This window comes from Actinopolymorpha sp. B11F2, from assembly GCF_040195635.1.
In the GTDB taxonomy this organism is placed as follows: Bacteria; Actinomycetota; Actinomycetes; order Propionibacteriales; family Actinopolymorphaceae; genus Thermasporomyces.
In genome coordinates this window covers 1-57,016 of sequence record NZ_JBEFTX010000001.1, presented here as the reverse complement: position 1 = coordinate 57,016, position 57,016 = coordinate 1, and the positions used below count along the sequence as shown (strand labels likewise).

Below are 57,016 nucleotides of genomic sequence, written 5' to 3'. Positions count from 1 at the left end.
GATCGAGAGCACCTTCCCGTTGTAGTCGCCGCGCTGTGCCTGGATGGTCGCGGCATAACGGGCGAGCGGGGCGACCTCGACTCCTTCGAGCTGGCCGAGGCGTTCGAGGTCGAGGACGAGCCGCGGCGGCGGCTCGGCGGCGGCGCCGATCGGACCGACGCCGGGGAGCAGCTCGGTGATCGGTACGCCGTAGAACTCCGCTAGCTCGGACAGCTTCTGGACGGTCACTGCCCGGTCTCCGCGTTCGTACGAGCCGACCACGACCGCCTTCCAGCGGCCCTTGGACTTCTGCTCGACCCCGTGGAGGGAGAGCCCCTGCTGCTGCCTGATGGCGCGGAGTTTCGCACCCAGGGACCTGGCGTAGTCGCTCGGCATCCGTGCTCACTCATCCTTGATCTTCGAGGGACACGGAGACGCCGCGTCCAAGATGGTCACGGAGCGTGACGGTAACCCGGAGCGACCTCCACGTCAAGCCGACGCGACGGAACTGGACCGTTCTGACGATCTTCACGCGCCTGGCGACACGCCGGCGGTACCCGACTTCGGCCGGCTGGCTGCTACCGTCTCAAGCGTTGTCCGACATCCTTTAACGACCCGTCCAGAGAGGCGGGGAAGGAGGTTCGGCAGGTGCCTGCTGCCCATGATCCGCAGCACAGGACCGCCGCCGCGTCCCGTGCCCCGGTCAACGCCCGTGACGGCACGGCGCGCGAGGTCCTCGACGAGGCCGACATCTCCCGCGCGCTCACCCGCGTCGCCCACGAGATCCTCGAACGCAACAAGGGCGCCCGCGAGGTCGTCCTGCTCGGCATTCCAAGCCGCGGGGTCGAGCTGGCCCGCCGGATCGGTGAGCGGATCGCCGCGGTGGAGGGCTCCTTCGGCGGGATCGGCGCCCTCGACGTCACGATGTACCGCGACGATCTCCGGATGCGCCCCACCCGCGCCCTCGGCTACACCGAGATCCCTGACGGCGGCATCGACGGCCGCGTGGTGGTCCTGGTCGATGACGTCCTCTTCTCGGGCCGGACGATCCGCGCCGCACTCACCGCCCTGGACGACATCGGCCGTCCCCGGGCGGTCCAGCTCGCCGTTCTCGTCGACCGGGGGCACCGCGAGTTGCCGGTCCGGGCCGACTTCGTGGGCAAGAACCTCCCGACCGCTGCCCAGGAACGCGTGACGGTGCTCCTGCGGGAGTCCGATGGTCGTGAGGCCGTCGTGATCGCGAAGGACCCGACCGCGGGGGAGGCGACACCGTGAAGCATCTGCTCTCCGCAGGCGATCTCGACCGGGATGAAGCCCTGCTGGTGCTCGACACGGCAGAGAAGCTGCGCGAGCTCGCCGACCGGCCGATCAAGAAGCTGCCGACCCTGCGCGGGCGTACGGTCGTCAATCTGTTCTTCGAGGACTCGACCCGCACGAGGATCTCGTTCGAGGCGGCCGCCAAACGCCTGTCCGCGGACGTGATCAACTTCTCCGCCAAGGGATCGAGTGTGGAGAAGGGCGAGAGCCTCAAGGACACCGCGCTCACTCTCGAGGCCATGGGCGCCGATGCCGTCGTCGTCCGGCACTGGGCAAGTGGGGCACCACACCGGCTCGCGTCATCCGGATGGATCCGCAGCAGCGTGGTCAACGCCGGGGACGGTACGCATGAGCACCCGACGCAGGCGCTCCTCGACGCGTTCACGATGCGCCGCCACCTGGGCGCCCTGGACGGGCGTCGGGTCGCGATCGTCGGCGACGTCCTGCACAGCCGGGTGGCGCGCTCCAACGTCCTACTGCTCGCCACCCTGGGCGCCGATGTCACGCTCGTCGCGCCGCCGACTCTGCTCCCGGTGGGGGTGGAGAGCTGGGCATGCGCGACGTCGTACGACCTGGACTCCCTGCTCCCGAAGACCGACGTCGTGATGATGCTGCGGGTCCAGCGCGAACGCATGCCGCATCCCCCCGGGAGCGACCCGGGACCCCGAAGTCCGGCGTTCTTCCCGAACGCACGCGAGTACAGCCGCCGCTACGGGCTGGACGCCGCACGGATGGCCGCGCTGCCGGAGCACGCCCTCGTCATGCATCCGGGTCCGATGAACCGTGGCATGGAGATCTCGGCCGACGTGGCCGACTCTTCCCGGTCGGTGATCGTGGAGCAGGTCACCAACGGCGTCGCGGTGCGGATGGCGGTGCTCTACCTGCTGCTGGCCGGTGGGGTTCCGGCCACGGACGAGACCGTGCCCGAGCAACGAAGGCGAGAGCAAGCATGAGCGCGAGGAGCCCCCACGGAGGGACGCCGAGGTACGAGGTGTGCCGGAGTGAGGCACCGCAGCGGTCATGCGAAAGGGGAACGGCATGAGCGAGCGAATCAGTAGGCACAGCAGGAAGTCCTACGTTCTTCGCGGCGGACGCCCGTACGGCGGCGATCCCACCGATCTGGTCCTCAAGGACGGCGTGATCGCCGAGATCGGGCAGAACCTGTCCGGGCCGCGCGCCGGCACGGTCGACGTCACCGGTCTCGTCGTGCTGCCAGGTCTGGTCGACCTTCACACGCACCTGCGTGAGCCCGGCCGGGAGGACGCCGAGACGGTCGAGTCCGGCACCGTCGCCGCCGCGAGGGGCGGCTACACCGCCGTGTTCGCGATGCCCAACACCGATCCGGCGGCCGACACGGCGGGGGTCGTCGAGCAGGTCTACCGGCTGGGTCAGGACGCCGGGCACTGCGACGTCCAACCCATCGGTGCCGTCACGGTCGGTCGAGCGGGCCGGCAACTCGCCGAGCTGGGGGCGATGGCGGAGTCAGCGGCCAGGGTGCGGGTCTTCTCCGACGACGGAGACTGCGTGTCCGACGCGGTACTGATGCGCCGGGCGCTCGAGTACGTCAAGGCGTTCGACGGCGTGATCGCCCAGCACGCGCAGGAACCCCGGCTGACCGAGGGCGCCCAGATGAACGAAGGTGCGCTCTCCGGCACTCTCGGCCTGCCGGGCTGGCCGGCGGTGGCGGAGGAGGCGATCATCGCCCGCGATGTCCTGCTGGCCGCGCACGTCGGCTCCCGGGTGCACGTCTGCCACCTGTCGACCGCCGGATCGGTGGAGATCGTGCGCTGGGCAAAGAGCCGCGGTTACCCGGTGACGGCGGAGGTGACACCGCACCACCTGTTGCTCACCGAGGACCTGGTGGCGAGCTACGACCCGATCTACAAGGTCAATCCGCCGCTGCGTTCGGCGTCGGACGTGGAGGCGCTTCGCGCCGCCCTGGCCGACGGCACGATCGACTGCGTGGCAACCGACCACGCGCCACATCCGGTCGAGGACAAGGAGTGCGAGTGGGCCGCCGCGGCGATGGGGATGGTCGGGCTGGAGACGGCGCTCAGCGTGGTCCAGCAGGCGATGGTCGACACCGGGCTGCTCGACTGGTCGGGGGTCGCCGACCGGATGGCCTACCAACCGGCGCGGATCGGTCGCCTCGGTGGACAGGGCCAGCCGCTCGAGGTCGGGGCGCCGGCCAACCTGACGCTCTACGATCCGGCCGCGCCCTGGGTGGTCGAGCCGGCCGACCTGGTGAGCAGGTCACGGAACACCCCCTACGCCGGAACGACGCTGCCGGGCCAGGTTGTGGCGACGTTCCTGCGGGGACGGCCGACGGTGCTTGACGGGAAGCCCCAGTGACGGCGTACGCGGGCGAGGGCGGCAGGCAGTCCAGGACCACCGGGCCGCCGGCGCTGCTCGTCCTGGAGGACGGCCGGGTCTTTCGCGGTCATGCCTACGGCGCGGAGGGAGAGACCTTCGGCGAGGCGGTCTTCGCCACGGGCATGACGGGCTACCAGGAGACGCTGACCGACCCGTCGTACCACCGGCAGGTCGTGATCCAGACCGCCCCTCACATCGGCAACACCGGGGTCAACGACGACGACCCCGAGTCCCGCCGGATCTGGGTGGCGGGCTACGTCGTGCGCGACCCCGCGCGGGTGCCGTCCAGCTGGCGGTCGCGGGGGAGCCTCGCCGACGCGCTGGCCGCCGACGGTGTGGTCGGGATCGCGGGTGTCGACACCCGCGCGCTCACCCGGCATCTGCGCGAGCGGGGTGCGATGCGGGTCGGCATCTCCAGTGTCGAGGGCGATCCGCGGGCGTTGCTGGCGCGGGTGCTCGGCGCGCCCACCATGAAGGGCGCGGCCCTGGTCGACGAGGTGACGACACCCGAGCCCTATGTCGTCCCCGCGCAGGGCGGGAAGAGGTTCACGGTCGCCGCGGTCGACCTCGGTATCAAGGCGATGACACCGCACCGGATGGCCGAGCGAGGCATCGAGGTACACGTCCTGCCGTCGACCTCCACGCTCGACGACGTGCTCGCGGTCGAGCCCGACGGGGTCTTCATGTCCAACGGACCCGGTGACCCGGAGCCGCTGGAGCACGCCGTGGGAGTCCTCCGAGGAGTCCTGGCGGCGGGCAGGCCGTTCTTCGGCATCTGCCTGGGCAACCAGGTCTTCGGCCGGGCCCTCGGCTTCGGTACGTACAAACTCCCGTTCGGCCACCGCGGCATCAACCAGCCCGTGCAGGACCGGACGACCGGCAAGGTGGAGGTGACGGCCCACAACCACGGCTTCGCCGTGGACGCGCCGGCCGACCGTCCCACGGAGACGGCCTACGGCACCGCGACGGTCAGCCACGTGTGCCTGAACGACCGGGTCGTGGAGGGTCTGGAGCTCCGCGACGGCAAGGACGCGTTGACGGCGTTCTCGGTGCAGTACCACCCCGAGGCGGCGGCCGGCCCGCACGACGCCGCGTACCTCTTCGATCGCTTCACCGATCTCATGGCAACCCGAGGGAGTACCCGCTGATGCCCAGGCGTACGGACATCTCCTCGGTTCTCGTCATCGGCTCCGGCCCGATCGTGATCGGCCAGGCCTGCGAGTTCGACTACTCCGGGACCCAGGCGTGTCGGGTGCTGCGCGACGAGGGCCTGCGCGTGGTACTGGTCAACTCCAACCCGGCGACGATCATGACCGACCCGGAGTTCGCGGACGCGACCTACGTCGAGCCCATCACCCCGGAGTACGTCGAGAAGGTCATCGCGGCCGAACGCCCGGACGCGCTGCTCGCGACCCTCGGCGGCCAGACGGCCCTCAACGCCGCGGTCGCGCTGCACGAGTCCGGCGTCCTCGCGAAGTACGGCGTGGAGCTGATCGGTGCGTCGATCGAGGCGATCCAGCGGGGTGAGAACCGCGAGTCGTTCAAACGGATCGTCGAGGAACTCGGCGCCGAGGTGGCGCAGAGCCGGATCTGTCACACCCTCGCGGAGTGCCTCGCCGCGGCGGAGGAGCTGCGCTATCCGGTGGTCGTCCGTCCGTCGTTCACGATGGGCGGGGCAGGCTCTGGCATGGCCTACGACGCCGACGACCTGCACCGGATCGCGGGCGCGGGCCTCGCGGCGAGTCCGACCACCGAGGTGCTGCTGGAGGAGTCGATCCTCGGCTGGAAGGAGTACGAGCTCGAGGTCATGCGCGACCGGGCGGACAACGTGGTCATCGTCTGCTCGATCGAGAACGTCGACCCGATGGGGGTGCACACCGGCGACTCGGTGACGGTCGCGCCGGCGATGACGCTGACCGACCGCGAGTACCAACACATGCGCGACATCGCGATCGGGGTCATCCGCGCGGTCGGGGTCGACACCGGTGGCTGCAACATCCAGTTCGCGGTCGACCCACGCGACGGCCGGATGATCGTCATCGAGATGAACCCGCGGGTGTCGCGGTCGAGTGCCCTGGCCTCGAAGGCGACCGGCTTCCCGATCGCCAAGATCGCCGCGAAGGTGGCGCTGGGTTACACCCTCGACGAGATCCCCAACGACATCACCTCGGCAGGCGACTACGGAACCCCGGCGAGTTTCGAGCCGACGCTCGACTACGTGGTGGTGAAGGTGCCGCGGTTCGCGTTCGAGAAGTTCCCGCACGCCGACCCTACGCTCACCACGCACATGAAGAGCGTGGGTGAGGCGATGGCGATCGGGCGGAACTTCACCGAGGCGCTGCAGAAGGCGCTGCGTTCGATCGAGAAGCGCGCCGCCATCCTGTCCTGGGTGGGTGCACCTCGCGACAAGGACGAGTTGCTCGCGCTCATTCGTACACCCCACGACGGGCGGCTCGGCGTCGTGGTGGAAGCCATCCGGGCGGGCGCGACCGTCGAGGAGCTGTACGCCGCGAGCGGGATCGACCCGTGGTTCCTCGACCAGTTGGTCCTGCTGGACGAGATCGCGACCGACCTCGCCGAGGCGCCTCAGCTCGCACCCGACCTGGTGCGCCGGGCCAAGAGGCACGGGTTCGCCGACGCGCAGATCGGCGCCATCCGGGGGATGCGGGAGGACGTCGTACGCGGCGTGCGGTGGGCCCTTGGCATCCGGCCGGTCTTCAAGACCGTCGACACCTGCGCGGCGGAGTTCGCGGCGAAGACGCCGTACCACTACTCGAGCTACGACGAGGAGAGCGAGGTCGCGGGCCGCGACAAGCCGGCCGTCATCATCCTCGGTTCGGGTCCCAACCGGATCGGCCAGGGCATCGAGTTCGACTACTCCTGCGTCCACGCCGCACTCGCCCTCGCCGACTGTCCCGACAACGACGGTGCGGGTTACGAGACGGTGATGGTCAACTGCAACCCGGAGACCGTCTCCACCGACTACGACACGAGCGACCGGCTCTACTTCGAACCGCTCACGCTGGAGGACGTCCTCGAGGTCGTGCACGCCGAACAGCAGGCCGGCCCCGTCGCCGGTGTCGTCTGCCAGCTCGGCGGCCAGACGCCGCTCGGCCTCGCCCAGGGACTCGAGGACGAGGGCGTCCGGATCGTCGGTACCACGCCGGAGGCGATCCACCTCGCCGAGGAACGCGGAGCGTTCGGACGCGTCCTCGCCGACGCCGGACTGCCCGCGCCGAAGCACGGCACGGCGACGTCGTTCGCGGAGGCGAAGGCGATCGCCGACGAGATCGGGTTCCCCGTGCTCGTGCGTCCTTCGTACGTCCTGGGCGGGCGCGGCATGGAGATCGTCTACGACGACAAGGCGCTGGAGTCCTACATCGCCCGGGCGACCGCGATCTCGCCGGAGCATCCGGTCCTGGTCGACCGGTTCCTCGACGACGCGGTCGAGATCGACGTGGATGCGCTCTACGACGGCGAGGAGCTGTTCCTCGGCGGCGTGATGGAGCACATCGAGGAGGCCGGCATCCACTCTGGCGATTCGGCTTGCGCCCTGCCACCGATCACCCTCGGCCGGGAGGAGATCGACCGGATCCGTGTCTCGACCGAGGGAATCGCGCACGGTGTCGGTGTCCGAGGCCTGCTCAACGTGCAGTACGCACTGGCGGGCGACGTGCTCTACGTCCTCGAAGCGAACCCGCGGGCCTCGCGCACGGTCCCGTTCGTCTCGAAGGCCACCGCGACCCCGCTGGCCAAGGCGGCGGCCCGGGTCATGCTCGGCGCGACCATCGCGGACCTCCGGGCCGAAGGTCTGCTCCCCGCGACCGGCGACGGCGGCCACCTCCCACCCACCGCCCCCATCGCGGTCAAGGAAGCGGTCATGCCGTTCAACCGGTTCCGTACCCCCGACGGTCGCACCGTCGACACCCTGCTCGGCCCCGAGATGCGTTCCACGGGCGAGGTCATGGGCATCGACGCCGGCTTCGGCGTCGCCTTCGCGAAGTCTCAGGCCGGCGCCTACGGCGGTGCGCTCCCCACCAAGGGGCGGGTCTTCGTCTCCGTGGCCAACCGCGACAAGCGGCACATGATCTTCCCGGTCAAGCGCCTCGCGGACCTCGGCTTCGAGATCCTCGCGACCGAAGGAACCGCGGCCGTCCTGCGCCGCAACGGCGTCGTCGCCACCGTCGTCCGCAAGGCGACGCAGGGACCGGGCCCGGCGGGCGAGCCGACCATCGTCCAGCGCATCATCGACGGCGAGGTCGACCTCATCGTCAACACCCCGCGCGGCACGACGTCCGGCGGTAGTCCGCGCATCGACGGCTACGAGATCCGGACCGCCGCCATCATGGGCAGCATCGCCTGCATCACCACGGTGCAGGGTCTCGCCGCGGCGGTGCAGGGGATCGAGGCGCTGCGAGCCGGCGAGATCGGGGTGCGGTCGTTGCAGGACTGGGCACGAGCACTACGGGAGGACCAGTGAGTCGACAGCTCCTCGAGGAGGACCGCCCGGTGGGATCGGATGTGACTCCGTTCGGGACCAGGCTGCGTGCCGCCATGGACGCGCGCGGACCCTTGTGCGCGGGCATCGACCCGCACCCGTCGCTGCTGGCCGCCTGGGATCTGTCTGACGACCCGAGCGGTCTCGAACGCTTCGCCCTGACCGCCACGGAAGCCCTGGCGCCCCAGGTGTCGGTGGTCAAGCCGCAGTCCGCGTTCTTCGAACGTCACGGCAGCCGCGGGATCGCCGTCCTGGAGCAGGTGATCGCCCTCTCGCGCGAGGCTGGCGCGATCGTGTTGTTGGACGGCAAACGCGGTGACATCGGCTCCACCGTCCGGGCGTACGCCGACGCCTATCTCGAACCGTCGTCCCCGCTCTTCGTCGACGCCGTGACCGCACACCCTTACCTGGGTTACGGCTCCCTGCGGCCGTTCTTCGACAGTGCCGACCGCTTCGGTTGCGGTGTCTTCGTCCTCGCGCTCACGTCCAACCCCGAGGGCCCCGAGGTCCAGGCGGCCCGGCAGCCGGACGGACGCACGGTCGCAGGGAGCCTCCTCGACCGGATCGCGGCCGCGAACGCCGGAGCCGTCCCGCTGGGCTCCGTCGGGGCCGTCGTCGGCGCCACCGTGGGGGAGACCGGGGAGGACTTCGCCCGACTCAACGGGCCCATCCTCGCGCCGGGCTTCGGCGCTCAGGGCGGAACCGCCGCGGACCTGAAACGGATCTTCGGGGCGGGCCTGCCCCACGTCCTTCCGGCCACCTCCCGTGGACTCCTCCAGGCGGGGCCGACCATGCAGGGCCTCCGCGAAGCGGCCGCCCGCACCGCGGAAGAGCTTGCCGCCGTCCTCACCTGACGCCCACGGCCGTGCGCACGCACGCCCCGCCGCCGCACGCATGGCCACGCCGCCGCACGCATGGCCACGCCGCCGCACGCATGGCCACGCCGTCCCGCAGAAGGCGTTCTGACACCATGGGCGGCATGTCTGCCGCCACCGCCGCACTGGTCGACCCCGTCCGCAAGCTCGCCCTGAAGGCCGGCGAGGTCATCCTCGAGGTCTACGCCGCCGACGACCCAGGCACGCGGGAGAAGGCTGACCGGACGCCGGTCACGGAGGCCGACGTCCGCGCGGAGGCGGTGATCCTGGCCGGGCTCGCCGAGCTGGCGCCAGACATCCCCGTCGTCGCGGAGGAGAGCGTCGCTGCCGGACGGATCCCTGCCGAGCTGGGGAAGGCGTTCTGGTTGGTCGACCCCCTCGACGGTACGAAGGAGTTCCTGTCCGGCAACGGTGAGTTCACCGTCAACATCGCCCTCGTCGAGGACGGCGTGCCAGTGCTCGGTGTCGTCCACGCGCCGGCGATCGGGCTCACCTATGTCGGAGCGCCCGGACTGGCCGAGCGGACCGACGCCGATGGCACCCGGCCGCTCGAGGTCGTACCCGCACCCCCCGAGGGCTTCCGAGCCCTCGTGAGCCGCAGCCACCTGGATCCGGACACCGAGAAGTGGCTGGCCGACCTTCGGGTCGCGTCGTTCGTCCAGGCAGGGAGTTCGCTGAAGTTCTGCCGCATCGCCGAAGGCGCCGCGGACGTCTATCCGCGGTTCGGCCGGACGATGGAATGGGACATCGCCGCCGGCCATGCCGTGGTCCGGGCGGCGGGCGGCACGGTACGGACCGCGGCCGGTCCGCCGCTCCAGTACGGCAAACCGGGCTTCGACAACCCGCCGTTCGTCGCGTACGGGCGTACCTCGCCGGGCTGAGCCGTTCGCCACAACGGCGTACTCCCCACCAGGATCTTGGAACCATCCTCCGCCACCGCGACGTCATATGCGCACTGTTGTCCGGTATGAGAGGAGATGTCGGTGCGACGTTCGGCAGCGGTCATGTGTGCACTCGGCCTGGCATTGGGTGCGCTCGTCGCATGCGGCGGACAGGATGCCGCCTACTGTGACGTCCTCACCGAAGGCGTGGATCTCGCGAGCGCCGACCCCTCCGACGCCAAGGGTTTCGCCGCGTTGTCGAAGCAACTGGACAAGGCCGCCGACGCCGCACCGGACGAGATCAAGGAGCACTGGATCACCCTCTCGACCACGATGAAGGCGACCCGTGCCGCCGTGGTCGATCCGGGCAACGCCGACAAGGCGCAGTTGGAGCAGAACCGCCAGGCGGCCGAGGAAGCCGTGAACGCCGTGTCCTTCGACGCGAAGCAGCGGTGCAACCTGGAGGTCTCCTAGCGCGTAGCGGCGACCCCTGTTTGCTGAGTAGGTCTGACCTGGGTAGGTTCGCCTTCATCGTGCACGTTCGGCGAGGTCGAGCAGCGCTCCTGCAGGTGTCGTGGCAGTTGGCGAGGGCAGGGGTGGACCCCGCTGAGCGGGCGATATGTCCGTCCAGGAAGAATCGCCGCACCTACGACCCGTCGCACAGCCTCGAGGTGACCGTCCGTGCCGCTACCTCACCTGACCCCCGAAGCTCGCCAGGCCGCCCTGGAAAAGGCCGCAGAGGCCCGCCGGGAGCGTGCCGAGGTGAAGAACCGCCTCAAGAATTCCGGCGCCTCGCTGGGCGAGGTCGTCGGCGCAGGGCAGGACTCCAACGAAGTGATCGGCAAGATGCGGGTCCACGACCTGCTCTGCGCGATGCCCGGCGTGGGCAAGGTGCGGGCACGCCAGATCATGGAACGCATCGGTATTTCCGAGACTCGCCGCGTGCGCGGGCTCGGAGCCAACCAAGTGGCTGCGCTGAAGCGTGAGTTCGGCGAATCCTGAAACCGTGCAGGAGGGGACCCCCGAGGCTCCCGCCACTGATGCCCGGTTGGCGAGGCTCACGGTGCTGGCGGGTCCCACCGCGGTCGGCAAAGGCACAGTTGCGGCAGATATCCGCAAGCATCACCCAGAGATCTGGATTTCTGTGTCCGCGACCACCCGGAGGCCTCGACCGGGTGAGATTCAGGGGCTGCACTACTGGTTCGTCTCTGATGAGGAGTTCGACCGGATGGTCGCCGAGGGCGAGCTGCTCGAATGGGCCGTCGTCCACGGCCACGCCCGCTACGGCACCCCTCGGCGTGCGGTACTGGACATGCTCGCCTCGGGCCGGCCGGCGCTGCTGGAGATCGACCTGCAGGGCGCCAGGCAGGTGCGGAAGACCATGCCGGAGGCGCTTTTCGTCTTTCTGGCCCCACCAGACTGGGACGAACTGGTGCACCGCCTCACCGGTCGCGGGACGGAGACCGCCGAGGAGCAGGCGCGCCGGCTCGAGACCGCGCGCGCGGAGATTGCGGCGGAGAAGGAGTTCGACGTCACGGTTGTCAATACCGATGTCCATACTGCGGCGGAAGAGTTGGTAGCCTTAATCAGCTCCCACCCCAACTCTTCGGAGGCATGAGCGTGTCCGGCACCCAGCCAGCGGCCGAGGGCATCACCTACCCGCCCATCGACGACCTGCTCCAGAAGACCGACTCGAAGTACAAGTTGGTCTTGTTCTCCGCCAAGCGCGCTCGCCAGATCAACGCCTACTACGCCCAGCTGGGCGAGGGCCTGCTCGAGTACGTCGGACCACTGGTCGATACCCACGTCCAGGAGAAGCCGCTCTCGATCGCGCTCCGCGAGATCAACGAGAACCTTCTCTCGGTCGAGGACATCGAGCCGACGGACGAGGTCCCGCCGGCCGCGTCCTGACCGTGGCTCCATGACCGTGGCCTCGTCAGCGGCCGTTCCGGCCGCACCAGTGGTCCTCGGCGTCACCGGAGGCATCGCGGCCTACAAGGCCTGCTCCCTGCTCCGTCTGTTGGTCGAGTCCGGCCATCCGGTGCGGGTCGTCCCGACCGAGAGTGCGTTGCGCTTCGTCGGCGCGCCGACCTGGGCCGCTCTGTCCCACCAGCCCGTCCACACCCAGGTGTGGGACGACGTGCACGAGGTTCCGCACGTGCGCCTGGGCCAGGAGGCCGGCCTCGTCGTGGTTGCTCCGGCCACCGCCGACCTGCTCGCCAAAGCCGCGCATGGGCGCGCCGACGACCTGTTGACGTCGACACTGCTGACGGCCCGGTGCCCGATCGTCTATGCGCCGGCGATGCACACCGAGATGTGGGAGCACGCGGCCACGCAGGCCAATGTCGCGACGTTGCGCGCCCGCGGTGCCCTGGTGGTGGAGCCGGCCGAGGGACGCCTGACCGGCGCCGACACCGGCAAGGGCCGGTTGCCGGAGCCAGAGCAGCTCTTCGAGGTGTGCCAGACGGTGCTTGCCCGCGGCGGGGGCGTACTCGACCTTGACCTGGCCGGGCGCCATGTCGTTGTGAGCGCCGGTGGCACCCGTGAGTTTCTCGACCCGGTGCGTTTCCTCGGCAATCGTTCGTCCGGCCGCCAGGGCTACGCACTTGCCCGCACGGCCGCGGCCCGCGGGGCGATCGTCACGTTGGTGTCGGCCAACAGCACCCTCCCGGACCCGGCCGGCGTCAAGGTCGTCCCAGTGGTGTCGGTGCGGGACCTGCGTGACGCCGTGCTCGCCGCGGTCCGCGACGCGGATGCGCTGGTGATGGCCGCAGCACCCGCTGACTTCCGCCCGGCCGTGTACGCCGATCACAAGATCAAGAAGACCGATGACGTCTCCGCACCCACGGTCGAACTCGTGCAGAATCCCGACGTTCTCGCCGAGATCTCCCACGATCGACCGCGTCCGGGTCTCGTGGTCGTGGGGTTCGCCGCAGAGACTGGCGACGCGCAGGGAACGGCGCTGGAGCACGGGCGTACGAAGCTCGCCCGCAAGGGCTGCGACCTCCTCGTGGTCAACGAGGTGGGTGCCGGTCGGGGGTTCGAGGTACCTGACAACGAGGCCGTCATCCTCGATGCCGGCGGGCCGGAGACGCAGGTTCCCCGCGGGCCCAAGGACGCGCTGGCACACCGGATCTGGGACCTCGTTGTCCAACGCTGGTCGAGCTGAGCGTCCGGCACCGGCAACCACGGCAGCACCCGAGCCTGTATCGGCCGCCCACTGATCGTTATCATGCGGCGGATGGCTCTCACAGTGGGATTGGCGCTACTCGGCGTCGTCATCGCGTTCGGAGCCGGCAAGCGATGGCAACACAGCCGGCGCGCGGTCGCCGATCACAAGCTCGCCCGCACGGGCGTCCGCACGATGCGTCGGAACAAGTGGTTGTCGTTCCGCGCCTCCCTGGTCATCGTCGTTCTGCTGGTCGCCTACCTCGTCGGCGTGTTCAACCTCGCCATCGACGGTCGCGGCGCCGGCGAGCCAGGACCATCGCCGAGCCCCACTGCCAGCAGGCGCTAGACGCCGGACGTCGCCGTCGGTGCCTGCTGCTCGACCAGGCGATGCCTCAGAGCAGGGTGAGCTGCTCGGGTTCGGCCGCCCCACTCGGCCGGCTCGGGGTCGCGGCCGCAAGCGCTCTCGCCTCCGTGGGTGATGCCGGCACCTGGCGCGCCCGGTTGCGCTCGGCCTTGTCCATGCCGTGCCGGCGCACGGCCTTCTCGACCCGCTCGGTCACGTCGTGCTGGTAGTCCTTCGGCAGGTACGAACCTCGCCGGTAGAGCGCGCGGTAGCGCGGTGCCAGGTGCGGAAACGCCTGGTCCAACCAGGCGGCGTACCACTCGCGGGCACCGGGGCGCAGGTGCAGGAGCAGGGGAGTGACGCTGGCCGCACCGGACTCGGCGATCGCCGCGACGGTCGCGTCGATGGACTCGTCGGTGTCGGTGAGGAACGGCAGGATCGGCGCCATCAGGACACCTACGGTGAAGCCGGCGTCGGTCAGCGTACGGACGGCGTCGAGGCGACGGCACGGGCTCGGCGTCCCGGGTTCGACCGAGCGCCACAGTGCGTCGTCGACGAAGCCGACCGAGAACGACAGTCCGACAGCTGTCACCTCCGCGGCCTCGCGGAGCAGGGAAAGGTCGCGCAGGATCAGCGTTCCCTTGGTGAGGATCGAGAAGGGATTGCGGAAGTCGCGCAGCGCACTGATGATCTGCGGCATCAACTGGTAGCGCCCCTCGGCGCGCTGGTAGCAGTCGACGTTGGTGCCCATCGCGATGTGGTCGCCACGCCACTTCGGTGCCGCCAACTCCCGGCGTACGAGCTCACCTACATTGACCTTGACGATCACCTTGGTGTCGAAGTCACGTCCGGCGTCGAGGTCGAGGTAGGTGTGGGTGTTGCGGGCGAAGCAGTAAGTGCACGCATGGGAGCAGCCGCGGTAGGGGTTGATCGTCCACTCGAACGGCACCCGGGAGCGCCCCGGCACCCTGTTGATGACCGACTTCGCCCGGATCTCGTAGAACGTCATCCCGGCGAAGCCCGGCGTGTCGAAGGTACGCGTCACCGCGCCCGGGAGAGCGAAGGGAAGAGCGTCGGCCGGCGCGTTGCGGATGGCCGGTCCGGTGGCCGAGCCGGCACCGTTCTGGTGGGGACTGCCGCTTCCGACCGAGGTGTCGGTGAGGTCGCGACCTTCGGGGTCGGCGAACGTGAGGTTGTCCCAGCGCACACAGGCATTCGAACACATGTACGAGCGCTTGTCCAACGCCGCGGGTGAATCCCCGCCGTCAGGAGCCGGGACGCCGCTCACGCGGTGTCCGTCCGGTGTCGGTGCCTGGTGCCAGGATGCGCCGCATGGACGAACCTTCCGACGCCGCGGGCCCAGCACTTACCCGCCAGGAGATCTCCGCGGCAGTGAGCGGGTGGGGATGGCGCTATGTCCTCGGGGTGGTGCGCACCTCGATCCAGGTGCGATCGCTCGCCGAGGCGGCCAGGGTCGTGGCCACCGTGGTCGACGCCTGTGGCGGTGACGTCGACGGTCGCCTGACGATCGACGTGCGGCGCTTCGGCGTGGTGCTGTCCCTGCAGTCGTCGGCCACGGCCTCGATCACGTCGCGCGAGATCGAACTGGCCGGTCGCATCTCGTCAACTGTAGGTGAGCTGCAGCTGTCCACGACCCCGGACGTCGGTACGGACGCGCCACGATCGGTCCAGCTCGTGGAGCTCGGAATCGACGCGCTCGACATCGCGCTGATCCGCCCCTTCTGGAAGGCGGTGATGGGATACGCCGACGAGCCTGGCGCGTCAGGTCCGCAGGACCCGCTTGTCGATCCGATCGGCCAGGGTCCCGCGATCTGGTTCCAGCAGATGGACGCGCCACGCCCACAGCGCAACCGTATCCATCTCGACATCTCGGTCCCACACGACGAGGCGGCGGCTCGGATCCAGGCTGCGCTGGACGCAGGCGGCAGGTTGCTCTCCGATGCGGCCGCGCCGGCATTCTGGGTGCTGGCCGACCCTGAAGGCAACGAGGCCTGCGTCTGCACGTGGCAAGGGCGGGACGGCTAGGTCGATTCAGGCGGCCCAGCCGTCGTGTGGTCCCGCGCGAGTCGTGGTTTACCAAAGGTCTCCGGTCGTCGTGTCTCACCTCTCGAACGGCCGCGTTCGACATTTTCTCCCACCCTGACGTGTGGATACGCCCGGTGTGGTTCAGTCACCGATCCGCCTGGCTTCGCTGATTTCCTCACGGTTCGTACCAACCGGACCACTCAAGGTGTCGTCACGCTCAGCATTCGGCCGGCGGCATTCAGGATGAAACGCACCCCATTGGTGCGCCAGTGCCGGTGTCTCTCGTTACGCTGGGCTGCACCCACAAGACGAGCACACCTTCGTCGCGCTGGTCCAGCGCACCGCGGGCCGACGCCGTCCGCGCCTTCGCACCGCCGCGGAGGCACGGTGCCACCTGACGGAACAGTGCCAACAGAAAGGACGCCCGTGTCGCGACGCCTGTTCACCTCCGAGTCCGTCACCGAGGGTCACCCGGACAAGATCGCTGACCAGATCAGCGATTCAGTCCTCGATGCCCTCCTGCGGGACGACCCGCTGAGTCGGGTCGCGGTCGAGACTCTGGTGACCACCGGCCTCGTGGTGGTTGCCGGTGAGGTCACCACGAAGGCCCAGCCCGCCATCACCCCGATCGTCCGCAATCGAATCCTCGACATCGGCTACGACTCTTCGAACAAGGGCTTCGACGGTGCGTCGTGCGGGGTGGCCATCGCTCTTGGCACGCAGTCGCCCGACATCGCCCAGGGTGTCGACGGTGCCTGGGAGGAACGCACGGACGGTTCCACCGACCCGATCGACCAGCAGGGTGCAGGCGACCAGGGCATGATGTTCGGCTTCGCCTGTGACGAGACGCCCGAGCTGATGCCGTTGCCCATCACACTGGCCCACCGGCTGTCCAAGCGACTTTCCGACGTACGCAAGGACGGCACGCTCCCTTACCTCCGGCCCGACGGGAAGACGCAGGTCACGGTCGAGTACGACGGCGACCGTCCGGTCCGCGTCGATGCCGTCGTCGTCTCCACCCAGCACGCGGCCAACATCGACCTCGACAACATGCTCACGCCCGACATCCGGACGCAGGTGGTCGAGCCCGTGCTCGGCAACTTCGACGTCGACACGTCGAGCTACCGGCTCTACGTCAACCCGACCGGACGGTTCGAGCTCGGGGGACCGATGGGCGATGCCGGGCTCACCGGCCGCAAGATCATCGTCGACACCTACGGCGGCTACGCGCGGCACGGTGGCGGCGCCTTCAGCGGCAAGGACCCGACAAAGGTCGACCGATCCGCTGCCTACGCCATGCGATGGGTGGCCAAGACCATCGTCGCGGCTGGGCTCGCGAAGCGCTGTGAATGCCAGGTTGCCTACGCCATCGGCAAGGCCCAGCCGGTCGGCTTCTACGTCGACTGCTCCGGCACCGAACAGGCGCCGCTCGACGTGATCGAGAAGGCAGTGCTCCAGGTCTTCGACCTTCGCCCGGCGGCGATCATCCGCGATCTGGACCTGCGGCGCCCCATCTACACCGAGACGGCTGCGTACGGTCACTTCGGGCGTCTCGAGCCGCAGTTCACCTGGGAGCAGACCGACCGCGCCGCGGACCTTCGTAGCGTCGCCGGCGTCGGCTGACACCTGAGTGGGCGTGTCCGTGAGGTGGCCTAACCTCTCGGCATGACCACCGACGACGGGGGCCGACCGGGCGGCGAGAGCAACCCAGACGACGGCGATCAGCCGGACGACGGTGGGCAACTGGCACTGGTGCGGGCGCGGGTCCGACGGACCCGCGCCCGCCCCTCACAGGCGCCCGCGCCCTCCCTGCCGATCGCGCGCGTGGCGGTCGACACACCGCTCGCCCATCTCGACCGGCCGTTCGACTACACGGTGCCCGAGCGCATGCATGAGACCTGCGTGCCGGGCTGCCGCGTGCGGGTCCGGTTCGCCGGTCAGGACCTTGACGGTTACGTTCTCGACCGGGTGGCCGAGTCGGCGCATCGAGGCCGGTTGGCTCCGCTGCGTCGAGTCGTGTCCGCGGAGCCGGTGCTCGCGCCCGAGGTGGCCCGGCTGGCGAGGTCGGTCGCCGACAGGTACGCCGGGACACTCGCCGACGTCCTGCGCCTCGCCGTACCGCCACGGCACGCGCGGGTCGAGGGTGAGTCGCGGCCCGCGCACGTCGGGGAAGAGACGGGCCGGGCGGGTGCGGACCGGTCGGAGCCGGCGGCAGGCGACGAACCGGCAGACAGACCGGCACAACACGAACCGGCGGGCGACGCGGACCACGGTGCGACTCGGTGCGAGGGGCCGTGGGGGAGCTATGAGGCTGGCCCGGCCTATCTCCAGGCGCTGCGTCGGGGCGATGCGCCGCGCGCCGTGTGGAGTGCTCTGCCGGGCGAGGACTGGCCACGCGCTCTGGCCACCGCGGCGGCCGTGACCCTGGCGGGTGGGCGGGGGGTCCTCATCGTCGTACCAGACCACCGCGACGTGGCGCGGCTCGATGCGGCATGCGCGGAGGTGCTCGGCGCCGGCCAGCACGTGGTGCTCACCGCCGAACTCGGTCCCGCCGAACGCTACCGACGGTTCCTCGCGGTCCGTCGCGGGTCCGTGCGCTGTGTGGTGGGGACCCGCGCGGCGGCGTTCGCGCCGGTGGAAGGGCTCGGCCTGGTCGGCTGCTGGGACGATGGTGACGACCTGCTCGCCGAGCCTCGCGCGCCGTATCCCCACGCGCGCGAGGTCCTCCTGCTACGCGCCCATGAGCAGCGATGCGGTGCGCTCGTCGGCGGGTACGCCTGCACTGCCGAGGCCGCGCAGCTCCTCGCGACCGGTTGGGCACATCCGGTCGCAGGGAGCCGGTCGACCGTCCGGGCACGGGCGCCGCGCGTGTCCGTGGCGGGAGAGAGCGCGGCCGAACTGGCACGCGACCCGGCGGCGCGGGCGGTTCGGCTGCCGCACCGGGCGTTCGAGGTCGCCCGCCAGGCCCTGACCACCGGGCCGGTCCTGGTCCAGGTGCCTCGCTCGGGGTACCTCCCGGCGCTCGCCTGCCAGAACTGCCGGGCCGCGGCACGGTGCACAGCGTGTGCGGGACCAGTGCAGCAGTCCGGTGGCCGGGAGATCCCGGCGTGCGGGTGGTGTGGCCGGCCCGCCGTCGCCTGGCGCTGCCCGACCTGTGAAGGGACCCGGATGCGCGCGCCCGTCATCGGTGCCCGGCGTACCGCGGAGGAACTGGGTCGGGCGTTTCCCCGCGTTCCGGTGCGTACGTCCGGTGGGCAACGGGTTCTGGAGTCGGTGGGTGCCGAACCAGCCTTGGTCGTCGCGACGCCGGGCGCGGAGCCGTTGCCGGCCGAGGGTTATGCGGCGGCCCTCATGCTCGACACCTGGCTGGCGCTGGCGCGGGCGGATCTGCGGGCCGGCGAGGAGACGCTGCGGCGCTGGCTCAACGCCGCCGCGCTCGTCCGCGGTGCCGACCAGGGCGGCGCCGTCGTCGTGATGGGGGAGCCCAGCGTGCCGTCGATCCAGGCACTCGTCCGGTGGAGTCCAGTCGCTCACGCCGAGCGAGAGCTCGCCGACCGCCGGATAGCGGGCTTTCCACCGACCGTCCGGCTCGCCGTCATCGAGGGCGACGGCGCGGCCGTGAGCGAACTGACCGAGTTCGCGGAGCTGCCGGAGACCGCTGAGGTACTCGGTCCCGTCCCTCACGGGGAGGACGACGGGGTACGCATGGTGATCCGCACACCACGGCGCGACGGCGTCCAGTTGGCGGAGGCACTCAAGACGGCGCAGGCGTCTCGCAGCGCGCGGAAGTCGGCCGGAACGGCGCGGGTCCAGATCGATCCGATCGCCTTCGGCTGAACCCCGATAGGGTCGGCAGACGTGAGTCAGTCGCACCAGCCCCATGCCGTCCACCACTCCGATCAGACCGCCCAGTCGAGCGGACGGCCCGGCGTCGCCCAGCCTGCCTCCCCTCCTGGTCGCGCGGCGTCCCCGCCCGAACGCATCGAGGCCGTGGTCTTCGACGTGGGCGGTGTGCTCCTCGACTGGAACCCGAGGCACCTCTACCGCTCGCTCCTGCCGGACGAGGAGAGCGTCGAGCGGTTCCTGTCCGAGGTCTGCACACCTGCGTGGAACGGCGAGCAGGACGCCGGCCGTACCTGGGCCGCGGCCGTGGAGGAACTGACGGCGAGGTTTCCCGATCACGCGAAGCTGATCCGCGCCTATGACGAGCGCTGGCCGGAGATGGTGGCGGGCGTCTTCGAGGAAACCGTCGCGGTCCTGGCCGATCTCCGCGCGGCAGGCGTTCCCACGTACGCACTGACGAACTTCTCGGCCGAGAAGTGGGACATCACGCTGGACATGTGGGAGTTCCTCCGCGACTTCGACGGTGCGGTGGTCTCCGGCGTGGAGCGGGTCAGCAAGCCTGATCCGGCGATCTACCAGCTCCTGTTGGATCGGCATGGCCTGAGCGCAGCGACGACGTTCTACACCGACGACGTTCCGGCCAATGTCGAAGGCGCCCGCGGGGTCGGAATCCAGGCCGAGGTCTTCGTCGACGGTGCCACCCTTCGGAGCCAGCTGGCCGCCGCCGGACTGGTGCCGGTCGACGTCAGGGCGTGAGGCGCCCTACTCCTGGGCGAAACCGAAGGCCAGGGCGTAGAGAACGGCCGTGAGGGAAAGTCCGTCGCCCATCTGTCCGGCGGCGATGATCTCCCGCAGGTCGCCTGTCGGTACCCACTCGATCCGTTCCGCCTCGCTCGGATCGGTGGGTGGGCCCACGTGAGTGGCGCCTTCTGCCGCGAAGATGTCGAAGCGCTGGTCGGAGATGCCGTTGCTCGGGTGGTAGTGCACGAGCGGGCGAAGAGCGTGGGGACGCCAGCCGGTCTCCTCCAGCACCTCACGCGCGGCGGCTTCCACGGCAGACTCGCCCGGATCGACGCGACCTGCCGGGATCTCCCATCCCCACGTGTCGGTGATGAAGCGATGTCTCCACAGCATCAGCACGCCTCGCTCGTCGTCGTGGACGACGACACCGGCGCCGGCACGGGGCGTGCGTACGACGTGGTGGTCGAAACGCTTTCCGTCGGGAAGCTCCACGTCGGCAAGCGTGAGTCGAACCCACTCACTCTCGTAGATCGGGCGCTCCCCGTGAACCGTCCATCGCACCCCCGCACCCTAGACGACACCTTGCTACCGTGCGGGCCATGCCCAGCCGGCCAGACCTCTACTTCAGCGCAGACGTCGAGGCCGACGGGCCGATCCCCGGGCCCTATTCCATGCTGAGCTTCGGCCTCGCCGTCGCCGGCACTTTCGACGGAACGACCTTCCGCGCGGCCGACCCGACTGAGCGCACGTTCTACGCCGAGCTGCGGCCGATCTCCGATGACTTCGTGCCAGAGTCCCTCGCGGTGAGCGGCCTGGATCGGGACCGGCTGGTACGTGAGGGCCGTGATCCCGCGCAGGCGATGAACGCCGCGGCCCGCTGGATCGGCGAGGTCACTGCGCTGGCCGGGGATGCCACCCCGGTCCTCGTGGCGTTCCCACTGAGCTACGACTGGATGTGGATGTACTGGTACTTCACCAGCTTCGCTGCCGAGGGCTCACCTTTCGGGCATTCCTGGTGCATCGACCTGAAGACGACCTATGCCATCAAGGCCGGCGTCGGCGTCCGAATGGCGAGCAAGTCCCGGTTGCCGAAGGCGCTGCGATCGGGGCGCCGGCACACCCACCATGCTCTCGACGACGCCGTCGAGCAGGCGGAGTTGGCGGCGAAGCTGTTCACCTGGGACGGTACGGATGGTCGGGTGGATCAGCACGCGGACTGCGGTCCGTAGACTGGCGGCGACGCCGTCCGAGAAAGATCAAGGAGACCCGCGTGGCCGTCCAGCCCATCCGCCTGTTCGGGGACCCGGTGTTGCGGACGCCGGCCGAGCCCGTGACGGACTTCGACAAGGAGCTGCGCAACCTGGTCCGCGATCTGACCGAGACGATGCTCGAGGCGCCCGGCAGTGGTCTCGCCGCGCCGCAGATTGGTGTGGGGCTGCGGGTGTTCACGTACAACGTCGAGGACGTCGTGGGTCACCTCGTCAATCCCCAGCTGGAGCTGTCGGAGGAGGAACAGTTCGGCCCCGAGGGTTGCCTGTCGATCCCCGGCTTCAGCTTCGACTGCATGCGCGCGATGCGGGTCGTGGCGAAGGGTTTCACGATGCACGGGGAGCCGGTGACCCTCGAGGGTTCGGAGCTGTTGGCCCGCTGCATCCAGCACGAGACGGACCACCTCGACGGCATCCTTTTCGTCGACCGGCTCGACCGGCAGGCCCGCAAGGACGCGTTGCGGCTCATCCGGGAAGCCGAGTGGGCAGGCGCCGAGCCACCTCAGGTGCGGCTCTCCCCGCACGCGACCATGGGACGGGCCCTGTAGGGCGAAACAGTAGGGGGAGTCAGCTCGTGCGGTTGCTGTTTGCGGGTACACCCGATGTCGCGTTGCCCTCGTTCGAGGCGGTCCTGGCAAGTGGTCACGACGTCGTGGCCGTGCTGACCCGGCCGGACGCGCCGTCGGGCCGGGGTCGGAAGCTGCACCCTTCACCGGTCGCTGAGCGGGCCGAGGCCGAGGGGCTCGACGTTCTCAAACCGGGCTCGACACGGGATCCGGAGTTCCTCGAGCAGTTGCGCGGTCTCGCGCCGGAGTGCTGTGCGGTCGTCGCCTACGGCGGACTCCTTCCGGCGGCGGTGCTGGACGTGCCCCCACACGGCTGGATCAACCTGCACTTCTCCGTCCTGCCGGCGTGGCGCGGCGCGGCGCCGGTGCAGCACGCGATCCGTTCCGGTGACACCCTGACCGGTGCGACGACGTTCCGGATCGTGGAGGAGCTCGACGCGGGTCCCACCTACGGCGTGGTCACCGAGCCGATCGGTCCGACCGACACCGCCGGTGATCTGCTCGAACGCCTGTCGCACAGCGGAGCGAGGTTGCTGGTCGAGACGCTGGACGGGATCGCGGCCGGCACTCTCGAGCCGCGTCCCCAACCTTCGGAGGATGTGACCTACGCCAGCAAGGTCGGTGTCGACGACGTACGCATCGACTGGTCACGACCGGCGTTCGCCATCGACCGGCTCGTACGGTCGGGCACTCCGACGCCCGGGGCGTGGACGACGTTCCGGGACGAGCGCCTGAAAGTGGGTCCGGTCACGGTCGTGACCGAGGCGGTGGAGGTGCCGCCGGGCGAGATCGTCGCCGAGAAGTCCCGCGTCCTGGTCGGCACCGGCAGCGTCCCGGTGGCGCTCGGAGAGGTGCAGCCCCACGGCAAGCGCCCCATGGCGGCCGACGCCTGGGCGCGAGGGGTCCATCCGCAACCCGCCGAGCGGCTCGGCTGATGCCGCGACCCGCGTCTGGCACACGGCGGCGGCAGCGCCGGACCGGGACGGCGGACAGCGCCAGGCGGGCCGCCTACGACGTCGTGCACGCGGTGTCGGTCCGGGACGCCTACGCCAACCTCACCCTCGCGTCGATCCTGCGGGAACGCGGCCTGTCCGGTCAGGATGCGGCGTTCGCCACCGAGCTGGTCGGCGGGACACTCCGCTGGCGCGGCGGCTACGACGACGTCCTCGCGCGGTGCGTCAACCGCCCCTTGCCCGACCTCGACCCGGAGGTCCTCGACGTCCTGCGGATCGGTACGCACCAACTCCTGGGCATGCGGGTCCCTGCCCACGCGGCGGTGGCGACCAGCGTCGACCTCGGTCGAGACGTCGCCGGTGGCGGCGCGTCGAAGTTCGTCAACGCCGTGTTGCGGAAGGTGGCGACCCGCGATCTGGGTGGCTGGCTTGCGATGGCGGCACCGGCGTACGACGTCGATCCGGTCGGGCATCTCGCTGCGGTCCACGCGCATCCGAGGTGGATCGTCGAGGCGTTCCGCGCTGCCCTGGACGGATCCCTTGACGAGACGGCCGCCGCCCTCGCCGCAGACAACGCACCCGCCCGGGTCACTCTGGTGGCCCGCCCGGGGCGATGCACGGTCGACGAGCTTCGTCGCGACGGCGCGGCTCCCGCGCGGTGGTCTCCGTACGCCGCGACCCTGGAGGCAGGTGATCCGCGCCGGATTCCGGCGGTCGCGCAGGGGCGTGCGGGTGTCCAGGACGAGGGGAGCCAGCTGGTGGCTCTGGCCCTCGCCGGTGTGCCCCTGAACGGAGCGGGGACCGGCACTGACTTCCGCTGGCTGGACATGTGCGCCGGCCCAGGAGGCAAGGCGGCCCTGCTCGCCGGGCTCGCGGCCGAACGCGGGGCACGGCTGCTCGCCGCCGACCTGCAGCCACACCGCGCCGCCATGGTGGATCGCGCCCTGAGCGGCGGCGCCGGCGTGCTCGGCACCGTCGTCGCCGACGGGACCGCCGCCCCGTGGCGCGACGGGACCTTCGACCGGGTGCTGCTGGACGCGCCGTGCTCGGGCCTCGGAGCGCTACGCCGCCGGCCGGAGGCGCGCTGGCGGAGGTCGGCCGGTGATCCGGCGGAGCTCAGACCGCTGCAGATCCGCCTGTTGGACGCCGCCCTCGACGCCGTTCGGATCGGCGGGGTCGTCGGCTACGCGACCTGCTCGCCGCACCTGACCGAGACCCGCGAGGTCGTGGCGACCGTCCTTCGCGGCCGCGGTGATGTCGAACGCGTCGACGCCAGGCCGTACCTGCCGGGCGTACCCGATCTCGGCGACGGGCCCGACCTCACGTTGTGGCCGCACCGGCACGGCACCGACGCGATGTATCTCACGTTGCTTCGGCGTACCTGAGCAGGCCAACCGCCGCGGGCCGAAACAGTAGACTCGGCGACGTCATGGCCGTACAGATATCTCCGAGCATCCTGAGTGCCGACTTTGCGCGCCTCGCCGATGCCGCCGCCAGCGTCTCCAACGCCGACTGGCTCCACGTCGACGTGATGGACAACCACTTCGTGCCCAACCTCACCATTGGCCTGCCCGTCGTGGAGTCCCTGCGGGCGGCGACGACGTTGCCGATGGACTGCCACCTGATGATCGAGGATCCGGACCGCTGGGCGCCCGCCTACGCCGAGGCCGGTGCCGCCAGTGTGACGTTCCACATCGAGGCGGCGCACGCGCCGATCCGGCTCGCGCGGGAGCTTCGTGCGATCGGTGCGCGGGCGGGCATGGCGCTGAAGCCGGCGACCCCGGTGGAGCCGTACGAAGACCTGCTCGCAGAGCTGGACCTGCTTCTGGTCATGACGGTCGAGCCGGGCTTCGGGGGGCAGAAGTTCCTCGATGTCTGCGTCCCCAAGATCCGGCGGAGCCGCGAGCTGATCGCCAAGCACGGCGGCGAGCTCTGGCTCCAGGTCGACGGCGGTGTCTCGGCCGAGACGATCGAGCGGTGTGCGGAGGCGGGCGCCGACGTGTTCGTCGCCGGCTCGGCGGTCTTCTCCGCCGACGACCCGGGCCGCGTCATCGACGAGCTCCGCCGCCGCGCGTCGGAGGCGACCGCGCGGGCGTCCTGGCAGTTCGCACGCTGATGTACTTCCGCTGCGAGCGCTACATCGTCGCGGAGGGCAAGGCCGATGCCTTCGCGTCCTTCTTCCTCCGACAGCTGCTTCCGCTGCGGGAGAAGTACGGTGCGCGGCTGGTCGGACGGTGGCAGACCGAGGACGAGGCCGACGTGCTGACGATCTGGGCGTTCGCGAGCCGGGAGGCCGCGGGGCAGGTTGACGAGCATGTCCGTGACGACCCGGGCTCGGCGGAGGCACAGGCGTTCCAGGAGCGTTACCTGGATCCGCTGTTCCACGAGGTGGCCGAGATGCCGTTGTATTCCACGGTGCCGCTGGACCGGACTGTCCTGGCCGGTCTGTCGTTCCAGCCCGTCGCCGACCGAGGCGGAGCGCCCCGCCGCCAGCCCGCGCAGTGATCACGCCGGCTGTCCGTTTTGCGACGTACTGATCGACAGCGATTGCGGCCAGCCACGGCGACGTGGTGCAGGTCATGGCCATGACGGCTCCCCGGAGTTGCCGGAGCATGCCACACTGAACGACGTACGAGCGAAAGCTCGCGCGTGCTCCGGGGTCGGTGAAATTCCGAACCGGCGGTGACAGTCCGCGACCCGGTCACAGCAGCCAGACGTTCTGGCACGTGGCCGGTGGACCAGGTGGAACTCCTGGACCGACGGTGAAAGTCCGGATGGGAGGCAGCACGCGGGATGCGACCGCGCGTCCGTCTACGTTCAGGCGTTCGATGACGCCTGCTCATCCGGGCGGCCCGCGTCGCGTCCCTCGCCTCATCCCCGGTGCCCGCTCGGGCAGAACCGGAAGGCGAGGGAGAACCGGTGTTCACCGGAATCGTCGAAGAACGCGGCGAGGTCTGCGACCTCGTACGCCTGCAGGACTCCGCACAGGTCACCATCCGCGGGCCGCTGGTCACCGGCGACGTACGCCCGGGCGACTCGATCGCCGTCAACGGATGCTGCCTCACCGTCATCGCCGTGGGTGCTGACGGCGAGTTCACGGCCGACGTGATGGCCGAGAGCCTGTCCCGCACGACCCTCGGGTCCGCTCGGCCGGGTGACGCCGTGAACCTCGAACGCTCCGTCCCGGTGGACGGCCGGCTCGGCGGGCACATCGTGCAAGGTCACGTTGACGGCTCCGGTCGAGTCCTCAGCCGACAGTCCACGGCCCGCTGGGATCTGGTCGAGATCGGGCTGCCGGTCGAGCTGGCGCGCTACGTGGCGGAGAAGGGATCCATCGCCGTCGACGGGGTCTCGCTCACCGTCGTGGGCGTCCGCGACGGCGCCGACCCGGCGTTCACCGTCGCTCTCATCCCGACCACCCTGAAGCTCACGACCCTCGGCCTGCGGACACCCGGCGACGACGTGAACCTCGAGGTGGACGTCCTCGCGAAGTACCTCAGCAGACTGGTCCCTGAAGGAGTACGCGCATGAACTGGCTGACCTGGCTCCTGGGGGCCGAACTGCACATCGCCGGCTCGGTGATCCTGTGGCGCGAGATCATCGGCAACGGTTTCGGCCTCGCGAGCGCCATCCTCGGAATGCGCCGGCGGGTCGGGGCCTGGCCGGTCGGGATGATCGGCAACGTCCTGCTTTTCACGGTGTTCCTCGGCGGGGTCTTCGACACCCCGCAGGACAAGGACCTGTGGGGCCAGGCCGCCCGGCAGGTGTTCTTCTTCGCGGTGAGTGCGTACGGATGGTGGCGGTGGCGCCAGGCCCGTGACAGCCACGAGGCAGCCGACGGGGGAGCGGTGGCACCCCGCTGGGCAAGCGGGCGGGAGCGGCTGGGACTCCTCGCCGCCGCGGCGGTCGGCGTCGCGGTGTTCACCTACGCCCTCAGCCTGCTCGGCTCGTGGGGCCCGCTCGCCGACGCGTGGATCCTCACCGGCAGCATCCTGGCGACCTACGGCATGGCCCGTGGCTGGGTGGAGTTCTGGCTGATCTGGATCGCGGTCGACGCGGTGGGGGTGCCGCTGCTGTTCCTGGCCGGGTTCTATCCGTCGGCGATCCTCTACCTCGTCTACGGCGGTTTCTGTCTCCTGGGCTTCTTCACCTGGCTCCGCGTCGAGCGACGACTGGTCGGCGTACCGACACCGGCACCAACGGCGGAGGCGCTGGCGGGTGAGCAGCCGTGACAGACCTACGCCTGGACCCGATCGACCGCGCCGTGAGCGACCTGGCAGCTGACCGGCCGGTCGTGGTGGTCGACGACGCGGACCGCGAGAACGAAGGCGACCTGATCTTCACCGCGTCCTCGGCGACGCCGGACTTGCTGGCGTTCACGGTTCGGCACACGAGCGGCGTGGTGTGCGTACCACTGCTGGGCGAACGCCTGGACCAGTTGGGCATCGCCCCGATGGTGGCGGACAACCAGGAGTCGATGCGGACGGCGTTCGCGGTGACCGTGGATGCGGCGGACGGCGTGACGACAGGGATCTCGGCGGCCGACCGTACCCGGACGATCCGGCTCCTCGCCGATCCCGACACCGGCCCCGCCGATCTCGTCCGGCCAGGGCACGTCTTCCCGCTGCGCTACCGCCCAGGCGGGGTGCTGGCCCGGCCCGGCCACACCGAGGCGGCCATCGACCTGGCGCGTCTTGCCGGCCACCCGCCGGCGGGCGTGCTCGCGGAACTGGTGAACGACGACGGGACGATGATGCGGGGGCCGGCGTTGCGCGCGTTCGCCGACGAGCACGACCTCGCCCTCGTCTCGATCGCCGACCTGATCGCGTATCGGCGCCGCCACGAACGCCTCGTCGACCGGACGGCGACCGCCCGGCTGCCCACTGCCCACGGTGAGTTCCAGGCGATCGGTTACCGGAACACGATCGACGCGTCCGAGCACGTCGCTCTGATCAAGGGTGACCTCGCCGCCGCGGCGGCCTCTGGCGACGAGATCGTCGTGCGGGTCCATTCCGAGTGCCTCACCGGTGACGTCCTCGGGTCGCTGCGTTGCGACTGTGGTCCGCAGCTCCAGCGGGCCCTCGCCGCCATCGATCGGGCCGGCAGCGGCGTCGTCGTCTACCTCCGCGGTCACGAGGGTCGAGGAATCGGCCTGCTGTCGAAGCTGACCGCCTACGACCTGCAGGACTCGGGGCACGACACCGTGGAGGCCAATCTCGCGCTCGGGTTCCCCGCGGACGCCCGTGACTACTGGGTGGCCGCCCAGATTCTCACCGACCTCGGCGTACGCACCGTCCGGCTCCTCACCAACAACCCCGCCAAGCGTGCGGGCCTGGAGCACTACGGTCTGACGGTGGCAGCGGTCGAACCGCTGGCGATTCCGCCCAACGGGGAGAACCTCCGTTACCTGCAGACCAAGCGGGACCGACTGGGCCATCTGCTCCCAGTACAGGAACCCGTCCCCACCGAGCAGATCGCAGGGAGGGCACAGTGAGCGGGAGTGGCGCGCCCACGATCCGGCCGGCCGCGGTGGAGGGCCTGCGGGTCGGCGTCGTCGCGGCGTCGTGGCACGACGAGGTCATGGACGGTTTGCTCGCCGGCGCGGCCCGCGCTCTGGACGAGGCCGGCATCGCCGACCCGTGCATCATCCGGGTCCCGGGATCGTTCGAGCTTTCCGTCGCTGCCGCGCGTCTCGCCCGAGCGGGCTTGGACGCCGTAGTGGCGCTCGGTGTCGTCATCCGCGGTGGTACGCCGCACTTCGAGTATGTCTGCCAGGCGGCCACGGTAGGCCTCACCCAGGTGAGCGTGGAGACCGGGGTGCCGGTCGGGTTCGGCGTCCTCACCTGTGACACTGCCGAGCAGGCGATCGACCGTGCCGGTCTGCCGGGCTCGCGGGAGGACCGGGGGTACGAAGCGACGCAGGCCGCGCTCGCGACGGCGGCCACCTTGCGTACGGTGGCGCCCCTCGATCGGTGAACGATCCACGGCGACGGTCGAGGCAGCCCCGTGAGCTCCTCGCCCACGCCCGACATGTAGACGGCCTGACCTTCGCCCAAGGGCACCGCCGAGTTGAAGACGACGATGCTGAGACGCGGGTGTCGGCTCAGGTTGCGTGAGTGGGCGGCCTCCGGTGTGGAGATCCAGTAGAAGTCGGTGTAGTCGACGGTGCCGTAGTACACCGGCGTGGTCCAGGGGTTGCCGTCGCTGTCGACGGTGCCGAGCGTCATGTAGAGGGTGGCGTCGAGGATCGCCCGGGCGGTCGCCGCGAGTTCGTCCCGGCGGGTCGACGTGGCACTCTCGGTCGGCTCGACGCCCCGCATGGAACCTCCGGGAGATGGCACGAAAGTTGACCTTGAGCAGACTACGTGCTGTCGGCACCGGGGACCACACGGTAGGCGGGGGCACCGCCGTTCTCTGAACGCAGGTAAGGCGCGCCGCCCGCGGGCCGTCTGGGACACTGACGCCATGACGGGCTCGCGAACGCTGTTGCTGCTGCGCCACGGCAAGGCGGAGTCGCCGACCGGGATCGCCGACCGGGACCGTCCACTCGCGGGCAGGGGGAGACGCCAGTCCGAGCATGCGGGTGCCGCCTGCCGGGCGAGCGGGGTTGTTCCCGGCTTGGTGGTGGTGTCGCCGGCTCTGCGCGCTCGGGAGACGTGGGTGGAGTTCGCCCGTGGCCTGGGAGTCGAGCCGGAGATCGACATCGACCGCCGCGTCTACGCCAACACGATCGAGGATCTGCTCGACGTGATCACGGGCACACCGGGGGAACTCGACACGCTGATGATCGTGGGTCACAACCCGTCGATCGGCGACCTCTCGCGCCTGCTGGATGAGGACGAGTCCCGGCGACGCGGTACCGCCGTCGCGGACGGGTATCCCACGGGGGCGTTGACGATCTTCGACCTCGACGTGCCGTGGGCTCTGGTGGGAGCGGGGACGGGTCGCCTGCGCGCGGTCGTACGGCGCTGATCAGCCGCCGTACCCGGACCCGTCGAGCGTGTCATGGCCTGGCTCGCCGAGCTCCCCGTCCGCGGCGTCGATCTCCTCGCGGGTGATGCCGAGGAGGTAGAGGATCGCGTCGAGATACGGGACCGACACCGCCGTGTCGGCCGCCTGGCGTACGACCGGTTTGGCGTTGAAGGCCACCCCGAGTCCCGCGACGGCGAGCATGTCGAGGTCGTTGGCGCCGTCTCCGATCGCGACGGTCTGGGACAGCGGCACGCCCGCCTGCTCCGCGAAACCGTGCAGAGCCTCGGCCTTGCCGGGTCGGTCGACGATCGGTCCGACCACCCGGCCGGTCAGCACGCCGTCGGCGACCTCCAGCAGGTTGGCCGCTACGAAGTCGATCCCGAGTTCGGCCGCGATCGGTTCGACGATCTGGGCGAAACCACCGCTCACGACGCCGACCTGGTAGCCGAGGCGGTGGAGAGTACGCAGCAGGGTCCGGGCACCGGGCGTGAGCCTGATCTCCTGGCGGACCTCGTCCATCGCCCGCGCATCGACACCGGCCAGCAGCGCCACCCGCTGGCGGAGGGACTCCGCGAAGTCCAGTTCACCCCGCATGGCGGCGGCGGTCACCCGCGTCACCTCGTCCAGGCAGCCGGCCCGGGAGGCAAGCATCTCGATGACCTCGCCCTGGATGAGGGTCGAGTCGACGTCGAGGACGACGAGCCGCTTGGCGCGGCGGTAGAGCCCGGCGGGTTGGACGGCCACGTCGACCTGCTGGGCGGCTGCCTCGATCGCGAGTGCGCTGCGCAACTGCAGCGGATCGGCGCCGGAGACGTCGAGTTCGATGGCGATCACGGGATAGCGGGCGATCCGGATGATCCGGTCGATGTTGCCGCCGGTGTCGGCGATCCGCCCCGCGATGGCGGCGACCGCGCCAGGGTCGAGCGGATGGCCCAGGACGGTGACGTGGCTGCGTCCGTGTGCCCGCGGCAGGTTGTCGCCGGCGCCGGACTGCACCTCGACGTCCATCGAGAGGTCGCGCGCGACGTCCTCGATCGCCTTCCGCAGCCGGGCGTCGTCCCGCGGCGTTGTCACCAGGACGCCGAGGACGAGCCGGCCGCGCAGGACGACCTGCTCGACGTCCAGCACCTCGACCGAGAACGGCGACAGGGCGTGGAAGACAGCAGAGGTCACACCGGGACGATCGTGTCCGGTGAGGGTGAGAAGGAGGGTTCGATCGGGCTGCAGCGCGCTCGGCACTCCCGCAACGTTAGCGGTGCCCCGCGACGAGGCCGGGCTCAGACCCCACCGGTGACGTCCTGCCCCGCCAGGGCGAGTGCCCACGCGAGGCAACCGAACGCCGCCGTCACCGTCACGGCTCGTACGACGTTCCAGCGCACCCACCGGTCCTCGAAGCTGGCCCGGACGGCCGCGAGATCGGGGACCCCGTCCGGGTCACCGGCTGCCGCGAGCGCATTGTTGAGGGGGATGTTGATCCCTCGGGTGAGACCGAGTTGGACGCAGTAGAGCACGAGGGCGGCGGCGACCCACGGCAGGACCCGGCCGTCGCCGAGATGCAGGACGACGGCGAGCAGGGTCAGGACGAACGCACCGAGGAAGGTGGCAAGGAACCACGGGTTGATGATCTTCAGATTGATCCACTGCATCGCGCTGACGAAGGTCCGGTCATCGGTGTGCCGGAGGCCGACCATGACAGAGCAGGCCCAGGCGTAGAAGAAGCCGGCACTCAGCCCCATGATCAGCGTGGCGACGAGGAGGACGACCGTCTGGAACGGGATCGACATGGACCATAGTGAAGCGCCTCGAGGGTGGGGCGCGCCATGGCTGAAGCGCTCGGGCTCATGTCTCGGCGTGGCACTCGGGTTCCGGGCGCGTTGGGGCCGTGGCGTCGATCGCGACCCGGCGCCGCCGTTGCCGCCGTCAGCCCCTTCCGAGGAACGGCATCCCGGTCGCCATGACCGTCATGAACGGCACGTTGGCGTCCAGCGGCAGGCTCGCCATGTAGGCCACGGCGCGCCCTACGTCGTTCACGTCCATCGTCGGCTCGACGCGGATCGACCCGTCGGGCTGGCGCACGCCGTCGGCCATGCGGGCGGTCATCGGGGTCTCGGCGTTACCGATGTCGATCTGGCCGCAGGCGATGCCGTGGTCCCGCCCGTCGAGCGCGGTCGCCTTGGTGAGCCCGGTGATCGCGTGCTTCGTCGCGGTGTACGGAGCGGACTGCGGGCGTGGTGTGTGGGCGGACAGCGAACCGTTGTTGATGATCCGGCCGCCGCGGGGTGTCTGGCTCTTCATCAGGCGTACGGCCTGTTGCGTGCAGAGGAACGCACCGGTGAGGTTGACGTCGACGACGCCCTGCCAGTCGGTGAGCTCGAGGTCTTCAAGCGGCACGGCTGGAGCGTTCCGGCCGGCGTTGTTGACCAGGAGGTCGAGCCGGCCATAGGTCGTGCGGATCGCGGCGAACAGGGACTCCACGGCGCCCGGGTCGGCGACGTCGGCGGGTACGGCGAGACCCTCGTGACCGGCGGCCCGCAGCTCGTCCGCGAGGTCGTGCAGAGGCTGGGGACGTCGACCGGCCAGCGCCACCGACCAGCCGTCCCGGGCCAGCGCGAGGGTGATGGCGCGGCCGACGCCGGTGCCGGCCCCGGTGACAAGGGCGATCTTGTGAACCATGAAATTTCCCCTCGGTCCAGGCGGTTGGCGAAGGTATGAGTACGACCCAGGAGCGGCCGCGGGTCGAGACCGGCGCGAAGCGGGTCCGAGCCTACTTCGGCGGCGAAGTCGTGGCCGACACGGTTGAACCGGTTCTGGTGTGGGAGATCCCCTACTACCCCGCTTATTACCTTCCGGCGAAGGACGTCCGTACGGATCTGCTGACGCCGGGCGGCGAGGTGCGCCACTCAGAGCGCCTTGGCGACGGGACGTCGTACACGCTGAGAGTCGGCGCCAAGGAGGCAACGGGCGCGGCCTTGCGCTACCTCGACTCCCCGGTCGTGGAGCTGCGGGATCTCGTCCGCCTGGACTGGGACGCGATGGACGCGTGGTTCGAGGAGGACGAGGAGGTCTTCGTCCACCCCCGGAGTCCATACGCCCGGATCGACGTCCTTGCCAGCTCCCGGCACGTCCGGGTGGAGGTCGACGGCGTGACGGTCGCGGAGTCCGCGCATCCGACGCTGCTTTTCGAGACGGGGCTGCCGTTGCGCTACTACCTGCCGAAGACGCACGTACGGATGGACCTGCTGACGCCGTCGGCGACGGCGACGCACTGCCCGTACAAGGGCCAGGCGGAGTACTGGTCGGTGACCGTCAACGGCACCGAACATCCCGACCTGGCGTGGTCCTACCGCACCCCCCTGCCGGAGAGCCAGAAGGTCGCCGGGTTGATCGCGTTCTACGACGACAAGGTGGACGTCTACGTCGACGGAGTGCTCCAGAAGCGTCGCTAGGTGTGTTGGCACCAGACGCTCCTGGCCTGGCCGCTCCTGGCCGACCGGCCGCGCCCCGCTTGTCGTGACATCTGAGGTGTGCCGATGGTGGAGGCATGACGATCCGAATCGCGATGCTCGGCGCCGGCTCCCTCGGCTTCACCCGCCGGCTGGTGCGCGACATCCTCACGGTGCCCGAGCTGGCCGACACGACGTTCGCGTTCTACGACATCAACGAGCGCAACCTCGAGATGGTGACCCAGCTGGTCCGGCGCGACATCGACGCCAGTGGTCTGCCCGCCGTGATCGAGCCGACTCTGGACCGCCGCGGCGCCCTCGACGGCGCCGACTACGTCTTCTCGGTGATCCGTCAAGGTGGACTTGACGCTTTCCGGACCGACATCGAGATCCCGTTGAAGTACGGCGTGGACCAGTGCGTGGGCGACACCCTGTGCGCCGGCGGCGTGATGTACGCCCAGCGAACGATTCCGGCCCTGCTGGACTTCTGCAAGGACATCCGCGAGGTCGCGGGGCCCGACGTGCTGTTCCTGAACTACTCCAACCCGATGGCGATGAACACCTGGGCGTGCAACGAGTACGGCGGGGTGCGGACCGTCGGGCTCTGCCACGGCGTCCAGGGCGGGCACTGGCAGATCACCCGGTGCATCGAGCACTGGGCGAAACGCGAGGGCATGATCGGTCCGGACGAGACGCTGCACCGCAGCGAGGTCGACATCATCGCGGCCGGGATCAACCACCAGACGTGGTACGTCAAGGCGCAGTGGCGCGGGATCGACATGATCCCGAAGATGCTGGAGCTCTTCGAGGGCCACCCCACGTACCCCCAGACCGAGAAGGTCCGGATCGACGTCCTCCGGCGGTTCGGCTACTACAGCACCGAGTCCAACGGCCACCTGTCGGAGTACGTCCCGTGGTACCGCAAGCGGGTCGCGGAGATCCCCGACTGGATCGACCTGTCCAGCTGGATCAACGGCGAGACCGGCGGCTACCTCCGGGTGTGCACCGAGGGGCGGAACTGGTTCGAGACCGACTTCCCGAACTGGATGAAGGAGGACCCCAAGCCGATCACCGCCGAGGGCCGCAGCGAGGAGCACGGGTCGTACATCATCGAGGGCCTGGAGACCGGCCGGGTCTACCGTGGGCACTTCAACGTCGTGAACGACGGCATCATCACCAACCTGCCGCAGGGCAGCGTGATCGAGGTGCCGGGGTACGTCGACCGCAACGGCATCAACGTTCCCGTCGTCGGCGACCTCCCGCTGGCGTGTGCGGCCACCTGCGCGGCGAGCATCCGGGTGCAGGAGATGGGCAAGGAGGCGGCGGTCCACGCCGACGTCACCCTGCTCAAGCAGGCGATGCTCCACGACCCGCTGGTCGGCGCGGTCTGCAACCCCGAAGAGGTCTGGCAGATGACCGACGAGATGCTCGTGGAGCAGGCGCGGTGGTTGCCGCAGTACGCCGAGGACATCCCGGCCGCCCGTCAACGCCTCCTTGACGCCGAACGGCACGGCACCCGGGTCAAGACCGTCACCACCGAGGGCGCCGCCCGGCTGCACACCAAGACCGTCGAGGAGATGGCCGCCGACCGCGAACGTTCCCGCGCCAACGCGGCCGCGGCCGACAAGGCCGGCATGACGAAGACCAGCTGACGGTGAAGCCACTGGCGACAGCGCCGACCGGTGACCACTTCCTTGCGGACGGCTCACCGGTCGTGCCCTGTGCGGACACGGTGTGGGCGGCGTTCACGGACGCGCGCCCGGACGAGTGGGAGAGTTACCTCTCGCTCCGGCGCAGCCAGGGCTTCGACACGATGCTGATCAGCGTCCTGCCGATCCTGCACGACCGGAGCGTGCACGAGACGACCCGCGAGCCCTACCCGCTCCGCGACGACGGGACGTACGACTTCACCGCGCCCGACGGGGACTACTTCACGGCCGCGCAGGAGATGGTCGAGCGAGCCGCGGAGCAGGGCATTCGGGCGGCGCTGGTCGCGCTGTGGTGCACCTACGTGCCAGGCACCTGGGGCTCGGACCGGAACCCACACGCCGTGATGTCGCAGCAGGAGACGGCGGACTATCTCGAGCTGCTGACGAGGACGTTCCATGCGTACGACCCGATCTACATAGCGAGCGGGGACGACAAGTTCGCCACACCGGAAGCCGTGGAGCGCTACGCCTGGACCTTGGGCCAGCTTGCCAAGCTCGCGCCCGACTGCCTCACCACCCTCCACTCGACACCTGACACCGACCTGCCGGCGACACTCGCCGACTCGCCCGACCTCGACTTCTACAGCTACCAGTCGGGTCACGGACACGGGCACCAGGCGAAGGCGTACGACCTGGCCGAGCTCTACCTGGGCAAGCCCGTCCGCCGGCCCGTCGTGAACCTGGAGCCGTGTTACGAAGGACACGGCTACGGGCAGGGGCTTGGGCGCTTCACCCGTGACGACGTACGCCGGGCGACCTGGTGGAGCCTGCTCGGCGGCGCCTCGGCCGGCATCGGCTACGGCGCGCACGGCCTGTGGGGATGGCACCGGCCGGGCAGCCGGTTCACCAGCGGCGCATGGTCGGGGGAGCCCTTCACCTGGGACGTCGCGCTCCACCTCGACGGTGCGTGGGACGTGGGTTTCGCGCGGTCAGTCGTGGAGGACCATGGCCTCTACCGCTGTGCGCCGAGGCAGGACCTGATCGCGACCTCGCCGCCGGGCGTGCGGGTCGCGGCAACGCCCGACCTGGCGACCGTCGCCGTGTACGTTCCCCATCCGTTCGACGTCGAGTTGGGTGTCGACCTCGGTGGGTACGCCGTGACCGCATGGGACCTCGGCAACCGGCGCCGGGTCACCCCCGCCCTGGGGACCGGGGCGACCGGGACCGTTCTCCGGCAGCCGGCGTACCTCAGCGACACGGTCTATCTCCTCAGCGGCTGACCTGGCGCGGCTGACCGGGCACAGGACGCGAAGGCTCACCGCGGCGGACCGCAGGCGGCGACCAGGGCCCGCCGGGCGGCGCGGTCGAGGCGGCGGAGCGCCTGGCGGCGCGAGTCCGCCTCGAACGCCGTCACCGCGCCGCCGTCGTCGACGAGGGCGAGCTCGCACACGAGAAGGCACCGCCGGGCTCGCGCTGCCAGCTCGTCGGCGCGGGGCGGGTAACCCGCCGGAAGGCCGTCATGTGCCTTGCGGCCAACGGATCGCAGATCGACAAGTGCCTCGGCGACCCCCGGCCGCCAGCGCGCGACGTCGAGGCCGGCCAACGCCTCGATGACGTCCTGCAGGGTCTGGGCGAGTTCCATCGTGACGTCGGCGAGGTCGAGGGGCGCCGGCGGATGGGCCGGCCACACCTTCCACTGCACCCCGGCACCGATCACATGGGGGACGAGGCCGAGCCCGGAGCCCTCGCAGACCACGGCCTCACCGACCTCGAGCGCAGCCTCGGTGAAGTCCCGTGGCCCGGCGAGACCGAGCGGGTCGCCGGGTGCGGGAAGCGCCACCACTGCCGCCCGGGTGCCCAGGTTGCGCAGGGTTCCGAGGGACAGCAGGACGGGGACCGGCTCGTCCTGGCCGGGCAGGCCGATCACGTGATGCGCGGCGTCGTCGCCCTTGATTCCCTCGTCCGCCTCATCGAGGCTCGTGGCGCCGGTGAGCCAGGCGTTGGTCCACGACGCGAGGCGCGCCGCCCGGGGCAACGTCAGCATGCATCTCACCCTATAAAGGGCGCGGCAGTCGCCGCCGCCCGCGAGCCGGGTGACGGACCGGACCATGGGGCGGGCCGTGGGTGGTGGTGCCGTAGGTTGTGCATCCATGAGCCCAGTTCTCGAGCTCACCGACGTCACGATCACGCGCAACGGCACCAAGCTCCTGGACCGGGTGAGCTGGTCGGTCGACGAGAGCGACCGGTGGGTGATCCTCGGACCCAACGGCGCGGGGAAGACGACACTGCTGCAGATCGCCTCGGCCCGGATGCACCCCACCAGCGGTAGCGCGACGCTTCTGGGGGAGACGCTCGGGTCGGTCGACGTCTTCGAGCTACGACCCCGGATCGGGCTGACGAGTGCCGCCATCGCCGACCGCATCCCTCGCCAGGAACGCGTGCGCGACGTCGTGGTTTCCGCCTCCTACGCGGTCCTCGGCCGGTGGCGCGAGAACTACGACAACCTCGACCACGAGCGCGCTACCCGGCTGCTCAGATGGCTCGGGGTCGGCGACCAGGCGGACCGGACGTTCGGGACATTGTCCGAAGGCGAACGCAAGCGCGTACAGATCGCCCGCGCCCTGATGACCGATCCTGAGCTCCTTCTGCTGGACGAGCCGGCCGCTGGCCTCGACCTGGCCGGGCGCGAGGGGCTCGTCCGTACCCTCGGGGACCTCGCCGCCGACGCGGCGTCCCCCGCCACGGTCCTGGTGACCCACCACGTCGAAGAGATCCCGCCGAGCTTCACCCACGTACTCCTGCTCCGTGCCGGCAGCGTCGTGGCGGCCGGACCCGTCAGAGAGACCCTGAGCTCACGGTCGTTGTCGGAGACGTTCGCGATGCCACTGCGGCTCTTCCGTTCCACCGAGCGGTGGACAGCACGGGCCAAGCGGTAAATGATGGCGCCCTCATCCGCACGCAGCGGCCCGGGGAGATTCCGGACCGACCCCTTGATCACGTAGGTTTTCACCATGAGCAACCTGCTGCAGTGGCTGGGCGAGCACCTGTGGGTCGCGTGGGTCGTTGTGGCCGGGATCCTCGCCGCGGTCGAGCTGCTGACCCTCGATCTGGTGTTCCTCATGCTCGCGGCAGGTGCGACCGCGGGGGCGCTCGCCGCCCTGGTGGGTGGCGGTCCGGTGATCTCGATCATCGTCTCGGTGGTTACCGCGTTCGCGATGTTGGGGGCCGTCCGCCCGGTCGCCCTTCGCCACCTCAAGCAGACGCCGATGATCCGAACCGGAATCTCTGCCCTCGTCGGCCAGACCGGCGTGGTCGTCGAGCAGGTCACCACGCGGAGTGGGACGATCAAGATCGGCGGCGAGGTCTGGTCGGCGCGTCCCTACGACGAGCAGTCGAGCATCGAGCCCGGCGTGACCGTCGACGTGCTCTCCATCGAGGGCGCGACAGCATTTGTGCACGAAGCGGGGAAGCCATGGAGTTCTTGATCAGACAGCCAGGCGGTCCCACTGTTCGACCTCGCGCGAGACTGGCCACAGCCGCGCGCGATCTTCAGGACCCTGACCAGGCGCCGTCGATCGACAACTCGGCGGCTGACGTTGACGAATCGGAGAAGCCGTGGATGTCTTGATTACCGTTGCTGTTCTGGCGCTCGTCGCCATCATCATCTTGGTCCGATCGGTCAAGATCATCCCGCAGGCGCGGGCGGGCATCGTCGAACGGCTTGGCCGGTACGCACGCACGCTCGGGCCGGGCCTGTCGATCATCGTGCCGTTCATCGACAAGGTGCGGTACACGATCGACCTTCGCGAGCAGGTCGTCTCGTTCCCTCCGCAGAACGTGATCACCGAGGACAACCTGGTGGTCGCGATCGACACGGTCATCTACTTCCAGGTGACCGACTCCGTGCGTGCGACGTACGAGATCGCCAACTTCGTCCAGGCGATCGAGCAGCTGACCCAGACGACGCTGCGGAACATCGTCGGTGGCATGGACCTCGAACGCGCCCTGACCAGCCGTGAGGAGATCAACACCGCGCTGGGTGCGATCCTCGACGAGGCGACCGGCAAGTGGGGCGTCAAGGTCAACCGGGTCGAGCTCAAGGGCATCGACCCGCCGCCGTCGATCCAGGACTCGATGGAGAAGCAGATGCGCGCCGACCGCGACAAGCGCGCGGCGGTTCTCACGGCCGAGGGTGTCCGGCAGTCGGCGATCCTCACCGCCGAGGGCGAGAAGCAGGCGGCGATCCTCACCGCCGAAGGTGACAAGCAGTCCCAGATCCTGCGGGCGCAGGCCCAGCGCGAGTCGCAGATCCTGCAGGCCGAGGGCGAGGCTCAGGCGATCGACACGGTGTTCAACGCGATCCACGAAGGCCGTCCGGACCAGGCACTGCTGTCCTACCAGTACCTCCAGATGATGCCGCGGATCGCACAGGGCGACTCCAACAAGGTGTGGATCGTGCCGAGCGAACTCGGCAAGGCCCTCGAGGGCGTGGGGTCGATCGTCGGCAAGCTCGGCGAACAGGCCCCGGTCGAACCGCCGGCGCGCGAAGGAACCTCCGGCGCGGCGGCCAAGCGCAAGAAGGTCGCGATCGAGGCGGAGAAGCACACCGACGAGGCGGTCCAGACGGCCGAGAGTGAAGTCGCGGCCGCCATCGCGGCGGCCGAGGACGCCGCGAAGGGCGGGATCGGCCGGCTCGGCCGGGGCACTCCCCATGACGTCGACGGCGGTGCGGCGGGCGAGGCCGGGCCGGAAGAGCCCAATAAGGCGTGACTGGCTGGGAACTGCTCGCAGTCTTCATCGCCGGGGTCGCGGCAGGCACCATCAACGCCGTCGTGGGGTCGGGAACGCTGATCACGTTCCCGACCCTGGTCGCGTTCGGTGTCCCTCCCGTGACCGCCAACGTCTCCAACACCGTCGGGCTCGCGCCCGGATCGGCGGCCGCCGCCTGGGGCTACCGTCGCGAGCTCGCGGGCCAGCGCGGCCGGCTGATCCGGCTGGGTTGCGCATCCGTGGCCGGTGCGCTCACCGGAGCGGTGCTGCTGCTGCGGCTTCCGGCCGAGGCGTTCGACATGATCGTGCCCGTCCTGGTCGGGATCGGCTGCGTCCTCGTCATCCTCCAGCCGTGGGTGTCCCGCCAGATGGCCGCCCGCCGGGAGACCCCCCACCCACCCCACCACCATGGCAGCTGGGCGTTGCTGCCGTTCGTGTACCTTGCGGGCGTCTACGGCGGGTACTTCGGCGCCGCGCAGGGTGTCATCCTTGTCGCGATCCTCGGGATCGGCCTCGACGAGACCCTGCAGCGGATCAACGCGGCCAAGAACGTCCTGGCCGGGCTCGTCAACGCCGTCGCCGCCGTCCTGTTCATCGTGATCGCCCACGTGGCCTGGCTTCCCGCCGGACTGATCGCCGTAGGGTCGGTGGCCGGCGGACTGCTGGGTGCCCACGTGGGCAGGCGCCTTCCGCCGGTACTGCTGCGTGGGGTGATCGTCGCCGTCGGCACCGTCGCCATCGTCGTCCTGCTCCGCCGGTGAGATTCGCGGTCCGGGAGCCGTGCGTTCGTGAACCCTGAGGGTAAACCCCGCGAACTCTCCTCGCCCGGTGCGCGTTGACCGGATAGCGTTCGTCCCAAGCCAGAAATCCTGCAGATGGGGGGAGTTCGGTATGCCCGACACCGAAGATCGTCCGGCCAGGTCCCGTCTCACGCTCACGGGGATCAGCTCCCGGGCCTGGGAGCATCCGGCGGACCGGGGCGCCCTGGTCGCGGTCAGGCAGTTGAAGGGCTTCGACCTGGTCCTGCGCAAATTGTCGGGCCTGATCAACGAACGCGCGTTGCGACTGATCTTCCTGGGCTCCGCCGTCCGGGCCGGTGACCGCCAGTTCCCCAAGATGCACCGCGTTTTCGCGGAGGCCGCCGCCTCGCTCGACGTGCGCGAACTGCCTGAGCTGTACGTCATGACCGGCCCGATGCCCAACGCCATGTGTATCGGCATCGACAAGCCGTTCATCGTCGTCAACAGCGCCCTGGTGGATCTGCTCGACGAGGAGGAGCTGCGCTTCGTCCTCGGCCACGAGCTGGGACACGCGCAGAGCGGCCACGCGCTCTACCAGTCCGTCCTCGTCTTCCTCATCCGGCTGAGTGGTGCGATCGCCTGGATGCCGCTCGGTGCGCTCGGTCTCCGGGCGATCATCGCCGCACTGATGGAGTGGTCGCGCAAGGCTGAACTGTCCGGTGACCGCGCCGGCCTGTTGGCCTGCCAGGATCCCGCGGTCGGTCTGCGTACGCACATGAAGCTCGCGTCCGGCGGTCACCTCGAAGACGTCGACGCGACGGCGTTCCTGGCACAGGCGGCGGAGTACGACGCGGCGGGGGACCTGCGCGACAGCGTGCTCAAGCTGTTGCTGTTGGAGGCGCGCAGTCACCCGTTCCTCGCGGTTCGGGCGGCAGAGCTGAAGCACTGGGTGGACAACGGCGACTACTCCAGGATCCTTTCCGGTGACTACCCGCGCCGGGACGGCGACGGCGACGCGAGGATGAGCGATGAAGCCCGGCGTGCAGCGGATTCCTACAAGGAGACGTTCGCGCGTTCGCAGGACCCGCTGATGAAGATCTTCTCCGACCTCCCTGGCGCAGTGGACGGCGTGCGCGACAAGGTGTCGGGATGGTTCGGCAACCGGTCCAGCCCGTCCAGCTCGTCCAGCTCGTCCAGCTCCAACCGGGACTGACCACGGGTGGGTGACGTCCGGCCCTGGCTGGCCGAACAGCTCGACCTCGCGGCCCACCCGGAGGGTGGATGGTTCCGGCAGACCTGGACGACCGACGCGTCGTTCACCCCGGATGGCTATCCCGGTCCTCGAGCGGCGGCGAGTGCGATCTATTTCGCCCTGCACCCGGGTGAGGTGTCACGCTGGCATGTCGTACGTTCCGACGAGCTTTGGTTGTGGCACCGCGGTGGACCTTTGCGCCTCCTGCTGGGCGGTGCAGGCGACGAACCGGCGGGCGACACGACCGAGGTGCTACTCGGACCGGACCTCGACGCGGGTCAGCGGCCGCAGCGTCTCGTGCCCGGTGGCGTCTGGCAGGCGGCCGAGCCGGCCGGATCCGAGCCGGTCCTGGTGAGCTGTGTGGTCGCGCCGGCGTTCGACTTCGCCGACTTCCGGATGCTCTGACGCGGGGACCGTCAGTCGTTCGCGGCGAAACTGGCCGTGAGCAGCGAGGACCTGGCGGAGCTGCCTCTGCGTCCCCGTCAATTCGGGGTGGTGCCGGACGGAGCGGGGGACGCGAGATCGGGTACGACGGTGGCCTGGGGGAGTGCGGCAAGGGCGCGACCGGAGACGAAGAGCTTCGACCGCCGCAGTCCGCTGCCCACCACCGCAATTTCGGTCTCGGCCACGCGTGCGTCGACGAGGATGGGCCAGCCGTCCGGGAGACCGAACGCCGTGATGCCGCCGTACTCCATGCCGGTCTCGGCGACGGCGGTGTCCATCGGTGCGAACGACGCCTTCCGGGCGTCGAGGCGACGGCGGATGACGCCGTTGACGTCGGCGCGAGTGGTGGCGAGGACCAGAGCGGCCGCATATCGCGTCTCGCCGCCTCGCCGCCCGGCGATGATGACGCAGTTGGCGGAGATCTCGAGCGGGATGTCGTACGCGGCGCAGAAGGCGGCGGTGTCGGCGAGCTCAGGATCGATCTCGCCGACCCGGACCTCCTCGATCGGGACTTCGGTGATCGTCCAGGTGCCCAGGGCGCCCAGGACCGGCTCCGCGAGGAGGTCAGGGCGGGCAAGGGCGGGTTGGGTGAGCAGCTTGCCGATCTCGAGGGTGTCGCTCATGCGCACCATTGTGGTCGCGAGGGAGACTCGCGGTGCTACCAGACCCGCGGTAGGTGACACCATCGGCCAGGCCGGGCAACAACCTCAGCATTGACTTATATAAGCCCCGACTGACATAGTGGGTCGGATGCATGCGTTCGACGTCCTCGGCGACCCGGTCCGCCGGCGGATCCTGGACCTGCTCGCCGACGGCGAGCGGGCTGCCGGGGAGGTCGGCGGCATCGTCCAGGAGGAGTTCGGCATCTCCCAGCCGGCGGTGTCGCAGCACCTGAGAGTGCTCCGCGACAATGGGTTCACCCAGGTGCGCGCGGAGGGCGCCCGGCGCTTGTACTCCGTCGATCCGACGCCCCTGCAGGAGATCGACATGTGGCTGGAGCGGTACCGGCGGTTCTGGACCCAGCGCCTCGACGCGCTCGGCACCGAACTCGCACGCGGACGACGCGAACGCCGCCAACCCACGACGGCGAAGGCCACGCCAATGGACCCATCACCCCAGGGTCCCTCGGCGGAGAAGGACGAGAGTACGAACCGATGAACGCCGTTAGTCCCGCACACACCTCCCCGGTCGTAGGAATCGACACCCTCGACGACCCGCGGTTGCGCGACTACGCCAACCTGCGCGACGTCAGCCTGCGCAAGAGCCTGGAAGCGGCGGAGGGCATCTTCATCGCCGAGGGCGAGAAGGTGATCCGGCGAGCGATCGAAGCGGGCTATCCGGTGCGGTCGTTCCTGATGAGCGAGCGGTGGGTGGACGGCCTGCGAGACGCCATCCCGCCGGGAGTGCCGTGCTACGTCGCGCCACCTGCCGACCTGGCCCGGGTGACCGGGTTCCAGGTTCACCGGGGTGCCCTGGCGTCGATGGCCCGGGTTCCGCTGCCGCCGGTGGGCGAGGTCGTCTCCGGGGCGAGCCGGATCCTCGTCCTGGAGGACATCGTCGACCACACCAACGTGGGCGCGATTTTCCGCGGCGCGGCCGCCTTCGGTATCGAGGCGGTCGTTCTGGCACCTCGATGCGCCGATCCGCTCTACCGCCGCTCGGTCAAGGTGTCGATGGGTGCGGTGTTCTCGGTGCCCTACGCCCGGATGAGCACCTGGTACGACGGTCTCGGCGCGCTGCGCCACCTCGGCTTCGACGTCATCGCCCTCACCCCGGCGACCGATGCCGAGCCTCTCCCGCGCGTCGTCCGGCGGTCCCATCGTCCCGCCCTCGTGCTCGGCACCGAGGGTGACGGGCTGTCGGCCCGCTGGGAAGGACAGGCCGACGTGCGCGCGCGGATCCCGATCAGTCCGGCGGTCGACTCACTCAACGTCGCGGCGGCAGCCGCGGTGGCCTGCTACCTCCTCACCTGCCAGGACTGACGCGACGGTGCGCCAGGGTCTGAAACCCCGTTGTCCGACCGTCACGCGGGTTCGTACGGTGCGACCATGACGCGGACAGTGACGCTGGTCCTCCTCGACAAGGCCGGTGAGCCGCTGGGCTCGCTGGCGCCGTTCACCGTGGAGACACCATGGTGGCCGGAGGTCGGCTTTGTCGTCGATACCGCCCGGGCGCTTTGGAGCATCGACGTGGTCGTCCTCCGGACCATCGGCCCGCCGGACCGGTCGGGCCCGCCGGGGGGAGAGGTCACCTATGTCGCCGAGGTCGACACGGCGTCGCGGCTTCCGACGCTCGCCCCGGCGGACGAGGGAGTCAAAGCCGATCTTGCACCTCATTCCCACCGCGCACCCTGGGCCTCGCCTGGTGGGCCAGCCGCCACCATCGCCTGGGCAACAGCCGCGCTCGAGGCGAGGGGAGTGACGCCGACAGCGTTCGTCCAGCGCAAGAGCTGGAATCTGTCCGCCATCTGGCGGGTGGACACCGCCGAGTCGCCACTGTGGCTCAAACAGCTGCCGACGTTCTTCGCCCACGAGCCGGCACTGCTGCGCTGGCTTGGTGCGGCGGTGCCTGGTGTGGCGACCGAGCTCATCACCGGCGAGGGCGGACGCGCACTGCTCGCGCATGTCCCGGGCGAGGACCGGTTCGGGGCGTCGGCGGCGGAGCTTCGCGAGATGCTCACCGACCTGCACCGCATTCAGGCCTACGCCGCGGACCGGATCGAGGAGTTGCTCGACCTCGGTGTACCCGACCGGCGGAACCACCTTGCTCTGCCCGCGATCCAGGCGGTGGCGGCAAGGTACGGCCCGACACTGGAGCCTGCGCTCCGTACGTCCCTGGACACGCTCGTGGACGGTCTTCCGGAGCGGTTCGCCGAGGTGGCGGCCTGCGGCCTGCCCGACACGCTCGTCCACGGCGACTTCCAGGGCGGCAACGTCCGCTCAGACGGCCAGCGCCGGGTCATCATCGACTGGGGCGACTCGACGATCGGCGATCCGACCATGGACATCGCCCGTGCGATCGGCGGACTGCCGGACGCCGACAGAGACACGCTCGTGAACGAGTGGGCGGCGCGATGGCGGAGTCACACGCCAGGCTGCGACCCGGCGAGAGCGCTGCAGCTCATGCTTCCCGTGGTCGATCTTCTGTACGCCGTGGTCTATACCGGCTTCCTGGACCAGATCGAACCGTCGGAGTGGCCGTATCACCGAGATGACCCACCCGACTGCCTGCGTTCGGCCGTGCGAAGGGCCGATCTCATCGCGTCGTGACGCTTCAGCCAGCCGGCTGCCGACTCAGCGGGCAGTCGCCACACAGACCTCCGCCGGGCACGCGGTAGTAAAGGCAGCAGGAGGTACGTACGAAGCCGGTCAGCGTGGGCGCCTCGCCGGTTCCCGCCAGCGGCGGTCGGGTGAACAGGTCCTCGACAAGTCGTACGCCGGCGGTCTCCAGGTCGGGCCGGGCCCGGACCAGGACACCGATCGATCCGACGAGGGCCGACGCAGCATTGCCCCACAGCAGGGCGTCGGGAATCTTGACGTGGGTCTGGACCGCTGCGACCAGCCCTACCAGGTGGGTCTCGACGACGCGGTGGTACACGGCTTGGCCATGGTGGGGAAGGGCTGAGCGCTCGAGGATCCGCGCGTCAGGCAGGTCCAGGGCGCTCGGCGGCTCCGGCGCGGCACGCAGGTCCGGCGCGTCCGGCGGGTCCGGCCGCGGGCAGAGCCGCAGTCGCCCGCCGTTGCGCCGTGGTGCCCACCACGTGGTGGCGGGTACGAGGTCCGGCATGCGGTCGTACAGCAGGGCGCACCCCGCCACCACCGACCACAGCCGGGCGGCCAGCCCTTGGACGAGGATCGACGCGCCGACCCGCGGTTCGTCGGTATGAAGGGACACCGCGACCTGGTGGACGTAGCGCAGCAGGGCCGGATGCCCGGCGTACAGCTCTGCGAGCGGCGGATCCGACGGCTCGTCCGGCACCCGGTCGACGGTGAAGTACTCACCGAGGGGAGCGAGTGCGCCGAAGAGCGACATGGCCCGATTCCACCACGCCGCCACCAGGTGCTCGAAGCCGCCGCACTGGGTTTGTGCGCCGATCGACGAGAACGCCGCCAGCCGGGATGTGGGGAGCCGCGAGTCAGGCGATTGCCCTTGGAATTGGTCATCTAAGGGAGAGGATGCCGACATGACCTCTGTTCCGGACATGATGCGTGCCTGGGTGGTAGCCGAACCCGGCCGGCTCGACCAGGTGGAGCTCCCGGTTCCGCGACCGGCGGCCGACGAGGTGCTGGTCCAGGTGCGCGTGTGCGGCGTGTGTCGGACGGACCTGCACGTACGCGACGGTGACCTCCCGCCGCACCGGTCGCCTGTCGTACCGGGGCACGAGGTCGTGGGCAGGGTCGTTGGCACCGGCGCCGACGTGCCTGACACGTACGGCATCGGGATGCGGGTCGGCGTGCCATGGCTGCGGCACACCGACGGGACCTGCACCTACTGCCGGCGAGGCCGGGAGAACCTCTGCCCGCGTTCGATCTACACCGGGTGGGACGCGGACGGCGGCTATGCCGAGTACCTCACCGTGCCGGCGGCGTATGCGTACGATCTGCCGGAAAGGGACTTCGGCGCCTACACCGAGGCCGAGCTCGCGCCACTGCTGTGCGCCGGCATCATCGGCTACCGCGCCTACCGGCGGGCGGACCTGCCACCGGGTGGGCGGCTCGGCATCTACGGTTTCGGCGGCTCGGCACATCTCACCGCCCAGGTCGCCATCGCCCAGGGCGCGACAGTTCATGTGCTCACCCGGTCGCGGGAGGCCCAGGAGCTGGCGCTGTCTCTCGGTGCCACCTCCGCGGCCGGCGCCGACGACGCACCACCGGAACCGCTCGATGCCGCGATCCTGTTCGCCCCGGTCGGCGACCTGGTGCCGGTGGCACTCCAGGCGCTCGACCGGGGCGGGACGTTGAGCATCGCCGGCATCTACCTGACGCCGATCCCCCCGCTCGACTACGAACGCGACGTCTTCTGTGAACGCACCCTGCGTAGTGTCACGGCCAACACCCGGGCGGACGGCCGCGAGTTCCTGGCCGCGGCCGCCGCCCACAGGTTGCGGATCTCCGTGACACCGTACGCATTCGACCGGGCCGACATGGCGCTCGATGACCTCGCCGCCGATCGCGTCAACGGTGTCGCCGTCCTGGTGATGGACGACTGAGGGACCCCACGTGAGCCCACTCAGTCCCAGCTCAGTGCTCCACCACTTTGGTATTCGATCACCCGGGTCTCGAAGAAGTTCTTCTCCTTCGACAGATCCATGATTTCCGACATCCAGGGAAAGGGATTCTCGGCGCTGCCGGAGTCGGCGAAGACCGGTGCCAACCCGATCTGGACGCATCGCCGGTTGGTGATGAAGTGCATGTACTGCTCACACAACCCTGCGTTGAGTCCGAGCATGCCCTGGCCCATGGTGTCGCGACCGTAGGCCACTTCGAGCTCGCACCCCTCGACCAGCATTCGACGGATCTCGGCCTGGAACTCCTCGGTCCACAGACGTGGATTCTCACTCTTGATCTGGTTGATGGCGTCGATGCCGAAATTGAGATGGATCGATTCGTCCCGCAGGATGTATTGGTACTGCTCGGCGATTCCCACCATCTTGTTACGCCGACCGAGCGAGAGGATCTGGGCGAAGCCGGTGTAGAACCACATCCCTTCGAACACCACGTAGAACGCCACCAGGTCACGCAGGAACGCCTGGTCCTTCTCCTGCGTACCGGTCGTGAACGTGGGATCTTCCAGATGCCGGGTGTAGTCCAGCGCCCACGCCGCCTTGTCGGTGATCGAGGGGACTTCACGGTACATGTTGAAGAGCTCACCCTCGTCGAGGCCGAGGCTCTCGCAGATGTACTGGAACGTGTGCGTGTGCACGGCCTCCTCGAACGCCTGCCGCAGAAGGTACTGCCGGCATTCCGGATTCGTCAGGTGGCGGTAGACGGCGAGAACGATGTTGTTGGCCACCAGCGACTCCGACGTGGCGAAGAAGCCGAGGTTGCGTTTGAGCATCCGGCGCTCGTCGTCGGTGAGCCCGGTGGGCGACTTCCACAGGGCTATGTCGGCCTGCATGGACACCTCTGTCGGCATCCAGTGGTTGTTGCAGCCAGCGAGGTACTTCTCCCATGCCCAGCGGTACTTCACCGGCAGGAGCTGGTTGACATCGGCGCGGGCGTTGATCATCGCCTTGTCATCGACGCTGACCCGGCCGGCCCCGCGGTGGATCTCTCCCAGGCCGGTCGCGTCGGCCGGAGCGCTTGTCATGTCGGTCTCTGTCATGTGTCGGCTTCCTTTGTCGGGTCGTGTGGTCACTGGCAGGCTTCGCAGTCCGGATCGTCGAGTGCGCACACGGCGCCCTCGTCGACCTGGGTGACCGGGGCGGCGGCGGGAGAGACGGTGGGAGAGACGGCGTTGAGCTTTCCGTCGGTCCCGCGCAGCGTGCTCTTCTCGACGTGCGTGGCGCTCTGCGACCGCAGGTAGTACGTCGTCTTCAGTCCCCGGCGCCACGCCAGCCGGTAGAGCGCGTCGAGCTTGCGCCCACTCGGTGCGGCGACGTAGAGGTTGAGGGACTGCGCCTGGTCGAGCCACTTCTGCCGGCGTGCCGCCGCCTCCACCAGCCACGTCGGATCGATCTCGAAGGCCGTGGCGTACAACGCCTTCAAGTCGGCCGGTATCCGGTCGATCGGACCGACGCTCCCGTCGAAGTACTTGAGGTCCGTCACCATCACCGCGTCCCAGAGGCCGAGCTCCTTCAGGTCGTGGACGAGGTACGGATTGATCGCGGTGAAGTCGCCGGACATGTTGGATTTCACGAAGAGGTTCCGGTAAAGCGGCTCGATCGACTGGCCGACACCGCAGATGTTGGAGATGGTCGCCGTGGGTGCGATGGCCATGACGTTGGAGTTGCGCATCCCCGCCTCGACGACGCGGGCGCGTAGAGCGTCCCAGTCGAGCCGGGTGGACCGGTCGACGTCGAGCTGCCCGTCGCGGGCATCGGCGAGCAGTTCGAGGGAGTCGATCGGCAGGATTCCCCTGCTCCACAAAGATCCGTCGTACGTCTCGTAGCTTCCGCGCTCGGCGGCAAGATCCGCCGACGCGGCGATCGCGTAGTAGCTGATGAGCTCCATCGTGGTGTCGGCGAACTCCACCGCACGCTCCGACGACATCGGAACACGTTGGCGGAACAACGCGTCCTGGAAACCCATCAGGCCAAGGCCGACGGGCCGGTGCCGCAGGTTCGACCGGCGTGCCTCGGGGATCGTGTAGAAGTTGACGTCGATCACGTTGTCGAGTGCCCGCACCGCCGTGCGTACCGTGCGTGCCAGGTGGTCCTCGTCGATTCCGCCCTCACCCACGTGGTGCGCGAGGTTCACCGACCCCAGATTGCAGACCGCCACCTCCGCCTGATGGCCTGCGCCGGCCGAGGTGTTGAGGGTGATCTCGGTGCAGAGGTTCGACGAGTGCACGACGCCGACATGGCGCTGGGGGGAGCGGACGTTACACGGATCCTTGAACGTGATCCACGGATGGCCCGTCTCGAACAGCATCGTGAGCATCCGGCGCCACAGGTCGACCGCGCGTACCCGGCGGTGGACCTTGATCGCGCCGCGTTCAGCGCTCTTTTCGTACGCCTCGTAGGCGTCGGCGAAGGCTGGTCCGTAGAGGCCGTGCAGATCGGGTACTTCGTCGGGGGAGAAGAGCGTCCATTCCGCGTCGGCCTCGACTCGTTGCAGGAAAAGGTCGGGAATCCAGTTGGCGGTGTTCATGTCATGCGTACGCCGCCGGTCGTCACCGGTGTTCTTCCGCAGGTCGAGGAACTCCTCGATGTCGATGTGCCAGGTCTCCAGATAGGCGCAGGCCGCACCCTTGCGCTTCCCACCCTGGTTGACGGCGACCGCGGTGTCATTGGCGATCTTGAGAAACGGCACGACGCCCTGCGAATGGCCGTTGGTGCCCTTGATGTGGGCGCCCATTCCGCGGACCGGAGTCCAGTCGTTGCCGAGCCCACCGGCGTACTTCGACAACAGCGCGTTGTTCTTGATCCCGGAGAAGATGCCGTCGAGGTCGTCTGCCACCGTCGTGAGGAAACACGAGGAGAGCTGCGGGCGGGTCGTCCCCGCGTTGAACAGGGTCGGCGTCGAGCACATGAAGTCGAACGACGACAGCAGTTCGTAGAACTCGATCGCGCGGGCCTCCGGGTCGTCCTCGCGAAGCGAGAGCCCCATGGCCACCCGCATGAAGAACGCCTGCGGGAGCTCGAACCGGCTGCCCAGGCTCTGTCCGTCGGCCTCAGCCGTCGCCCCGGCCTCTGGATAGCCACGGATGAGGTACCTGTCGTAGAGCGTCTGCAGCCCCAGGAACTGGAACGCCAGGTCGCGCTCGGGCCGGATCGCCCCTCCCAGCCGGTCGAGGTCGAAACGCTCCAGCTCCGGGTCCAGCAGCTCCAACCGGACCGCGCGGCGCACGTAGTCGCGGAAGTAGCGGGGATACCGCGCGGCCATCTCCTCGTGGTTCGCCTCGTCGGGAGTGCCGGAGACGAACGTCAACGCCTCGCGCCGGAGCTTGTCGAGCAGCAGCCGGGCGCTCACGTGGGAGTACGCGGGATCGGTCTCGACGAACGTCCGGGCCGCCATGACGAGCGCGAGCTCCAACTCGGCCAGGCTGATCCCGTCGTAGAGGTTGCGGTGGACCTCGGTAAGGACCGAGCTCGCCGACACCGCCTCGAGACCCGCGCAGGACTCCTCGACGAGGTGGGTGAGGCGCCCCAGGTCCAACGGCTGGAGTTCGCCGTCAGGTCCCTTCACCCGTACAGCGGATCCGGCCTGGCTCTCGGCTTCGTCGCTGACAGTGGCGTGCTCACGTTCGATCCGGGCACGGGCGTGCTCCTCGCGGTAGAGCACGTACGCCCGCGCCACCCGGTGCTCACCCCCCCGCATGAGGGCGAGCTCCACCTGGTCCTGGATGTCCTCGATGTGGCAGATCCGGCCGAGGTCGGGATGCCGGGTGAGCGAGGCCACCACCTGGTGGGTCAGCTCCTCGACCGTCTCGTGGACCCTCGTCGAATCGCTCGCCTGCGGACCTTCGACGGCGAGGAACGCCTTCGTGAGGGCGACGGCGATCTTCGACGCGTCGAACGGCGACGTCGTACCGTCCCTGCGGACGACCTGGGTGTGCGGATGGGTTGCTGACATGGACGCTGTCTCCTTGCGAGCTCGATCGACGGTGCCCGTCGAGTCGGGGAAGAAGATGCGCGACACCGGCCTGCCGAGCGCGCACGAACGCGCCACGGCGTGGCGGCGGAACATCCCGGGCTCTTCCCTCGAGGCCGGCGGGCGGCGCGCACGGGGAGGTACGCGCACTGGTGGCAGGTCTTCGGACTCGCGGGCAGGTGCTTCCTACTGGCCATCGCTTCCCGGACATGCGTCCACGTCCAGTGCTTGACCGGCTGGATCCGTGCGTTCGCGACCACACGAGGCCGCACTTTTGCCACCAGGGCAGAAAGCACGACCGGAAATCACCACCGGTGATGGCGTTCGTTCCCGCTCACCGCTGCGGGGCAGTCCCGGATTCGCACCGGGTTCCCTCTTGACGGCGACGCCCCTGGACGGGGTGTCTCCGCGGCTCCGACGGCCTGGACGGCCGCAGGAACCACCAGCGAGCTAGAGGCTACATGTAGGGGCGGACAACACCGTGGAACCCAAGATGCGGTGTGTCGCGTGTCGCGCTGCGGAAGGCGGAAGGGTCGCGTACTCGCCTCGCCGGCACCGGTTCGGCACGTCCGAGTAGGGACGAATCCTGGCCGGCCGGAAGGCGGCTCAGTACGGTGCGAGCGATCCTGAACCACGCAGCGATAGGCCCCGGCTCGCGACGGAAGGCTGTGTCCGCCATGAACGATCGTCCCGGCATGTCCCGACGACAGGCGCTCGGCAGCGCGGCGTGGGGAGCGGCCGGTGCCGCCGTGTGGGGAGCCACGGGAGTCCCCCAGGCCGGCCCGGCAGCCGCCGCAGCCCCCACCGTGACGGCGCCCTTGGCTCCCGGCGCGCACCAGACCGCCGACGCGCTGTATCCGAAGGGGGTCCGCCCGACGAGGCTGTACGTGATCGGCGAAGGAGCGCTGAGTCCCGAGGAACGCGTTTTGGCCGGAACTCTTCAGGGCCAGCTGGCGCGCCGGAGCCGGGGCGGGAGCGACGACGATGTCCCGGGCATCTATCTCGACGTGCCCGGTGTCGGCTACCCGGTGTGGCTGGCCGACCTTGCCGAGCGCTACGACATCGAGCTGGTCCCGGTCGACGACCTCTGGACACTGGTCGACCGCTTTACCAGCCAGGGAACGAACGGCGGCCCCATCGACCGGTACGTCCTCTACCGCCGTGCCGAGCCGTCCATCAACGTCGCCACCACCGTCGCGGGGTTGACGGGCGCGGTCGCCGTGGAGGAGGCCCTGGAGCCGGTCGCCAAGCAGCACGGCCTGCGCAGAGTCGCGGACGTACGTGGCAAGGACGACCGCTGGGTGAAGGAGACGTACTGGTCGCGGTTGCGGCACGACCTCGTGGTGGAGCAGAAACCGGACTTCGCGAACCAGCTCCGCGACTACGCCACGATGGCCGGGGCTCTGATGTTCTACGACGGCAACTCGGACTTCCGTCGTTCGGTCGTCGGGGATCTCGCGCCGGACTCCGCCACGATCGGATGGGGCGACGCCTCCCAGGGCGAGGACAAGTTCGTGTCGGTGTCGTCACAGGCCGGCGTACGGACCATCCCTGCCGACCACGCGCGCAACCTGGCGCCGCTCTCCGGCATCCGCCACAGCCGACTCAGCCAGCGGGCCCCGGAAGGAGCGCTGGCGGCCACGCCGGAGGTCGATCCGGACACCCACTACGCCTCGTTCCTGATCACCGACGGCGACAACATCCAGTGGATGCTCGGAGACTTCCAGAGCAGTGCGAACTGGTTCGCGAGCCCACATCGCGGCGCGGTCGACCTCGGCTGGGGAATCTCGCCGTCGTTGATCGACCTCGCCCCCTCGGTCATGCGGTGGTACTACGACCACGCATCGGCGGGCGCCCATCGCGACCGCTTCGTCGCGGGTCCGTCGGGTGGGGGATACCTGTACCCGAGCATGTATCCGCGCGCGGAGCTGGACCTGCACACGGCCCGGCTGGCGACCTCCATGCGGCGTGCGGACCTCCACGTCGCGCAGATCATCGACTTCGACTCCTTTTCCGACACCGCCCTGTGGTCGGCCTATCTGCAGCGGGACCAGATCGACGGGCTCATCTACCTCGAGTACTCCCGCTACGACTCGCACAAGGGTGAGGTGGTCTGGGCACATGACAAGCCGGTGATCTCGGCGCGCACGATGCTCTGGGACGGCTTGGACGGCGGGGACGAGGCGAGCGTCACCGCCGAGCTCAACGCCGCCGAACGCGATCCGTCGAGTGCCGCCGGCTACTCGGTCGTCATGTGGCATGCCTGGAGCAAGACCGTGGACAGTGTGAAGACAGTCGTGGACAGCCTTGCTCCACACGTCAAGGTCGTACCACCGGACACCCTGGTCAAGATGGTCGCCGCTCACGCCAGTCGGTAGAGCCGGAGTCGGGAAGCATTACCCCCGCGGCAACGCGGACGAGGATCGCGGTCCCGCGCCCGCGCGGGACCCATTCTCGAACCGCCCGTCCTGGTGTCCTGAGCCGGACACGGCACCTCCTTGCGGGGTCGTACTGAATATAGGATCGTGGATCGACGATCGAGGATTGCTCATCGCGATGCTGGATCCAAGAGATGGTGAGGCGCGGGATGAGAGCACGTGAACGTGTCTCGGCGAGTAGCCGGAACGAACGCGTCTCGCTTCCGCGGAGACAAAATCTCGCCGACAACGTCTATGAGGCGCTCAAAGAGCTGATCATGGATGGCATCTTTCCGCAGGGCTCTCGGGTCAACCTCGACAAGGCCGCGCGGCAACTGCAGGTCTCGCAGTCACCACTGCGCGAGGCACTGGTCAGGCTGGAATCTGAAGGGCTGGTGATCAAGGAGCCGTTCCGGGGGTATTCGACGGCACCAGTCCTCAGCAAGAGAGAACTCGAAGACCTCTTCGAATTCAGGTTCGTCGTCGAACCATGGGCAGCCGCCCAGGCCGCCGCCCACATCACCGACGAAGGCGCAGGCCTTCTGACGGCGGAGATGGCGACCTTCTCGGAGGCCCCGAGCGGCACCTCGTACCACGATTACCGCGGCATGGCTCTGCACGACGCCCGGCTCCACGACCTGGTCCAGAAGCTGGCTGGAAACTGGCACATGCGACGTGCATTCCAACGTACGCACTGCCATCTGCACATTCTGCGGCTCTATTACCAAGGGGGAATGGGGTCAGCAGCCCTGCGCGAACATGGCCTGATCGTCGACGCGATCGCGAGCGGCGACCGGGACGCGGCCGCTGCCGCGATGCGCGCGCACCTCGAAGCATCGAGAGACCGGCTGCTCCCCGTGTTTACCGGTGAACGACAGGTTGCGGAGGACGACTGAGATGCCGCCGCTTCCCGTCTGGCTTCCGTCGGTGAAGTCCAAGGGGTCCGTAGACCTCCGCGATCTCATCGGTGGGAGCAGAAGCTGACCCGACCCCACCCACACGCTTCTGGCACGAAGGAGTACAGGAATGGCGGCAGAGGATACGTACCAGCCGGCGAAGAGCGCACTATGGAACGGGATGTCTCGGCGGGCCTTCGTCACCCGCGCGATAGGCCTGGGCCTTTCGGCCGCCACGGCTGGTTCGGTGCTGGCGGCCTGCAGCGGTGGCGGGGGACCAGAGGACGGGGGCAACGACAACCCCTTGGTGCCCAAGGGCGGTCCGAAGACGACACCGAACCAGGACGTCATCTATCCCGACGGCTATGTCGGCCCGATCGCGTCGAAGAAGGCGGCAGTCGTCAAGGAGAAGGTCACGTTGAAGATCGTCGTGCCACAGAGCACGTCGGTCGGCGACTGGAAGAACAACGCCTTCAGCAAGTGGTACGAGGAGAAGACCGGTGTCCACGTCGACTTCCAGGTGGTGGCCGGCGAGGCCGGCTCGCCGGACGCCTTGACGAAGGTCAACGCCATGATCGCGTCCGGCGACGTTCCCGACGCCTTCATGAACATCAACTTCTCTCCAGCGCAGCAGCTGCTCTATGGCTCCCAAGGGCTTTTCATTCCCCTGAACCAGCTCATCGAGGACTACGGCGCCGAGATCAAGCGACTCTTCAAGGACTACCCGGACGTCAAGGACCTCATCACCGCCAACGACGGCAACATCTACACGATGCCGTACGTGAATGACTGTTTCCACTGCAACTGCGGTGGGCAGCGGATGTGGATCTACCAGCCGTGGTTGGACAAGCTGAACCTCGACCCGCCGGAGACGCTGGAGGACTTCGAAGCGGTCCTGAAGGCGTTCAAGAACGAGGATCCCAACGGCAACGGGAAAGCCGACGAGATTCCGTTGATGGGCTACACCGACGCGCCGTTCAGTAGCTTCTTCATGGGATCCTTCCTCTACAACTCCGGCTACGCAGCGGGCGGAGCTTCGTGGCTGTACCTCGACGACCGCAAGGTCGACATCGCCGTGAACAAGGACGGTTGGCGCGAAGGGCTCCGCTACCAGAACCGACTCTTCCAGCAGGGCCTCATGGCCAAGGAGAGCTTCACCCAGGACGGCGAGCAGTTCGCGCGGATCGGGGACAAGGCAGGCGATCCTGTGCTCGGGGTCGCGCGGGCGTTCTACTGGGGAAGCTTCATGACCATCGACGTCGAGGACCCCATGTCCCGGTACAAGGACTACGTCGCCGTTCCGACACTCAAGGGACCGGACGGGACCGCGACGGCCCACTGGAACTACTACGGTGCGGCGGGGATCAACGGCGGCTTCGTCGTCACCAATGCCTGCAAGAACCCCGAGGTCGCGGTCAGTTGGGCCGACGGGCAGTACGAGCTCGAGGCGCTGCTGCAGGCGTACAACGGCGAGCAGGGCAAGGGCTGGCGTTGGGCCGAGGACGGCGAGGTCGGGATCAACGGCAAGCAGGCTCTGTGGACCACGATCGGGACCTGGCCTCCCGACGACGGCCTGTGGTGGGGCCAGCTCGGTGTGAACTACCGGTCGAGCGACTTCCGCCTCGGCGAGGTTGTCGATCCGGAGAAGCCGACGTTCGAGAAGCCTTTGTACGAGGAGTCCCAGAAGTACTACAACCTCCGTCAGGACCGGAGCGTTCAGCTCCCGCCCGTGTACATGAACGAGGAGCAGGCGGCGCAGGCGGGTGAGCTCGTCACCGCGATCGAGAACCACGTGGTCCAGCACGAGGCGAAGTTCACCATGGGTCAGCTCGACATCAACGACGACGCCGAGTGGCAGAAGTACGTCGACACCTTCGACCGGATGGGTCTGGCGAACTACCTGAATGCCTACCAGGCGGCCTACGAGGCGAAGTACGCCTGACGCGGACGTCTCACAACGACCAAGAAACCAGTCGAACGAGCGGGCGAGGAGGGGTGGCGTGGCTTCCACAGCCGTCCGGATAAGGGAGACCCGGTCCGACCGGATCTTCACGATTTCGAACTACGTCGTGCTGACGTTGTTCCTTCTCGCCGTGCTCTATCCTCTGGTATTCATCCTGTCCGCTTCGATGAGTGATCCGCTCGCGGTGTCGTCAGGGCGGGTCTGGTTATGGCCGGTCGACTTCAACTTCACCGGTTACCAGGCCGTCGTCGAGTACCGATCGATCGTGCGGGGATTCCTCAACTCCGTCTTCTACGCAGGCGTCGGAACGTTTGTCAACGTGACCTTGACATTGCTCGCGGCGTACCCGCTGTCACGGCGCG

Annotated in this window: 56 protein-coding genes, 1 pseudogene and 2 riboswitches (1 of these 59 cut by a window edge); of the genes and pseudogenes, 45 read left to right on the top strand and 12 right to left on the bottom strand. The window is 69.3% G+C overall.

Going from position 1 to position 57,016, the window contains the following annotated elements; translation table 11 throughout:
- On the bottom strand, positions 1-375 hold the 5' portion of the coding sequence (gene bldD, locus ABN034_RS00280; RefSeq protein WP_349331560.1) for a transcriptional regulator BldD. 129 nt of this gene lie to the left of the window's left edge; the window shows 375 of its 504 coding nt (coding positions 1-375); it begins with the start codon at positions 373-375; its stop codon lies off the left edge, out of view.
- A gap of 252 nt (positions 376-627) precedes the next feature.
- Here bldD and pyrR point away from each other — a divergent pair, with 252 nt between their 5' ends.
- The 13 genes from pyrR (at position 628) to ABN034_RS00215 (ending at position 13,440) form a co-directional block, all read left to right on the top strand.
- The gene (gene pyrR, locus ABN034_RS00275; protein WP_349688942.1) at positions 628-1,254 is read left to right on the top strand and encodes a bifunctional pyr operon transcriptional regulator/uracil phosphoribosyltransferase PyrR; all 627 of its coding nucleotides are present in this window, start codon (positions 628-630) and stop codon (positions 1,252-1,254) included.
- Positions 1,251-2,249: an aspartate carbamoyltransferase catalytic subunit gene (locus ABN034_RS00270; RefSeq protein WP_349688941.1), complete on the top strand. Its 999-nt coding sequence runs from the start codon at positions 1,251-1,253 to the stop codon at positions 2,247-2,249. Before pyrR ends, ABN034_RS00270 begins: the two co-directional genes overlap by 4 nt.
- An 85-nt stretch (positions 2,250-2,334) precedes the next feature.
- Positions 2,335-3,648 (top strand): dihydroorotase, encoded by a 1,314-nt coding sequence (locus ABN034_RS00265; protein ID WP_349688940.1) that lies wholly within the window; start codon positions 2,335-2,337, stop codon positions 3,646-3,648.
- Entirely contained in the window at positions 3,645-4,817 is a 1,173-nt protein-coding gene (gene carA, locus ABN034_RS00260; RefSeq protein ID WP_349688939.1) for a glutamine-hydrolyzing carbamoyl-phosphate synthase small subunit, read from the top strand. The genes ABN034_RS00265 and carA overlap by 4 nt, the downstream gene beginning before the upstream one ends.
- Positions 4,817-8,149, top strand: a complete 3,333-nt coding sequence (gene carB, locus ABN034_RS00255) for a carbamoyl-phosphate synthase large subunit (protein ID WP_349688938.1) — start codon at positions 4,817-4,819, stop codon at positions 8,147-8,149. The genes carA and carB overlap by 1 nt, the downstream gene beginning before the upstream one ends.
- On the top strand, positions 8,146-9,021 hold the full coding sequence (gene pyrF, locus ABN034_RS00250; protein WP_349688937.1) for an orotidine-5'-phosphate decarboxylase: 876 nt from the start codon (positions 8,146-8,148) through the stop codon (positions 9,019-9,021). The genes carB and pyrF overlap by 4 nt, the downstream gene beginning before the upstream one ends.
- Before the next feature lie 125 nt (positions 9,022-9,146).
- A complete protein-coding gene (gene cysQ, locus ABN034_RS00245) occupies positions 9,147-9,923 on the top strand; it encodes a 3'(2'),5'-bisphosphate nucleotidase CysQ (protein WP_349688936.1) in 777 nt (258 codons plus the stop codon).
- A 102-nt stretch (positions 9,924-10,025) separates the two neighbouring features.
- Positions 10,026-10,397, top strand: coding sequence for a hypothetical protein (locus ABN034_RS00240; protein WP_349688935.1), 372 nt, complete (start codon positions 10,026-10,028; stop codon positions 10,395-10,397).
- Positions 10,398-10,604: 207 nt separating this feature from the next.
- Entirely contained in the window at positions 10,605-10,925 is a 321-nt protein-coding gene (gene mihF / locus ABN034_RS00235) for an integration host factor, actinobacterial type (protein WP_349331569.1), read from the top strand.
- A gap of 61 nt (positions 10,926-10,986) precedes the next feature.
- Positions 10,987-11,541, top strand: a complete 555-nt coding sequence (gmk, locus tag ABN034_RS00230) for a guanylate kinase (RefSeq protein ID WP_349688934.1) — start codon at positions 10,987-10,989, stop codon at positions 11,539-11,541.
- 2 nt (positions 11,542-11,543) lie between these two features.
- The gene (rpoZ, locus tag ABN034_RS00225; RefSeq protein ID WP_349689573.1) at positions 11,544-11,834 is read left to right on the top strand and encodes a DNA-directed RNA polymerase subunit omega; all 291 of its coding nucleotides are present in this window, start codon (positions 11,544-11,546) and stop codon (positions 11,832-11,834) included.
- Positions 11,835-11,844: 10 nt separating this feature from the next.
- Positions 11,845-13,092 carry a bifunctional phosphopantothenoylcysteine decarboxylase/phosphopantothenate--cysteine ligase CoaBC gene (gene coaBC, locus ABN034_RS00220; protein WP_349688933.1) on the top strand — a complete coding sequence of 416 codons (1,248 nt, stop codon included), beginning with the start codon at positions 11,845-11,847 and terminating at the stop codon, positions 13,090-13,092.
- Positions 13,093-13,164: 72 nt separating this feature from the next.
- Entirely contained in the window at positions 13,165-13,440 is a 276-nt protein-coding gene (locus ABN034_RS00215; RefSeq protein WP_349688932.1) for a hypothetical protein, read from the top strand.
- 46 nt (positions 13,441-13,486) lie between these two features.
- On the opposite strand, the gene ABN034_RS00210 is transcribed toward ABN034_RS00215, so the two are convergent.
- On the bottom strand, positions 13,487-14,725 hold the full coding sequence (locus ABN034_RS00210) for an Rv2578c family radical SAM protein (protein WP_349688931.1): 1,239 nt from the start codon (positions 14,723-14,725) through the stop codon (positions 13,487-13,489).
- 44 nt (positions 14,726-14,769) lie between these two features.
- Here ABN034_RS00210 and ABN034_RS00205 point away from each other — a divergent pair, with 44 nt between their 5' ends.
- The 4 genes from ABN034_RS00205 (at position 14,770) to ABN034_RS00190 (ending at position 20,082) form a co-directional block, all read left to right on the top strand.
- Positions 14,770-15,483 (top strand): 4a-hydroxytetrahydrobiopterin dehydratase family protein, encoded by a 714-nt coding sequence (locus ABN034_RS00205; protein WP_349688930.1) that lies wholly within the window; start codon positions 14,770-14,772, stop codon positions 15,481-15,483.
- Between the two features lie 426 nt (positions 15,484-15,909).
- Entirely contained in the window at positions 15,910-17,106 is a 1,197-nt protein-coding gene (gene metK / locus ABN034_RS00200) for a methionine adenosyltransferase (RefSeq protein ID WP_349331575.1), read from the top strand.
- 42 nt (positions 17,107-17,148) lie between these two features.
- Positions 17,149-19,320 carry a primosomal protein N' gene (locus tag ABN034_RS00195; protein WP_349688929.1) on the top strand — a complete coding sequence of 724 codons (2,172 nt, stop codon included), beginning with the start codon at positions 17,149-17,151 and terminating at the stop codon, positions 19,318-19,320.
- Positions 19,321-19,341: 21 nt separating this feature from the next.
- Entirely contained in the window at positions 19,342-20,082 is a 741-nt protein-coding gene (locus tag ABN034_RS00190; protein WP_349688928.1) for an HAD family hydrolase, read from the top strand.
- A gap of 6 nt (positions 20,083-20,088) precedes the next feature.
- Here the strand turns inward: ABN034_RS00190 and ABN034_RS00185 are convergent, their stop codons facing one another.
- Positions 20,089-20,628 carry an NUDIX hydrolase gene (locus tag ABN034_RS00185; RefSeq protein WP_349688927.1) on the bottom strand — a complete coding sequence of 180 codons (540 nt, stop codon included), beginning with the start codon at positions 20,626-20,628 and terminating at the stop codon, positions 20,089-20,091.
- A gap of 38 nt (positions 20,629-20,666) precedes the next feature.
- Between ABN034_RS00185 and ABN034_RS00180 the strand changes: the two genes are divergently transcribed.
- From ABN034_RS00180 to ribH, 10 genes are all read left to right on the top strand, one after another.
- Positions 20,667-21,296: an exonuclease gene (locus ABN034_RS00180; RefSeq protein ID WP_349688926.1), complete on the top strand. Its 630-nt coding sequence runs from the start codon at positions 20,667-20,669 to the stop codon at positions 21,294-21,296.
- A 41-nt stretch (positions 21,297-21,337) separates the two neighbouring features.
- Positions 21,338-21,883, top strand: coding sequence for a peptide deformylase (def, locus tag ABN034_RS00175; protein ID WP_349331580.1), 546 nt, complete (start codon positions 21,338-21,340; stop codon positions 21,881-21,883).
- Between the two features lie 26 nt (positions 21,884-21,909).
- Entirely contained in the window at positions 21,910-22,836 is a 927-nt protein-coding gene (fmt, locus tag ABN034_RS00170) for a methionyl-tRNA formyltransferase (protein WP_349688925.1), read from the top strand.
- On the top strand, positions 22,836-24,239 hold the full coding sequence (locus tag ABN034_RS00165) for an RsmB/NOP family class I SAM-dependent RNA methyltransferase (RefSeq protein ID WP_349688924.1): 1,404 nt from the start codon (positions 22,836-22,838) through the stop codon (positions 24,237-24,239). Before fmt ends, ABN034_RS00165 begins: the two co-directional genes overlap by 1 nt.
- A 44-nt stretch (positions 24,240-24,283) precedes the next feature.
- Positions 24,284-24,970 carry a ribulose-phosphate 3-epimerase gene (gene rpe, locus ABN034_RS00160; RefSeq protein WP_349688923.1) on the top strand — a complete coding sequence of 229 codons (687 nt, stop codon included), beginning with the start codon at positions 24,284-24,286 and terminating at the stop codon, positions 24,968-24,970.
- The gene (locus tag ABN034_RS00155; protein ID WP_349688922.1) at positions 24,970-25,359 is read left to right on the top strand and encodes an NIPSNAP family protein; all 390 of its coding nucleotides are present in this window, start codon (positions 24,970-24,972) and stop codon (positions 25,357-25,359) included. Before rpe ends, ABN034_RS00155 begins: the two co-directional genes overlap by 1 nt.
- A 140-nt stretch (positions 25,360-25,499) precedes the next feature.
- Positions 25,500-25,646, top strand: a riboswitch (FMN riboswitch).
- Between the two features lie 127 nt (positions 25,647-25,773).
- Positions 25,774-26,385: a riboflavin synthase gene (locus ABN034_RS00150; protein WP_349688921.1), complete on the top strand. Its 612-nt coding sequence runs from the start codon at positions 25,774-25,776 to the stop codon at positions 26,383-26,385.
- Positions 26,382-27,086, top strand: coding sequence for a nicotinamide riboside transporter PnuC (gene pnuC / locus ABN034_RS00145; RefSeq protein WP_349688920.1), 705 nt, complete (start codon positions 26,382-26,384; stop codon positions 27,084-27,086). Before ABN034_RS00150 ends, pnuC begins: the two co-directional genes overlap by 4 nt.
- The gene (locus ABN034_RS00140) at positions 27,083-28,348 is read left to right on the top strand and encodes a bifunctional 3,4-dihydroxy-2-butanone-4-phosphate synthase/GTP cyclohydrolase II (RefSeq protein WP_349688919.1); all 1,266 of its coding nucleotides are present in this window, start codon (positions 27,083-27,085) and stop codon (positions 28,346-28,348) included. Before pnuC ends, ABN034_RS00140 begins: the two co-directional genes overlap by 4 nt.
- Entirely contained in the window at positions 28,345-28,830 is a 486-nt protein-coding gene (gene ribH, locus ABN034_RS00135) for a 6,7-dimethyl-8-ribityllumazine synthase (RefSeq protein ID WP_349688918.1), read from the top strand. The genes ABN034_RS00140 and ribH overlap by 4 nt, the downstream gene beginning before the upstream one ends.
- A gap of 68 nt (positions 28,831-28,898) precedes the next feature.
- On the opposite strand, the pseudogene ABN034_RS34245 reads toward ribH, so the two are convergent.
- Positions 28,899-29,174, bottom strand: a pseudogene (locus ABN034_RS34245) (pyridoxamine 5'-phosphate oxidase family protein); the annotation flags it as partial.
- A 145-nt stretch (positions 29,175-29,319) separates the two neighbouring features.
- Between ABN034_RS34245 and ABN034_RS00130 the strand changes: the two are divergent.
- Positions 29,320-29,826, top strand: a complete 507-nt coding sequence (locus ABN034_RS00130) for a SixA phosphatase family protein (RefSeq protein WP_349688917.1) — start codon at positions 29,320-29,322, stop codon at positions 29,824-29,826.
- Here ABN034_RS00130 and serB read toward each other — a convergent pair whose 3' ends face one another.
- The 3 genes from serB to ABN034_RS00115 form a co-directional block, all read right to left on the bottom strand.
- The gene (gene serB, locus ABN034_RS00125; protein ID WP_349688916.1) at positions 29,827-31,065 is read right to left on the bottom strand and encodes a phosphoserine phosphatase SerB; all 1,239 of its coding nucleotides are present in this window, start codon (positions 31,063-31,065) and stop codon (positions 29,827-29,829) included. It abuts the gene before it with no gap.
- A 38-nt stretch (positions 31,066-31,103) separates the two neighbouring features.
- Positions 31,104-31,610, bottom strand: coding sequence for an anthrone oxygenase family protein (locus tag ABN034_RS00120; protein WP_349688915.1), 507 nt, complete (start codon positions 31,608-31,610; stop codon positions 31,104-31,106).
- 136 nt (positions 31,611-31,746) lie between these two features.
- Entirely contained in the window at positions 31,747-32,499 is a 753-nt protein-coding gene (locus ABN034_RS00115; RefSeq protein ID WP_349688914.1) for an SDR family oxidoreductase, read from the bottom strand.
- A gap of 35 nt (positions 32,500-32,534) precedes the next feature.
- On the opposite strand from ABN034_RS00115, the gene ABN034_RS00110 reads away from it, so the two are divergent.
- From ABN034_RS00110 to ABN034_RS00100, 3 genes are all read left to right on the top strand, one after another.
- Positions 32,535-33,272, top strand: coding sequence for a DUF427 domain-containing protein (locus ABN034_RS00110; RefSeq protein WP_349688913.1), 738 nt, complete (start codon positions 32,535-32,537; stop codon positions 33,270-33,272).
- Positions 33,273-33,367: 95 nt separating this feature from the next.
- Positions 33,368-34,921 carry an alpha-glucosidase/alpha-galactosidase gene (locus tag ABN034_RS00105; RefSeq protein WP_349688912.1) on the top strand — a complete coding sequence of 518 codons (1,554 nt, stop codon included), beginning with the start codon at positions 33,368-33,370 and terminating at the stop codon, positions 34,919-34,921.
- 2 nt (positions 34,922-34,923) lie between these two features.
- Complete coding sequence (locus tag ABN034_RS00100; RefSeq protein WP_349688911.1) at positions 34,924-36,198, top strand: glycoside hydrolase family 140 protein; 1,275 nt, start codon at positions 34,924-34,926, stop codon at positions 36,196-36,198.
- 35 nt (positions 36,199-36,233) lie between these two features.
- Here ABN034_RS00100 and ABN034_RS00095 read toward each other — a convergent pair whose 3' ends face one another.
- On the bottom strand, positions 36,234-36,962 hold the full coding sequence (locus tag ABN034_RS00095) for an Rv1486c family protein (RefSeq protein WP_349688910.1): 729 nt from the start codon (positions 36,960-36,962) through the stop codon (positions 36,234-36,236).
- A gap of 106 nt (positions 36,963-37,068) precedes the next feature.
- Between ABN034_RS00095 and ABN034_RS00090 the strand changes: the two genes are divergently transcribed.
- The 6 genes from ABN034_RS00090 to ABN034_RS00065 all read left to right on the top strand — a co-directional run bounded on the left by ABN034_RS00090 (position 37,069) and on the right by ABN034_RS00065 (position 42,085).
- Complete coding sequence (locus ABN034_RS00090; protein ID WP_349688909.1) at positions 37,069-37,854, top strand: ABC transporter ATP-binding protein; 786 nt, start codon at positions 37,069-37,071, stop codon at positions 37,852-37,854.
- A 75-nt stretch (positions 37,855-37,929) separates the two neighbouring features.
- Positions 37,930-38,403, top strand: a complete 474-nt coding sequence (locus ABN034_RS00085) for an NfeD family protein (RefSeq protein ID WP_349331599.1) — start codon at positions 37,930-37,932, stop codon at positions 38,401-38,403.
- Between the two features lie 130 nt (positions 38,404-38,533).
- Positions 38,534-39,688, top strand: coding sequence for an SPFH domain-containing protein (locus tag ABN034_RS00080; protein WP_502877650.1), 1,155 nt, complete (start codon positions 38,534-38,536; stop codon positions 39,686-39,688).
- The gene (locus ABN034_RS00075) at positions 39,685-40,449 is read left to right on the top strand and encodes a sulfite exporter TauE/SafE family protein (protein ID WP_349688908.1); all 765 of its coding nucleotides are present in this window, start codon (positions 39,685-39,687) and stop codon (positions 40,447-40,449) included. The genes ABN034_RS00080 and ABN034_RS00075 overlap by 4 nt, the downstream gene beginning before the upstream one ends.
- Before the next feature lie 130 nt (positions 40,450-40,579).
- On the top strand, positions 40,580-41,641 hold the full coding sequence (locus ABN034_RS00070; RefSeq protein ID WP_349688907.1) for a M48 family metallopeptidase: 1,062 nt from the start codon (positions 40,580-40,582) through the stop codon (positions 41,639-41,641).
- Between the two features lie 6 nt (positions 41,642-41,647).
- Positions 41,648-42,085, top strand: coding sequence for a cupin domain-containing protein (locus ABN034_RS00065; protein ID WP_349688906.1), 438 nt, complete (start codon positions 41,648-41,650; stop codon positions 42,083-42,085).
- Positions 42,086-42,162: 77 nt separating this feature from the next.
- On the opposite strand, the gene ABN034_RS00060 is transcribed toward ABN034_RS00065, so the two are convergent.
- On the bottom strand, positions 42,163-42,747 hold the full coding sequence (locus tag ABN034_RS00060; RefSeq protein ID WP_349688905.1) for a YbaK/EbsC family protein: 585 nt from the start codon (positions 42,745-42,747) through the stop codon (positions 42,163-42,165).
- 127 nt (positions 42,748-42,874) lie between these two features.
- On the opposite strand from ABN034_RS00060, the gene ABN034_RS00055 reads away from it, so the two are divergent.
- The 3 genes from ABN034_RS00055 (at position 42,875) to ABN034_RS00045 (ending at position 45,393) form a co-directional block, all read left to right on the top strand.
- Complete coding sequence (locus tag ABN034_RS00055) at positions 42,875-43,282, top strand: ArsR/SmtB family transcription factor (RefSeq protein ID WP_349688904.1); 408 nt, start codon at positions 42,875-42,877, stop codon at positions 43,280-43,282.
- A complete protein-coding gene (locus ABN034_RS00050) occupies positions 43,279-44,106 on the top strand; it encodes a TrmH family RNA methyltransferase (protein ID WP_349688903.1) in 828 nt (275 codons plus the stop codon). Before ABN034_RS00055 ends, ABN034_RS00050 begins: the two co-directional genes overlap by 4 nt.
- Before the next feature lie 66 nt (positions 44,107-44,172).
- Entirely contained in the window at positions 44,173-45,393 is a 1,221-nt protein-coding gene (locus ABN034_RS00045; RefSeq protein WP_349688902.1) for an aminoglycoside phosphotransferase family protein, read from the top strand.
- A gap of 4 nt (positions 45,394-45,397) precedes the next feature.
- Here the strand turns inward: ABN034_RS00045 and ABN034_RS00040 are convergent, their stop codons facing one another.
- Entirely contained in the window at positions 45,398-46,156 is a 759-nt protein-coding gene (locus ABN034_RS00040; protein ID WP_349688901.1) for a (2Fe-2S)-binding protein, read from the bottom strand.
- Positions 46,157-46,307: 151 nt separating this feature from the next.
- On the opposite strand from ABN034_RS00040, the gene ABN034_RS00035 reads away from it, so the two are divergent.
- Positions 46,308-47,333 carry a zinc-dependent alcohol dehydrogenase family protein gene (locus ABN034_RS00035; protein WP_349688900.1) on the top strand — a complete coding sequence of 342 codons (1,026 nt, stop codon included), beginning with the start codon at positions 46,308-46,310 and terminating at the stop codon, positions 47,331-47,333.
- A gap of 20 nt (positions 47,334-47,353) precedes the next feature.
- On the opposite strand, the gene ABN034_RS00030 is transcribed toward ABN034_RS00035, so the two are convergent.
- A complete protein-coding gene (locus tag ABN034_RS00030) occupies positions 47,354-48,448 on the bottom strand; it encodes a ribonucleotide-diphosphate reductase subunit beta (protein WP_349688899.1) in 1,095 nt (364 codons plus the stop codon).
- A 29-nt stretch (positions 48,449-48,477) separates the two neighbouring features.
- Positions 48,478-51,426, bottom strand: coding sequence for a ribonucleoside-diphosphate reductase subunit alpha (locus tag ABN034_RS00025; protein WP_502878952.1), 2,949 nt, complete (start codon positions 51,424-51,426; stop codon positions 48,478-48,480).
- 89 nt (positions 51,427-51,515) lie between these two features.
- Positions 51,516-51,837, bottom strand: a riboswitch (cobalamin riboswitch).
- Positions 51,838-52,073: 236 nt separating this feature from the next.
- On the opposite strand from ABN034_RS00025, the gene ABN034_RS00020 reads away from it, so the two are divergent.
- The 4 genes from ABN034_RS00020 to ABN034_RS00005 all read left to right on the top strand — a co-directional run.
- Positions 52,074-53,756, top strand: coding sequence for a GxGYxYP domain-containing protein (locus ABN034_RS00020; protein WP_349688897.1), 1,683 nt, complete (start codon positions 52,074-52,076; stop codon positions 53,754-53,756).
- A 209-nt stretch (positions 53,757-53,965) separates the two neighbouring features.
- Entirely contained in the window at positions 53,966-54,691 is a 726-nt protein-coding gene (locus ABN034_RS00015) for a GntR family transcriptional regulator (RefSeq protein ID WP_349688896.1), read from the top strand.
- 130 nt (positions 54,692-54,821) lie between these two features.
- Positions 54,822-56,633 (top strand): extracellular solute-binding protein, encoded by a 1,812-nt coding sequence (locus ABN034_RS00010; protein ID WP_349688895.1) that lies wholly within the window; start codon positions 54,822-54,824, stop codon positions 56,631-56,633.
- Between the two features lie 58 nt (positions 56,634-56,691).
- A partial coding sequence (locus ABN034_RS00005; RefSeq protein ID WP_502878944.1) for an ABC transporter permease family protein occupies positions 56,692-57,016 on the top strand: 325 nt, incomplete at its 3' end.

Bases quoted from the DNA above. Each gene is read 5' to 3' on its own strand.
- ABN034_RS00120 (WP_349688915.1), bottom strand. From the start codon at position 31,610: ATGTCGATCCCGTTCCAGACGGTCGTCCTCCTCGTCGCCACGCTGATC.
- ABN034_RS00215 (WP_349688932.1), top strand. From the start codon at position 13,165: ATGGCTCTCACAGTGGGATTGGCGCTACTCGGCGTCGTCATCGCGTTC.
- ABN034_RS00085 (WP_349331599.1), top strand. From the start codon at position 37,930: ATGAGCAACCTGCTGCAGTGGCTGGGCGAGCACCTGTGGGTCGCGTGG.
- ABN034_RS00165 (WP_349688924.1), top strand. From the start codon at position 22,836: ATGCCGCGACCCGCGTCTGGCACACGGCGGCGGCAGCGCCGGACCGGG.
- ABN034_RS00205 (WP_349688930.1), top strand. From the start codon at position 14,770: ATGGACGAACCTTCCGACGCCGCGGGCCCAGCACTTACCCGCCAGGAG.
- ABN034_RS00180 (WP_349688926.1), top strand. From the start codon at position 20,667: ATGCCCAGCCGGCCAGACCTCTACTTCAGCGCAGACGTCGAGGCCGAC.
- ABN034_RS00090 (WP_349688909.1), top strand. From the start codon at position 37,069: ATGAGCCCAGTTCTCGAGCTCACCGACGTCACGATCACGCGCAACGGC.
- ABN034_RS00130 (WP_349688917.1), top strand. From the start codon at position 29,320: ATGACGGGCTCGCGAACGCTGTTGCTGCTGCGCCACGGCAAGGCGGAG.
- ABN034_RS00110 (WP_349688913.1), top strand. From the start codon at position 32,535: ATGAGTACGACCCAGGAGCGGCCGCGGGTCGAGACCGGCGCGAAGCGG.
- ABN034_RS00055 (WP_349688904.1), top strand. From the start codon at position 42,875: ATGCATGCGTTCGACGTCCTCGGCGACCCGGTCCGCCGGCGGATCCTG.
- ABN034_RS00115 (WP_349688914.1), bottom strand. From the start codon at position 32,499: ATGGTTCACAAGATCGCCCTTGTCACCGGGGCCGGCACCGGCGTCGGC.
- ABN034_RS00020 (WP_349688897.1), top strand. From the start codon at position 52,074: ATGTCCCGACGACAGGCGCTCGGCAGCGCGGCGTGGGGAGCGGCCGGT.
- ABN034_RS00010 (WP_349688895.1), top strand. From the start codon at position 54,822: ATGGCGGCAGAGGATACGTACCAGCCGGCGAAGAGCGCACTATGGAAC.
- ABN034_RS00070 (WP_349688907.1), top strand. From the start codon at position 40,580: ATGCCCGACACCGAAGATCGTCCGGCCAGGTCCCGTCTCACGCTCACG.
- ABN034_RS00265 (WP_349688940.1), top strand. From the start codon at position 2,335: ATGAGCGAGCGAATCAGTAGGCACAGCAGGAAGTCCTACGTTCTTCGC.
- cysQ (WP_349688936.1), top strand. From the start codon at position 9,147: ATGTCTGCCGCCACCGCCGCACTGGTCGACCCCGTCCGCAAGCTCGCC.
- ABN034_RS00030 (WP_349688899.1), bottom strand. From the start codon at position 48,448: ATGACAGAGACCGACATGACAAGCGCTCCGGCCGACGCGACCGGCCTG.
- ABN034_RS00060 (WP_349688905.1), bottom strand. From the start codon at position 42,747: ATGAGCGACACCCTCGAGATCGGCAAGCTGCTCACCCAACCCGCCCTT.
- ABN034_RS00050 (WP_349688903.1), top strand. From the start codon at position 43,279: ATGAACGCCGTTAGTCCCGCACACACCTCCCCGGTCGTAGGAATCGAC.
- coaBC (WP_349688933.1), top strand. From the start codon at position 11,845: ATGACCGTGGCCTCGTCAGCGGCCGTTCCGGCCGCACCAGTGGTCCTC.
- carB (WP_349688938.1), top strand. From the start codon at position 4,817: ATGCCCAGGCGTACGGACATCTCCTCGGTTCTCGTCATCGGCTCCGGC.
- ABN034_RS00015 (WP_349688896.1), top strand. From the start codon at position 53,966: ATGAGAGCACGTGAACGTGTCTCGGCGAGTAGCCGGAACGAACGCGTC.
- ABN034_RS00040 (WP_349688901.1), bottom strand. From the start codon at position 46,156: ATGTCGCTCTTCGGCGCACTCGCTCCCCTCGGTGAGTACTTCACCGTC.
- ABN034_RS00195 (WP_349688929.1), top strand. From the start codon at position 17,149: ATGACCACCGACGACGGGGGCCGACCGGGCGGCGAGAGCAACCCAGAC.
- rpe (WP_349688923.1), top strand. From the start codon at position 24,284: ATGGCCGTACAGATATCTCCGAGCATCCTGAGTGCCGACTTTGCGCGC.
- pnuC (WP_349688920.1), top strand. From the start codon at position 26,382: ATGAACTGGCTGACCTGGCTCCTGGGGGCCGAACTGCACATCGCCGGC.
- ABN034_RS00105 (WP_349688912.1), top strand. From the start codon at position 33,368: ATGACGATCCGAATCGCGATGCTCGGCGCCGGCTCCCTCGGCTTCACC.
- ABN034_RS00155 (WP_349688922.1), top strand. From the start codon at position 24,970: ATGTACTTCCGCTGCGAGCGCTACATCGTCGCGGAGGGCAAGGCCGAT.
- ABN034_RS00045 (WP_349688902.1), top strand. From the start codon at position 44,173: ATGACGCGGACAGTGACGCTGGTCCTCCTCGACAAGGCCGGTGAGCCG.
- ABN034_RS00095 (WP_349688910.1), bottom strand. From the start codon at position 36,962: ATGCTGACGTTGCCCCGGGCGGCGCGCCTCGCGTCGTGGACCAACGCC.
- ABN034_RS00035 (WP_349688900.1), top strand. From the start codon at position 46,308: ATGACCTCTGTTCCGGACATGATGCGTGCCTGGGTGGTAGCCGAACCC.